Source organism: Paenibacillus sp. VTT E-133291 (assembly GCF_002264395.1).
GTDB classification, from domain to species: domain Bacteria; phylum Bacillota; class Bacilli; order Paenibacillales; family Paenibacillaceae; genus Paenibacillus_AQ; species Paenibacillus_AQ nitricinens.
Map to the genome: position 1 here is coordinate 1 of NZ_NFVA01000039.1, position 57,219 is coordinate 57,219.

Genomic DNA, 57,219 nt, shown 5'->3' on the forward strand with positions numbered 1-57,219 from the left:
CTTGTGTTACTTCGTACAAAACTCACTTCGTAAGCATCTACTTAGTTTTGTGAGCATATCGTTCTTTAAGATTAACCTCTACAATCAGATTTTAATCGTTAAGCTTCCGTTAGAGCAAAAAACCCCGTCTTCTGAAATCAGAGCACGGGGTTCATTGTTTAGTGCCTTTCCCATTCATTATCCGGCTGCCGGCTTCAGAATACGGTGTAGCATCAAAATTTGGAATGCATTACAAGCGATAAGCGGAACAACAATAAATACCGTCGCACTATCAACACCTATACGGAGTACGCCAATAACTTCCACAATTGAAATAGCTGTCATAAAAAAGAGGGTTGGAATCAAAGCTGAGATGTTTGTACTTTTTACTTTGAAATAAGACACTATAATAGCTGCTAGCAAAATAACGATTCCTAATATTAGATCAGACATAACATTTCTTTCCCCGCCAACGACGGTACGCAAAAAAATCAGTTCAAGCAATGCGAGTACAGAAAGCACTAGTTGTATGTATTTCCAAACCTTTTGTGGAAAAACTCCGTTGCCCATATAATTCAAAATCAAATAGGCAAAAAAACCAAGTTGCGAATAAACGCTTACAAGCATACCGTAGCCAAGCAGAATCAGCGGGTATAAAAAGAAATCCCCGACACTTTTGAAATCAATCTTACCATTTACGAATTGTAGTGCCAAACCAGCGATTACAGCCCCACCCGCTCCAATAAGAAGGGTAGTCCAAAATAAATGAAACCATTTTTTTATACTCAGCCAATTCACCTCCTCTTGTCAGATTTATTTTACCAAGGATACCGACAAAACGCCATTACACCCACAACATAAATGTGCTCTAATGCGGCATAATACATCAAGAGAATCCTATAAAGGAGGGCAGCGCCAATGAAATGGAGATTTATCGGATCTGTGGGTTTGGCATTGAGCTTTGTTATGGCCTTAACGGCTTGCGGAAGTGAGCAGAGCAGTTCTTCTTCCGGACAAGGCAGTTATAAAGAAACGAAGACCATGGTTTTAGATATATTGAAAAGCGATGAGGGTAAAAAAGCAGTTGAGGAATCATTATCAAGCTCCAGCTCTGGCGGTACCAGTGGAATGAGCATGAAGATGATGCCACTTCAAACAACAGAGGAAATTAAGACCGCTGTAAAGGATACTCTCACTGCGCCGGAATATCAGAAGGAGATCGAGAAAATAATGAAGGATCCAAAGTTCGCAGGTGACTTTGCTAAAGCCATTCAATCGCAAAGCAAGGAACTACACCTGCAGCTAATAAAGGATCCAACTTATCAGAAATCAGTCGAAGAAATTATGAAATCTCCAGAAATGATGACCATGTTTCTAAATCTCACCAAAACACCGGATTACCGAAAACAATCCATGAAAACCATTCAGGAATCTATGCAAACCCCTTTATTCCGTATGGAGGTATTAAATTTACTTAAAAAAGTCGTACAAGAAGAACTTGAACCAAAAGAGAAAAAAGAAAAAGGCAGCGAAGGTGGCGACAAGCAGGACAGCAGTGGCGGCGGCGGTGGCGGCGGTAGCGGCGATGATTCAAGCTCTTAAAAAAGAGGCCTTATCCCACTAACAACGTGTGGGATGGCCTCTTTTTCATGTACAAGAATTAGTGCTCATATTTTGAAATAAGTTTATCCGCAATTTCTGCAAATAATATGCCTGTTGGTGTCTCTTCTTTGTATACAGAAGGTGAAAAATCCGGTTCCGAAATATGGTTGTCCGGCGCACCTAACGGCACTTGTGCAAGCAGCTCCGTATGAAGCGTCTCGGCAAGCCTCGCTCCTCCACCTCTGCCAAAGATATAATCTTTCTTACCACAGTCAGTACACTCATAATAAGCCATATTCTCAATGACTCCAATAATCTCATGATCTGTCTGCAGAGCCATAGAGCCCGCTCTAGCCGCCACAAACGCTGCGGTAGCGTGTGGTGTTGTAACTATAATCTCTTTGCTGTGAGGCAGCATCTGATGCACGTCAAGTGCCACATCACCAGTACCTGGGGGCAGATCAAGCAGCATATAATCAAGTTCACCCCACCCGACATCATTAAAGAACTGGCGAAGCATTTTGCCAAGCATAGGTCCCCGCCAAATTACTGGACTATTCTCACGGATAAAGAAACCCATAGACATGACCTTCACTCCGAAACGTTCCACAGGAATAATCGTTCCTTCTTCAACAACAGGCCCCTCTTCGATACCCATCATATCAGGAATGCTAAAACCATAAATATCGGCATCGATAAGACCAACTTTTTTCCCTTTTCTCGCAAGGGCTACGGCTAAATTCACCGTTACAGTTGATTTACCAACCCCACCTTTACCGCTGGCCACGGCAATAAAGTTCACACCAGAGCTCTCGCTAATTAATTCATGGCCATCAAGGCCTGCAGCATGTCCCTTAAGTTTCCCAGGCTCATCAACTTCCTCAGTGCTTTCACCACGAAGTATAGCACGTTCATAATCGGTTGCATCACGAAGCCGGATATGTACATTAGAAGCCCCACCCGCTTCAAGCAATTCACGAACCTGTTGTTCTAGATCCATGCGACTTTGCTCTTCAGGATTCAGACATACGATAGATAAAGAAATACGATCTTCTTTAATCATAATGTCACGAATCAGCTGTAGTTCCACAAGGCTTTTTCCAGTTTCCGAGTCTGTTAATGGCTGCAGTATTTCCTGAATCTGTTCCTTAGTCAACATGGAAAGCACCTCTGTTTCCTTTCCGGATGTGAAATTCTCCGGAGTTTTTGTCTATTATAGCATTACCTGTCTCCCCATGAGTAGTCCTGACTATTCGGAGGCGTAACGAAGAATGCCACGATAAATGCTAGTCGCAACCTTCCGCTGATAAACATCATTTCCGAGTAGAGCGGATTCCTGTGGGTGTGATAAGAATCCTACTTCTACAAGTACTGCTGGTATTTTCAATGCTTTTAGCAGATATACAGTATTCACTGTCTTAGCCACACGATCGGTGTTCTCCAGCGTAGTCTTCAGCTCACTCTGCACAAACTCTGCAATGGCTTTATTATCCTTATGGTTGGGGTAGTAAAAGGTTTGTGCACCGCTCCAACGATTTGAAGGGACACTGTTCATGTGAACGCTTATAAAAAGGTCTGCGCCTTTCTCTTCGATGCTTCTTACTCTTTGTTTAAGATCTTCCGTCTTACGCTTAGAATAGCCCTTAGTGCCTTCTTGAGCCAAATCATAATCACCCTCACGAGTCATTACTACAATAGCCCCTGCCTGCTGCAGATAATCACGCAAATAAAGCGATACCGCGAGATTAATATCTTTCTCAATTAGCCCTTCCCGGCTAACCGCTCCTCCATCAGCTCCACCATGTCCCGCATCAAGAGCAATAACTTTTCCTGACAAGGGCAGACTCCAATAATTTAGTGTTTTAGCGGTAGGCATGTCATACGCTATAATTCCGATCATTATAGCTAGCAGTACCACGCCAAGCATACTTTTTTTGATACTGCTCCATGAAATCCAGACCGAGACCTTATTGTTCTTCCGGCCAGACATAACAAAGACCCCCTCGTCCCGATAGATAATACTCATCTATATGGGACAAGGAGGTCAAATAGTACTAGCTAATGAGGATTACGCGGTTACTTCTTGTGTCATGCCTTCAATTAGAATCTGTGCAACCTCAGGCCGTGTGAATTCTGGCGGAGGACATTGGCCATCACGGAGCAAAGCCCGTACCTTTGTACCCGACAATGTCATGTGATCGTCACTAGGATGCGGGCAAGTTTTACTGGATGCCATATTCCCGCATTTTTTACAGAAGAAGCTATGTTCAAAAAATAATGGAGTAATATCAAGTTCTTCCGCACTAAAATTAGAAAAAATCTCCTGTGCCTCATAAGTGCCATAATAATCACCTACGCCAGCATGGTCACGACCGACGATGAAATGGGTACAGCCGTAATTTTTGCGAACCATGGCATGGAAAATTGCTTCTCTAGGGCCTGCATAACGCATTGCCGCCGGAAAAACACCAAGGAAGGTACGATCCTCAGGATAATAGTTCTCCAAAAGCGCCAGATAGCTCTTCATCCGCACATTTGCCGGTACATCATCTGACTTCGTCTCACCAACAAGTGGATTTAGGAATAGAGCGTCTACAACCTCCATAGCGCACTTTTGAATGTACTCGTGAGCTCGGTGGACTGGATTACGTGTTTGGAAGCCTACAACCGTTCTCCAGCCCTTTTCAGCAAATATCTTCCGCGTATCCGCAGGATCAAAATAAAATTCACCGAACTTCTCTGGCTGTGGGCGGTTCAAGACTGTAATCGGTCCTCCAACATAAGTTACAGGACGCGCCAACAGCTTACTCACACCTGGATGTTCAGGGTCTGTTGTTTTGAAGACATTTTGTGCTTCAATCGTTTGATCCACAGTATAAATACTCTCAATATCCAATAAACCGTAAATCTCACCATCATCCTCACCGATTAGAGAAACTTTATCCCCAATGGATAAACCGGCAGCCACAACATCTTCTACAGCCAGTGTTATTGGAATGCTCCACACTGTGCCATCCGCTAATCGCATGTTTGTTACTACTGAATGATAGTCTTGCTCATTTAAAAAGCCAGTGAGGGGCGAAAATGCACCAACAGCTATAAGATCCAAATCAGATAAGGTCCAGGTATTCAAGGCAATTGTCTTGCTGTCACGTGCGAGATTCAGCAATTCTTCTCTTTCAGTACCCTCTGCTACACGGTTAACCAAAGTTCCGCCATGCGGACGTATTGAAGTCATCTTAGTCTCTCCTTCTATGTTCCCTCAGGGATATGTCTTACTTGTGCAATCCGCACTCTGTCTTCTCTGATCCAGACCAACGTCCAGCACGCGGATCTTCACCTGGCATAACCTGACGTGTACATTGCTCACAGCCGATACTTGGATAGTTACGGTCATGTAGAGGATTATAGATTACGTCATTTTCACGAATATAGTTCCATACATCTTCTGTCGTCCAATCCGCAATCGGATTAAACTTCACTAACCCAAATTTATAATCATACTCGACCTTTTTAGCATTAGCACGGGTAGGCGCTTGATCACGGCGAATTCCAGTAATCCAAGCCTCGTATTGAGATAATATACGAGTCAGTGGTTCAACTTTACGAATTCCACAACATTGGTTAGGGTCAACTGTCCATAACGCATCACCGTATTGAAGTGCTTGCTCCTGCGTTGTGAGCTGTGGAGACACACGTACAAACTCTAATCCGTATTTGTCTGCCATCAAATCTCTGGTTTCGTAGGTTTCCTTAAAATGATAATCTGTATCGAGATAAAAGACATCAGTAGATGGACTAACTTTGTGAAGCATATCAACAAGCACTACATCTTCGGCACCAAAGCTGCAGGCAAAAGTAATATTAGGAAAGGTTTCTACAGCCCAGCGGATAATTTCTTCGGGTGAAGCACTCTCTAATTCTTCGGCCTTTATTCTGATCAAATCTTCCTTCTCGAGCAAGTTCATTAAGGTATTCCTCCATCCAAAATATTAATCGTATGAATAAATGAGGTAAAAGAAGTAATAAAACCAACTATTTCTATATGAAATAGTATATAACTTTTACTGAGGAAGTCAATGAATTTCAACCCTCAAAATCAGTAAATAGATGCTAAAAAAGCCCATTTCTTATTTGAAAGGGGCTGGAAAGAAAATAAAACCCTTGACCATATAGGCCAAGGGTTGAATTCTTGATAAATATTAACGTTTCGAGAACTGAGGCGCACGACGTGCAGCCTTCAAGCCGTATTTCTTACGTTCCTTCATACGAGGGTCACGAGTTAGGAAGCCGGCTTTCTTAAGTGCACCGCGATATTCAGGGTCAACTTTAAGCAATGCACGGGAGATACCGTGACGAATTGCTCCAGCTTGACCGGAAATGCCGCCACCATGTGCAAGAACGATTACATCGTAGTTGCCTAGTGTTTCAGTCAGGTTCAAAGGTTGTTTTACGATCATTTTCAGTGTTTCCACACCAAAATATTCGTCCATCTCACGTTTGTTAATGACAATGCGTCCTTCACCCGGTACAAGGCGAACACGTGCTACCGAATGTTTACGACGACCTGTCCCATAGTATTGTACTTGTGCCATGAAACTGTCCTCCTCTATTCTTATCCGCGAAGTTCGTAAACTTCAGGTTTTTGTGCTGCATGTGGATGCTCGGCGCCTGCATATACTTTCAATCTCAGCTTCATGTGGTCCCCTTGACGAGTCTTAGGAATCATACCATGAACAGCGAATTCAATTACGCGTTCTGGTTTAGTGTTAAGCAGAGTTTCAGCATTAGTAACTTTCAAGCCACCTGGGTGCATCGAGTGACGGTAGTATTTCTTGTTTTGCAATTTCTTACCGGTCAAGTGAATTTTCTCAGCGTTGATTACGATAACGAAATCTCCTGTATCAACGTGTGGAGTGAATTGCGGTTTGTGTTTGCCACGGATCAAAGCAGCGGCTTCGCTGGCCAAACGACCAAGTGTTTTGCCTTCGGCATCAATAATGTGCCAATTGCGTTCAACTTCGTTCGGCTTCGCCATATAGGTGGTACGCATGAATGTTTCCTCCTTGTTCTCGTACGAAAATCTTCTGTTTCGTATATCTTGTTTCTCATTGAATTACAATTATGTGAGTTAAGCAAAGCATTTTTTGGCATTTCCTTGATCGGGGCTGTGGGATAGCCATCAAGAAAACACAACTTTTATATTACAGTATAAACATAACAAGTGCAAGTGATTTTTAGACATTCAGCCTATTATTTAGGAAGAAATTTATACAAGCATAAAGGCCTCTATCGTCCCTAGAAGGACGGTTAGCGTTTATGCGAGAAATATAAGGATAATGTATTTCGTGAAACTTATATATTCTTATATTTGAAAAAAAGATTCACTTTCAGACTCGTCATATTCTACACTCCACAAAGCCAACCCCTTGGCCATAGCTGTCGGTCCAGCAGCAGAACGATCACATGCCGCCAATATCTCAGCAACATGATCAGCATCTATTTTACCTTCCCCCACATGGATCAAAGTCCCCATAATAATACGAACCATATGCTGAAGAAATCCACTACCTGTTATATAAGTTTGGATCACTCCCTGATCTAATGAAGAGGGTCGGCACATACTGCGGTCTACTTCCATATGAGCTTCAAAGACCGTTCGTATATGAGAGGCTTTAGTAGACCTCCGTGAAGCAAACGAGGTGAAGTCATGTGTCCCTACAATATGCGTTAAGCCTTGCTGCATCGCAGGAATGTCCAACCTCACCGGATGGTGAAGCTGCCAGCGCCGCTGAAACGGATCTGGAAACCTGTTGCCGTTAATCGTGTATCGGTAAGTTTTACGCTTAGCTCCTCTACGAGAGTGAAACGACAGCGGTACTTCCCTAGCCTCAGTAACCACGATATCTTGTGGCAGCCGGGCATTAAGCGCCAGACACCAACGTTCAAGTGGGATTCGAGAGGAGGTCGTAAAGTTAAAAGGCTGACCGTAGGCGTGTACTCCGGCATCTGTGCGGCCAGAAGCAGTAATCTTAAGCTCCTCACCTGTCAGATGGAGTATCGCTTGCTCCAGCCGATCTTGAATCGTATTGCCCTGAGGCTGGGTCTGAAAGCCATCATAATTTGTTCCGTCATAATTGACCTTCATCAATAGATTACGCATTCCGTTCTCCTTTTTAAACCGTTCAGCAGAAACGTCGATCGAAGCACTGTCTGATCTTATTCAAGAGGAAGAAATGGCTTTGCCGTCCCTAGAAGGACGGCATCCATTACACTTCACTCCATTACTTCAAAAAAAAGAGCCCCTGCGGGAGCTCCTTCAATTGAACCAAGGTGATTCCCACGGTTATTGGTACAGCAGAGTCTTGCGCCTCTGCAGCACAATAACGCTGATATTTCCCCCATCTTTACTCCAAAGAGGGCCGGATGAAAGGGAATCATCGGAAATCATTACTTGTGATACTACGCGCGGTCTACCAATTCAAGATAGACCATAGGCGCAGCGTCGCCACGGCGAGGTCCTAGTTTCAGGATACGAGTGTATCCACCTGGACGCTCAGTGTAACGAGGAGCGATGTCAGAGAACAATTTTTGAATTGCATCTTGTTCACCATCAACAGTCTCGCGGCGAACAAATGCAGCTACTTGACGACGAGCATGAAGATCACCTTTTTTAGCTTTAGTGATCAACTTTTCAGCGATGGAACGAACTTCCTTCGCCTTAGCTTCCGTTGTTTGGATGCGCTCGTATAAAAACAGATCCGTTACCATATCGCGAAATAACGCTTTACGCGCACTGGAATCACGGCCCAATTTTTGGTATGCCATTGTGTTTTCCCTCCTTTACTGTAACAATCTGTAGCTATTCTTCTGTGCGGAGTCCCAAACCAAGTTCCTCAAGCTTCTCCTGAACTTCTTCCAAAGATTTACGACCAAGGTTACGCACCTTCATCATATCTTCTTCAGTCTTCGTGGTAAGCTCTTGTACGGTATTAATACCAGCACGTTTGAGGCAGTTGTAGGAGCGGACAGAAAGATCAAGCTCTTCGATTGTCATCTCTAGCACTTTTTCTTTTTTGTCTTCTTCTTTTTCAACCATAATTTCGGCGTCTTTCGCTTCGTCCGTAAGACCTACGAACAGTACGAGGTGCTCGTTCAAAATTTTGGCTCCGAGGCTTACAGCCTCTTCCGGTCTAATACTGCCATCTGTCCAAATTTCAAGCGTCAATTTGTCGTAGTTGGTCACTTGACCAACACGTGTATTGTCTATGCCGTAGTTAACGCGTGAAATAGGAGTGTAGATGGAGTCAACCGGGATAACGCCAATTGGCTGATCGTCGCGTTTGTTCCGGTCCGCTTGGACGTAGCCGCGACCACGGCCTGCAAAAATACGCATGTGAAGTCTCGCACCAGGTCCCAGCGTTGCAATGTGAAGATCCGGGTTGAGGATCTCAACATCGCTGTCCGCACGGATATCACCTGCGGTAACGATGCCTTCCCCTTCGGCATCAATCTCAAACACTTTTTCCTCGTCTGAATGAATCTTCAGGGACAAGGCTTTAAGGTTAAGAATGATCTCCGTCACATCTTCCATTACGCCTGGAACGGTCGAGAACTCATGCAGAACGCCGTCAATTTGGACCGAAGTCACTGCGGCTCCTGGAAGCGAAGAAAGCAATATCCGGCGAAGTGAATTCCCCAGAGTCGTGCCATACCCACGTTCCAACGGTTCAACTACGAATTTCCCATAGGTACCTTCATCATTAGCTTCTACGGTCTCAATCTTCGGCTTTTCGATTTCTATCACGAGTTTACCCCTCCTTCAACGTCGCTCCTATATGAAACTGTCACCCCATCAGGTGCATCATGTAGTATGCCTAAACACCTATTATTAGCAGATGCGTCAGAATTATACCACATTTACAATACTGATTTCACTATACGCGACGACGTTTCGGCGGACGGCATCCATTGTGAGGAACCGGAGTTACGTCTTTAATAAGGTTAACTTCAAGCCCTGCAGCTTGAAGGGAACGGATGGCTGCTTCGCGGCCCGCGCCCGGTCCTTTAACCATAACCTCAACCGATTTCATGCCGTGCTCCATAGCTGCTTTAGCTGCTGATTCAGCTGCCATTTGCGCTGCGAATGGAGTCGACTTACGGGAACCTTTAAATCCTTGGCCGCCGGAGCTTGCCCAGGAAATTGCATTTCCGTGAGGATCTGTGATGGTAACGATGGTGTTATTGAACGTGGAACGAATATGTGCCACGCCGGATTCGATATTTTTACGGTCGCGACGTTTGGTACGTACGACTTTTTTCGGTTTAGCCATTGTCTCTTATCCCCCCTTATTATTTCTTCTTGTTTGCTACCGTACGACGCGGGCCTTTCCGGGTACGGGCATTGGTTTTAGTACGTTGACCGCGAACAGGCAATCCACGACGGTGACGAACACCGCGGTAACAGCCGATCTCAGTAAGACGTTTAATATTCAAGGAAATTTCACGACGCAGGTCACCTTCAACCTTAACCGTTTTGTCGATCGTTTCACGCAGTTTGCTGACTTCATCTTCCGTCAAATCACGGACACGTGTATTAGCGCTAATGCCTGTTTCATTAAGAATTTTCTGAGAAGTCGTTTTACCGATTCCGAAAATATAAGTCAAGGCGATCTCAACGCGTTTGTCACGTGGCAAATCCACTCCAGCTATACGAGCCATTTTACGCTACACCCCCTTCTTAACCTTGTTTTTGTTTGTGTTTCGGATTTTCGCAAATCACCATAACAGTCCCTTTGCGGCGGATTACTTTACATTTCTCGCAAATGGGCTTTACAGAAGGTCTTACCTTCATGTTAATTACCTCCTCAAAGTTTTGCGAAGCAAAACTTTTTTCGTAGTTCCCATCTATTTACGGTAAGTTATACGACCTTTTGATAAATCATAAGGCGATAACTGCACGACCACTTTGTCTCCGGTCAAAATACGGATAAAGTGCATCCGCAATTTACCGGATACATGGGCAAGTATTTGATGACCGTTCTCAAGCTCAACCTTAAACGTTGCATTTGGCAACGGTTCAAGGACAGTACCTTCTACTTCAATGACATCTTCCTTAGCCACAGTTAGTCTCCTTTCTCATCAGCACTTATTCCGGTGGGTCCAGCATACTTCATGACTGCGTAACGCAGCTTTCCGTTTGTTACCCGCCCAGTTTCTTCCAAACTGTTTACAACCTCACTGCTGATGAAGGGTATGAGCTCAAGATGAAGAATATTCTTCTTCTTTGGCCCATCAAACTTACGTTTGTCTCCATCTGCAATGTATACAAATCTGCTATCAACAACTGCGATAACAACGGCTGCCTCTCCGGCATCTTTACCTTTGAGAATTCTCACTAATTGACCAACCTGCGGGCTGCTCACAGTATTCAAGTGGAGATCACCTACGCATTCAGTTTTGTGAAAATTTCCATGCCGTCCGGAGTAACTGCTACTGTATGCTCAAAGTGAGCACATAGTGAGCCATCCACCGTAACGACAGTCCAGTTATCTTCCAGCGTTCTGACATGTCTCTTTCCTACGTTTACCATCGGCTCAATCGCGAGTACCATACCCGGTTTCAGACGTGGTCCGCGGTCCGCTATGCCATAATTCGGAATTTGCGGTTCTTCATGCAGTTTTGCCCCAATACCATGACCAACATACTCACGTACGACTGAGAAACCAGCCTCTTCGATGTATTGCTGGATAGCATGGGAGATTGTAAACAAGCGCACATCCGGCTTAACTAACGCCAGTCCCGCGTACAAGGAGCCTTCCGTAACGTCCAGCAAACGCTGAGCCTCTTCGGAAATGCTGCCCACACCGTAGGTCCAGGCGGAATCACCGTGATAACCGCGGTACTCTGCACCGATATCCAGCGTTACAATATCGCCTTCGATCAGTTTGCGTTTACCTGGAAATCCATGCACTAATTGTTCGTTGACTGAAGCGCAAATGCTGGCAGGAAAACCGTTGTAGCCTTTGAAAGACGGCACAGCACCTTGACTGCGAATGTATTGATCGGCGATTCTGTCGAGATCGCCCGTTGTAATGCCAGGCTCAATGGCCTCAGCAATAAGACGGTGACTCTCGGCAACAATTCGACCAGCTTCCCTCATAAAGGCAAGTTCCTGTTCGGATTTACAAATGATCATTACATTAACCCCGCAATAAAGATACGATTTCAGAAGAAACGACATTGATTTCGTTTTCCCCATTTACCTGACGCAAAAGACCTTTATTATCATAAAACGCAAGCAGCGGCGCTGTCTTATTATCATACTCATCCAGACGCTTGCCTACACTATCTTCATTGTCATCCGGACGTTGATACAATTCACCGCCATCAATGTCGCAAATGCCATCTTGCTTCGGCGGGTTGAAGATTAAATGGTAGGATGCTCCGCAAACTGTGCAGATACGACGTCCAGTAAGCCGCGCCATCAACAGTCCACGGTCAACATTCAAGTTGATGACATGATCCAAAGAAGTATTCAAACGGCTTAGAATTTCATCCAGCGCTTCCGCTTGCGAAAGAGTTCTTGGAAAACCATCCAATAGAAAACCTTTTTCGCAATCGGACTGCTGCAGCCGTTCTTCAACTATACCAATGGTCACATCATCTGGTACAAGCAAACCTTGATCAATAAATGATTTAGCCTTCAATCCTACTGGAGTCTCTTGTTTGATTGCCAAACGGAAAGCATCTCCTGTCGAAATATGCGGAATGCCAAATTCTTTAATGATCTCTGCCGCTTGTGTTCCCTTGCCTGCCCCAGGAGGGCCCATGAATAAAATGTTCACGATTTCTCTCTCCCCCCAAAAGTTCGCCACCAAGCAAGAAACAGCACAATAGGTGCCGGGAAGAATAAAAACTTACGCTTCACCGGAACCTATAGCCTATTTATTGATGAAGCCTTTGTAATGGCGTTTGATCAATTGGCTCTCGATCTGCTTCATAGTATCCAATGCCACACCGATTACGATCAGCAGTGATGTACCGCCAATTCGAACTTCTTTAGGCAATCCGGATAAAGCACCGAAGAACATCGGCAATACAGAGATCAAAGCCAGGAACAATGCGCCAGACATAGTCAGACGAGACATTACTCTAGTCAAATATTTCTCAGTAGCTTTACCAGGACGGATACCTGGAATGTAACCACCATTCTTCTTCATGTTATCAGCCATCTGCTGAGGATTCATCTGCACGAACGTATAGAAGAACGTGAAACCGATGATCATCACTACATACAGAAGCATACCAAGTGGTGCATCAGTTGCCAAGTACTTGGCAATCCATTGAGCCCAGGCATGTGTTGACCAGAAACTGGAGAGAACAACTGGGAACTGAAGCAGTGATACGGCGAAGATAACCGGAATTACACCAGCCGCATTAATTTTCAGCGGAATGTGCGTATTCTGTCCACCGTACATTTTGTTGCCGACTACGCGTTTAGCGTATTGAACAGGAATCTTCCGAATACCTTGCTGTACGAAGATAACTGCTGTAATAATCGCTACAATCACAATCAGCACAATAACGACTTTAAGAATATTCAGGAACACTTGATCCGGCTGAATAAAGCTTGAGTTAGCCGTACTCGTGATATATCCCGGGATAGCGGCGACGATTCCCGCAAAAATCAGGATCGAAATCCCGTTCCCGATTCCCTTTTCGGTAATCTGTTCACCAAGCCACATCAGGAAAGAAGTACCAGCCGTCAAGATAATGGCAACCAGTAAGTAGTCAGCAAATGTCGCATTCGGCATCATTTGAGTTCCATAAATCCGGTTAAACCCTATCGACGTAGCAAAACCTTGGATCAGGGCCAAAATCACAGTACCATAACGAGTGATTTGCGCTAGTTGTTTTTTACCGTGCTCCCCTTGTTTAGCCCATTCAGCAAACTTAGGAACAACATCCATCGACAGCAATTGCACGATGATGGATGCTGTAATGTACGGATAAATACTGATCGCAAATATCGAGAAGTTTTTGAGCGCTCCGCCCGAGAAGGTGTTCAAAAGTCCCATCAAAGCGTCACCGCTTTGATTTGCTGTTTCCAGTACATCTTTGTTCACACCAGGAACCGGTACAAACGAACCGATACGGTAGATAATCAGAATGAACAAGGTAAACAGGATCTTTTTGCGCAAATCTTCCACATGCCAGATATTCTTAAGCGTCTTGAACATTAGATCACCTCGGTTTTACCGCCGGCAGCCTCGATTTTCTCTACCGCAGATTGAGAGAACTTATTTGCTTGTACAGTCAATTTAACGGTTAACTCACCATTGCCGAGAATCTTAATGCCGCTTTTGGAATTCTTGACAACACCAGTTTCAAGCAACAACTGCGGAGTCACTTCTGTTCCTTCTGCAAAGCTATTCAGATCTTCAAGGTTCACAATCGCATACTCTTTACGGGTAGGATTGACGAAACCACGTTTAGGCAGACGACGATAGAGCGGATTTTGTCCACCCTCGAAGCCCGGACGAACACCACCGCCAGAACGTGAGTTTTGACCTTTGTGACCGCGACCGGAAGTTTTACCATTTCCGCTACTTGGTCCACGACCAACGCGATTGCGTTCTTTTCGGGAACCAGGAGCTGGAGCAAGTTCATGTAACTTCATCGTTTGCACCTCCTTATGTTTGTTAATTTATGCGAGGCGATTAGCCTTCAATTTCAGTTACAGATAGCAAGTGACTCACTTTGTTGATCATTCCGCGAATTGCAGGACTGTCATTGTGAACCACTGTCGTGTTGAGTTTACGCAGGCCGAGCGTCTTAACAGTAACACGTTGTGTTTCTGGACGTCCGATTACACTACGTACGAGGGTAATTTGCAATTTTGCCATTGACGTTCCCCTCCTTAACCGCGCAATTCTTCGACAGATTTGCCGCGAAGTTTCGCGACCTCTTCAATGCGTTTCAGACGGGATAGTCCCTCCAAAGTTGCATTGACCATATTCATGGAATTCGAAGAACCCAGTGATTTTGTCAAAATGTCGCCAACGCCTGCCAATTCCAATACTGCACGAACTGGACCGCCAGCGATAACGCCAGTACCCTCTGATGCTGGTTTCAGCAACACACGTCCTGCGCCGAAGTGGCCAGTAACGAGATGGGGAATCGAAGTTCCTACGATTGGAATGTGAATCAGGTTTTTCTTGGCGTCTTCAATGCCTTTACGGATGGCATCCGGAACTTCGCCGGCTTTACCGATACCAGCACCGACGTAGCCATTGCCATCGCCCACAACAACGAGTGCACTAAAGCTGAAACGGCGTCCGCCTTTTACAACTTTTGCTACACGGTTAATGTGTACAACTCTTTCTGTCAGTTCTAAACTGTTCGGATCTACACGCAAGTCGTTAACCTCCTTTTAAGAATTATTCTAGAATTCAAGACCAGCTTCACGAGCTGCGTCAGCCAAAGCTTGAATCCGTCCATGGTACAAGTAACCTCCGCGGTCGAATACGACCACTGCATAACCTTTTTCTTTAGCACGCTCAGCGATCAATTGACCAACTTTTGCTGCAGCTTCAACGCTACCGCCATTACCGATGTTAGCAACTAGATCTTTATCAAGTGTAGAAGCGGATACGATAGTAACCCCTTTAACATCATCGATCAATTGAGCGTAGATGTGTTTCGAAGAACGGAACACGTTCAAACGTGGGCGCTCAGTAGTTCCCTGAATCTTCTTACGAACACGCAGGTGTCTTTTGAGACGAGCCTTGTTTTTATCTTCTTTTGTAATCATGACTTCCCTTTCACTCCCTTCAGTTTGCCGTAAACAGCTTCACTTTAAGATGCACGGGGTATCTTACAATTAAGTTCGAACTGGTTATTTCTTCTTACCAGCTTTACCTTCTTTGCGGATGATACGCTCGCCTTCATATTTGATACCTTTACCTTTATACGGTTCTGGCTCACGAACGGAACGAATTTTAGCAGCGTATGCGCCAACGCGTTCTTTATCGATACCTTTAACGATGATCTTCGTGTTCGCAGGAACTTCGAACTCGATACCAGCTTCCGGTGTAATTTCAACCGGGTGGGAATAACCAACGTTCAGAACGATTTTATCTCCGGATTTGCTTGCACGATATCCGACCCCAACCAGCTCCAGAGATTTCGAGAAACCTTCAGTCACACCAGCTACCATGTTGTTGACAACGGAGCGGGTTGTGCCGTGAAGTGAACGATGCAATTTGTTATCCGACGGACGAACAACGGTAATTTCGTTATTTTCAACTGTAACCTTCATGTCTTTATGAAGCTCACGAGTCAAAGAACCTTTTGGACCTTTTACTGTAATAACGGCGTTGTCCAAAGTGACATCTACACCGCTAGGTACTGCGATTGGTTTACGACCAATACGAGACATGTGTTGCACCTCCTTATCTTGTGACGTTTATTACCAAATGTAGCAGACAACTTCTCCGCCAGATTTTGATTGACGAGCTTCTTTGTCGGTCATAACTCCCTTAGATGTGGAGATAATCGCGATTCCTAAACCACCAAGTACACGAGGCACTTCATTGCTCTTCGTGTATACGCGAAGGCCTGGTTTACTGATTCTTTTCAAACCAGAAATAACACGCTCTTGGTTAGGGCCGTATTTCAAGAAGATACGGATAATCCCTTGTTTGCTATCTTCAACGAATTCCGCATCGCGGATGAAACCTTCACGCTTCAAAATGTCAGCGATTTGTTTCTTCATAGTAGAAGCAGGCATTTCTACCGTTTCGTGACGCACAATGTTAGCGTTACGAATACGAGTAAGCATATCTGCAATAGGATCAGACATAGTCATGTGTGTAAACCTCCTTCCCGTTTATAAACTTCTTACCAACTTGCTTTTTTCACGCCAGGGATCTGGCCTTTATAAGCTAATTCACGGAAACAAATTCTGCAAATTTTGAACTTTTGCAATACCGAATGTGGACGACCACAACGTTCGCAACGTGTATATGCACGTACTTTAAACTTGGGCGTACGTTGTTGTTTAACTTTCATCGAAGTTTTTGCCACTTAGCCTGACACCTCCTAAACATTTTCGGAGAAAATGGATTAACCGACTTTATTTTGCGAAAGGCATTCCCAGCTGACCCAGCAGCTCGCGGGATTCCTCGTCCGTCTTAGCAGTCGTTACAATAACGATGTCCATACCGCGGACTTTATCCACTTTGTCATATTCGATCTCGGGGAAGATCAATTGTTCTTTAAGACCAAGTGTGTAGTTACCACGGCCGTCAAAGGCTTTAGTGGAAACACCACGGAAGTCACGTACGCGTGGAAGCGTTACGTTGAACAATTTGTCCAAGAAGTAATACATACGCTCGCCGCGCAGTGTTACTTTAACCCCAATCGGCATATTTTCGCGTAGTTTAAAACCAGCGATGGATTTTTTAGCTTTAGTGATTACTGGTTTTTGACCAGCGATCAACTGCATGTCATTAACTGCAGCATCAAGTACTTTGGAGTTTTGAACAGCGTCACCCACACCCATGTTGATGACAACCTTCTCGATCTTAGGCACTTGCATAACAGTTGTATAGTTAAACTTCTGCATCAAAGCAGGTGTTATTTCGTTGAGATAACGTTCTTTCATTCTTGCTGCCATGAAGATTTAACCTCCTTTCTTAAGGGCTAGATTAGTCGATAATCTCTCCGGATCTTTTAGCAATCCGAACTTTTTTACCGTTGTCCAATACTTTGTAACCGATACGTGTTACTTTGCCGGACTTCGGATCGATGTGCATTACGTTGGACACATGAATCGAAGCTTCCTGCTCAATAATTCCACCCTGTGGATTCAGCTGGTTCGGCTTTTGGTGTTTTTTCACCATATTGACGCCTTCTACCAGAACGCGGTTTTCACGAGGATAAGCAGCGATGACACGGCCTTTTTTGCCTTTGTCTTTACCACTAATCACAAGCACCACATCATCTTTCTTCACGTGCAGTTTATTGTTATGGGATTCCAGAACTTTTTTCACTCTAGGCATTTATTACACCTCCTATAACTAACCTTCAACTTATTGGTGCTCGTGTTTATTAGATTACTTCCGGTGCCAAGGAAACGATCTTCATGTAGTCTTTATCGCGAAGTTCGCGAGCAACTGGTCCAAAGATACGTGTTCCACGAGGGCTTCTGTCGTCTTTAACAACAACAGCTGCATTTTCGTCGAATGCGATGTAAGATCCATCTTTACGACGAACGGAACGTTTCGTACGAACAACTACCGCTCTAACAACATCACCTTTTTTGACAACGCCGCCTGGTGTTGCTTGTTTAACGGAACAAACGATCAAATCACCGATTGCTGCTGTACGGCGTCCAGTACCACCCAGTACGCGGATACACATCAGTTCCTTCGCACCAGAGTTGTCAGCCACATGCAAGCGTGTAAATGGTTGAATCATTATAATTTCCTCCTTCCGGAAAAACTCTTTTGATTATCTTAGATGATAACCGCTTTTTCAACCACTTCAACTAGTCTCCAACGTTTGTCCTTGGACAACGGACGAGTTTCCATGACTTTTACGGTATCGCCAATTTTCGCAACGTTTTCCTCATCATGTGCTTTGAATTTCTTCGTAGACTTGATGCGTTTGTGGTACAAGTTATGTTTCTTATAGGTTTCAACAGCGACTACGATGGTTTTATCCATTTTATCACTGACCACTTTACCGATTAGCACTTTACGTGCATTACGTTCTTCGCTCATTAGTTAGCCTCCTTCCTGAATACGGATCTGAGATCCGTCTCACTTAACTAATCCCAAGCACTCTTTGATGGATTACGGTTTTAGCACGAGCTATTTCCTTGCGCACGTCACGAATCCGAGTCGGGTTGTCCAGTTGGCCAGTTGCCAATTGGAAACGGAGATTAAAAAGTTCCTCTTTGAATCCAGCGATCTTTTGTTCAATCTCAGCAGTGGTTAAGTTGCGAAGTTCATTAGCTTTCATTTGCTTCACCACCCAATTCTTCACGTTTCACAAACTTAGTCTTAACAGGCAGCTTGTGAGCGGCAAGACGCATCGCTTCACGAGCGATTTCTTCCGACACGCCTCCGAGTTCGAACATAATCTTGCCCGGTTTAACTACGGCTACCCATTTCTCAACGTTACCTTTACCACTACCCATACGAACCTCGAGAGGCTTTTGAGTAATTGGCTTATCTGGGAAAATCTTGATCCAAACTTGACCGCCACGTTTGATATAACGTGTCATTGCGATACGAGCAGCTTCGATCTGACGGTTAGTGATCCAAGATGGTTCCATTGCAACCAGGCCGAATTCGCCGAAGTTCAATTCAGTACCACCTTTTGCCATACCCTTCATGTGTCCGCGTTGTTGCTTGCGGTGTTTTACGCGTTTTGGTACCAACATGATTAGTTGCCTCCTTCCTGAGCAGCTTGTTTCTTAGCTGGGGGAAGAACTTCTCCACGGTAGATCCATACTTTTACGCCGATAAGACCGTAAGTTGTATGTGCTTCAGCCGTTCCGTAATCGATATCGGCACGAAGCGTATGAAGTGGAACTGTTCCTTCGCTATAACCTTCTGAACGAGCAATCTCAGCTCCGCCAAGACGTCCGCCTACTTGAGTTTTAATCCCTTTTGCGCCAGAACGCATAGTTCTTTGAATCGCTTGTTTGAGTGCACGACGGAACGATACACGGCGTTCCAATTGTTGAGCAATGCTCTCAGCTACAAGAATTGCATCCAATTCAGGGTGCTTGATTTCATTGATGTTGATGTGTACTTTTTTGCCACCAGCGATTGCTGTAACTGCGCTGCGAAGTACTTCTACTTCTGCTCCGCCTTTACCAATAACCATACCTGGTTTAGCAGTATGAATTGTAACGTTCACGCGGTTAGCCGCTCTTTCGATCTCGATATGGGAAACAGCGGAATCCTTCAATTTGCCTTTAAGGTATTCCCGGATTTTGACGTCTTCCATCAGAAGAGTACCGAAATCTTTTCCTGCATACCATTTAGATTCCCAATCGCGAATGATCCCGATCCGGAGTCCGATTGGATTTACCTTTTGACCCACGTGTTATCCCTCCTTATTTCTCAGATACCACCAGTGTAATGTGGCTCGTGCGTTTATTGATCCGACTTGCGCGGCCCATGGCGCGCGGACGGAAACGTTTCATAGTAGGTCCTTGGTTAACGAAAACCTCGCTAACGAACAAACTGTTCACGTCCAAAGAATAGTTATGCTCAGCATTCGCAATTGCCGAATTAAGCAACTTCTCAACGACCGGAGAAGCGGATTTCGGAGTGTGGCGAAGAATAGCAATTGCTTCCCCCACTTGCTTACCACGAATCAAGTCAACAACCAGTTTCGCTTTACGAGCGGAAATCCGCACCGATCTTGCATGTGCTTTTGCTTCCATTGTTTAACCTCCTTTCAAACAGAGACCTTATTATTATCTTCTTGTTTTCTTATCGTCACCCGCGTGGCCTTTGTAAGTACGTGTTGGCGCGAACTCGCCCAACTTGTGACCTACCATATCTTCTGTTACGTATACAGGCACGTGTTTACGGCCGTCATATACACCAAACGTATGTCCGATAAACTGAGGGAAAATGGTTGAGCGACGGGACCAAGTTTTAACTACAACCTTTTTTTCAGCCTCGTTCAGTTCCTCAACTTTTTTAAGCAGGTAGCCATCGATAAACGGCCCCTTCTTTAAACTGCGACCCATGTGTGAATCCTCCCTTCATCCGGTTCTTCAAACCGCGAATCGACGCTTCGCGCTTTATTAACTTGAAGCGTCTTATTTCGTGCGGCGGCGAACGATATATTTATCAGATGCCTTGTTTTTCTTACGCGTTTTGTAACCAAGGGTTGGTTTACCCCATGGAGACATAGGCGATTTACGTCCGATTGGAGCGCGGCCTTCACCACCACCGTGTGGGTGATCGTTCGGGTTCATTACTACACCGCGTACTTCAGGGCGACGGCCAAGCCAGCGACTACGTCCAGCTTTACCGATTTTGATCAATTCATGATCTTCGTTACCTACAGATCCGATAGTTGCACGGCATACGCTAAGGATCTTACGAACCTCACCGGATGACAAACGAACGGAACAGTACTTTTCTTCTTTACCAAGCAATTGAGCTTCTGTACCAGCAGCACGAACCAATTGTCCGCCTTTACCTGGTTTCAACTCAATGTTGTGGATAACTGTACCGACTGGGATATTCTCCAGTGCAAGACTGTTACCAATTTTGATGTCGGCTGTTGGGCCAGACTCTACTTTATCCCCAACTTTTAAGCCTTTAGGAGCGATGATATAACGTTTCTCTCCATCAGCATAGTGGATCAAAGCAATATTAGATGTACGGTTCGGGTCATACTCGATTGTAGCAACGCTACCTGGTATGCCGTCTTTAGTCCGTTTGAAGTCGATAATACGGTATTTACGTTTGTGTCCGCCGCCATGGTGACGAACCGTAATTTTACCTTGGTTGTTGCGTCCCGCATGTTTGAACAGCGGAGAAAGCAACGATTTCTCTGGCTGGTTTGTTGTGATTTCTTCAAACGTAGACACAGACATGTGGCGTCTTGCCGGAGAGGTCGGTTTGTACTTTTTGATTGGCACTATAGTTTCCTCCTTACTTTAAGAGTATTATTCTACCGCTTCAAAAAATTCAAGCGGTTTGCTGTCCGGGCTAAGCTTAACGATGGCTTTTTTCCACTCTGGAGTGTAACCAGAATATTTACCATAACGTTTCAGTTTGCCAGGTACGCGCATTGTGTTCACATTAGTTACTTTTACTTTGAAAATAGCCTCGACAGCTTTTTTGATTTCGGTTTTGTTAGCACGGATATCCACTTCAAAAGCGTATTTCATTTCGCTCATGTAGTCGGAAGTACGTTCCGTAATCACCGGACGTTTGATAATATCACGAGGATCTTTCATTACGCGAACACCTCCTCTACCTTCAGAACTGCTTCTTTAGTGATGATCAGTTTGTCGTACGTTAGTACGTCAAGAACATTAATGCCGTCAGCCGCTACGAATTTCACCCCAGGGATGTTACGAGCGGAAAGTGCTACGTTATCATCATAGCTAGTAGCTACGATCAAAGCTTTGCGTTCCACTTTCAGGTTGTTCAAGATTGCTGCGAATTCTTTCGTCTTCGGAGCATTCATTGTTAAGCTATCCAATACGATAATGTCATTCTCGAGTACTTTCGAGGACAAAGCGGATTTGATCGCCAAACGACGAACCTTCTTAGGCAATTTCCAAGAATAGCTGCGTGGTGTTGGTCCGAAGACAACGCCGCCGCCTTTCCATTGTGGAGAACGAATGGATCCTTGACGAGCGCGACCTGTACCTTTTTGTTTCCAAGGCTTACGTCCACCGCCACGAACTTCAGAACGTCCTTTTACTTTGTGTGTACCACGACGAAGGGAAGCTCTTTGCATAAGCGCAGCTTCATGTAGAACGTGCTCATTCGGTTCAATACCGAATACTGTATCACTCAGTTCTACTTCACCAACTTCGTTGCCACTAATATTAAAAAGTGTTACTTTTGGCATTTCATGTTCCTCCTTTCTTAGGTAATTATTTCTTAACGGTTTGTTTAACTTTCACGAAGCTGTTTTTAGGACCTGGGATAGCGCCTTTAACCAGCAATACGTTACGTTCAACGTCAACCTTGATGATTTCAAGCTTTTGAACCGTGATAGTCGTGTGACCCATATGTCCTGGAAGGCGTTTGCCCTTCGGAACACGGTTAGCTTGGATAGAACCCATGGAACCTGGTCTTCTGTGGTAACGCGATCCGTGTGCCATTGGTCCGCGGCTTTGTCCCCAACGTTTGATGTTACCTTGGAAACCTTTACCTTTGGATGTACCAGTTACGTCAACAAATTCGCCCTCAGCAAAGATATCAGCCTTCAGCTCTTGTCCAACCTCGAGAGTCCCGAGATCAACACCGCGAATTTCGCGAACGTAGCGCTTAGGTGTTGCATTTGCCTTTTTGGCGTGACCCTGTTCAGGCTTATTGGAGCGACTTTCTTTTTTATCAGAAAAGCCCAATTGCACTGCTTCATATCCGTCGATATTCAGGTCTTTCTTTTGCAGTACTACACAAGGTCCTGCTTCGATAACAGTAACTGGAATTACGTTACCTTCTGGAGTAAACACTTGAGTCATACCGAGTTTTTTTCCTAAGATACCTTTCAATGTTGACACCTCTTTTCTTTTCCTAAGTTACTAATAAAGAATTACAATTTGATTTCGATATCTACACCGGACGGTAGATCCAAGCGCATCAAGGCATCCACAGTTTGTGGTGTTGGGTTCACAATATCGATCAAACGTTTGTGAGTCCGTTGTTCAAACTGTTCACGGGAATCCTTGTACTTGTGTACCGCACGGAGAATAGTAATGATTTGCTTCTCAGTTGGCAACGGAATCGGTCCAGATACACCAGCACCCGAACGTTTTGCAGTTTCAACGATTTTCTCTGCGGATTGATCAAGAATTCTGTGGTCGTATGCTTTCAAGCGAATACGAATTTTTTGCTTTGCCATTTTAGTCCCTCCTTCTATCGCCCAATTTATTATCGGACATACTCCGTGAAAATTTTCTGACGTCGACCTCATGGCAAAGGGGCCGGGTGTGTCAGTAACCTCTCACATCATCGCAACGTCTCAGAACAACATTTATTATTATATATAATAGGCGGCAGTATTGCAAGCTTAAATAACAAAACAACGCATATTTTTTTCATGCGCTGCTTTATTACTATTATATAGGTTAAAGATTCTCAGTGGCAGACTTAAAAACTTCAGCTGACTCGGCAGTCTGTGCTGTTGCTGACCCAATTCCCTCTATAGTCTGAATCAATGTTCTTATTTCTTCTTCTACTATAACAATCTCTTGTGTGCTACTTCTCATCGCCTCAACAATTTCAGAAAATAAAAGACTTGTCTCAACGGATTGATGTTTCCCGCTTCTGGTTAGCTCTTGTACCTTACGTATCTCCTCAACGACCTGTTGTGTGAGAATTCCTGATTTGTACGTCAGCTCTATGATCTGAATTACAGTATTCTTCGTATCCTCTGCCAATCGACTAACTTCTTGAGCAACTACACTAAACCCTCTACCATGCACTCCGGCTCTAGCCGCTTCTATCGTTGCATTAAGTGAAAGAATTTTAGTTTGATCTGCAATATCTTTTACTGAGTTTACGATTTTTTGAATTTGTTTAGAGGAATCACTTAATTCGTGGACTGAATGTTCCATTTCACTGGTACTTTGATAAATAAGATTAATCTGTTCTGTTAAGCTATCCAAATGCTCATGTCCATCTGTAGCCAACCCCTGCGACTCTACAGCGGATGTAGCTGTATGTTGGAATGTTCTACTCACTTCATTGCTACTGGCTACTAGCTGCTTCACAGCAGCATTTGTGTCGATACTAAAATCTATTAATTCGCTGCTGAATTCAGCAATTTTCTGCTTTAATTCATTTTTAACCAAAAGGTATTGTTGTTCCTTCTCTTTGACGTTTTCCTTCTCATATTCCTCTAGGACAAGTTGTTGTTCAAGGTTAAGCAGCTTAGTTACGGTCTTAACTACATGTAGACGTGAATGGTCATCCTGTGTCTCATTATAAATAACTTGTATAAAAACGTTCTGAAGATTTTGAAAAGCGGATAAGTACCATTTAGGCTCAAGTCCTACTCTTTTGTGAATATTAGCAATCTTCATTCGCTTTGCTATGTATTCTTTATCAACATTGCCATCAAAAATTTCAATGATATGCTCGCGGAGTGTTGTTTTCAACCTCTCAATACTACTATGCTCCAGTATAATGGCTTCGAGTTTATCCACTCCTAATACCGAATTATAAAATTGATCAATGATATAGTCTATATTCTTTTCAACGCTAGGCTTTACCCTACGTAATAATTTCAAATCTGCTTCAGTTAGATCAATCATTCTCATTTGCTCATTGAGTTCGTCATAACCCTCAAGAGTATGAAAAAAATCTTCAGTACGCTTAGTCTGGTGTTCATGTTCTAGATTAGGGGTGTGAGAATCCTCATTATTATTACGTGATGTTATAGCATGCATGAATGAAAAAGGACATTTTCCCATGTTATCACTCTCCCCTTAATTACTATTTTTTTACAATATTACCTCCCTTTCATTTTACTCTATGATTATTAAAATTGTAAACAATTTATCGTTGAATTTTGTAGAATTTTGTAGAATCATTCGAAATAATATACTTATTTTAGCTTATATTGTCGAATATTAGATGATTTATCCTCAAATGAAACGAAAAATCAATTAATAGTCTATCGAACAAAATAAGAAATTAAGTAATATTACAACAAAAAGCCCCGGATTCTCCGCAAGAAGAATCCGGGGCACTATGATTCAGAGTCTACCCGCAGATAGAAACGAATTTATTTTTGGATGGAAGCTACGCTACCTGCTCCAACTGTACGTCCACCTTCGCGAATGGAGAATTTAGTACCTTCTTCAATAGCGATAGGGGAGATCAAAGCAACAGTTACAGTGATGTTGTCACCAGGCATAACCATTTCAGTACCTTCTGGCAAGTTGATGATGCCAGTTACGTCAGTTGTACGGAAGTAGAACTGTGGACGGTAACCAGTGAAGAATGGTTTGTGACGTCCGCCTTCTTCTTTAGTCAAAACGTAGATTTGAGCAGTGAACTCAGTGTGTGGTTTAACAGAGTTCGGTTTAGCCAATACTTGGCCACGCTCGATCATAGTACGGTCTACACCACGAAGCAAAGCTCCGATGTTGTCGCCCGCTTGAGCGGAATCCAGCAATTTACGGAACATTTCTACGCCCGTAACTACGGATTTCTTAGTTTCTTCGTGAATACCAACGATTTCGATTTCTTCTCCGACTTTAACTGTTCCGCGTTCTACGCGACCAGTTGCCACAGTACCGCGACCAGTGATGGAGAATACATCTTCGACAGGCATCAAGAATGGTTTGTCAGTTTGACGCTCTGGAAGTGGAATGTACTCGTCGATTGTTTCGAACATTTCAACAATCTTCTTAGCATATTCGCCTTCTGGGTTTTGAAGAGCTTCACGAGCAGAACCACGAATGATTGGAGTATCGTCGCCTGGGAAGTCATACTCGCTAAGCAAGTCACGAACTTCCATTTCAACCAATTCCAACAACTCTTCGTCTTCAACCATGTCGCATTTGTTCAAGAAAACAACGATGTATGGAACACCTACTTGACGGGACAACAGGATGTGCTCGCGAGTTTGTGGCATAGGGCCATCAGCTGCGGATACAACCAGGATAGCTCCGTCCATTTGCGCTGCGCCTGTGATCATGTTTTTAACATAGTCGGCGTGACCAGGGCAGTCTACGTGAGCGTAGTGACGGTTAGGAGTTTCATATTCAACGTGGGAAGTGGAGATTGTGATACCACGTTCGCGCTCTTCAGGAGCTTTGTCGATTTGATCGAATGCGATAGCTGCGCCACCGTAAGTTTTGGACAATACAGTAGTGATTGCAGCAGTCAGAGTCGTTTTACCATGGTCGACGTGACCAATAGTACCGATGTTAACGTGCGGTTTGTTACGTTCAAACTTTGCCTTTGCCATTTGAACAGTTCCTCCTTAATGTGGGGTTCCTTATATTTGAGCCGCCCGTATATATGCTTATCTTAGATGACTGAGTGATTATACTCGGACGGCAAGTTAAAACTAGTAATTATTCTCCGCCTTTGTTCTTAGCAGCGATCTCTTCCGCAATGGATTTCGGAACTTCTTCATAGTGAGAAAGCTCCATTGAGAATACGCCACGTCCTTGAGTACCAGAACGAAGAGTTGTAGAGTATCCGAACATTTCGGAAAGAGGCACCTTAGCACGGATAATTTGCGCTCCACCACGGGAATCCATACCTTCGATACGGCCACGGCGGGAGTTCAGCATACCCATAACATCACCCATATATTCCTCAGGAACAGTTACTTCTACTTTCATGATTGGCTCAAGCAGGACAGGCTTACACTTGTCTTTAGCTGCTTTAAGCGCCATCGAGCCGGCAATTTTAAATGCCATTTCGTTGGAATCGACATCATGGTAAGAACCATCAACGATGGTAGCTTTAACGTCTACAAGCGGGAAGCCTGCAAGTACGCCGTTTTTCATTTGTTCTTCGATACCCGCAAGTGCAGGAGCGATGTACTCTCTAGGAACCGAGCCACCGACAACTTTACTTTCGAATTTGCTACCAGTACCTGGCTCGAGGGGTTCAAATTCAACCCATACGTGACCGTATTGACCACGACCACCAGATTGGCGTACAAATTTACCTTCGACGCGAGCAGGTGCCTTGAACGTTTCGCGGTAAGCAACCTGTGGTTTACCCACATTGGTTTCTACTTTGAACTCACGACGCATACGGTCGATGATGATGTCCAAGTGAAGTTCACCCATACCAGCCAGGATAGTTTGGCCTGTTTCTTCATCAGTATGAGCACGAAGAGTGGGATCCTCTTCAGTCAACTTACCGAGAGCAACGCCCAATTTATCTTGGTCAGCTTTTGTTTTTGGTTCAACAGCGATTTCGATAACTGGATCAGGAAAGTTCATTGATTCCAAAATTACTGGATGCTTCTCATCACACAGTGTATCACCTGTACTGGTGTCTTTCAAACCAACTGCTGCAGCGATGTCACCAGAATACACGATGGAAATCTCTTGACGGCTGTTAGCATGCATTTGAAGGATACGACCAATACGTTCACGCTTGTTCTTAGTAGCATTAACTACGTAAGATCCGGACTCTAGAATACCAGAGTATACACGGAAGAACGTAAGTTTACCTACATAAGGGTCAGTCATGATTTTAAATGCCAAAGCTGCAAACGGTTCTTCATCCGAAGAATGACGAACTGCTTCAGTTCCATCATCAAGATGTCCAGTGATAGCTGGAACGTCAAGAGGAGATGGCAAGTAATCAATAACCGCATCCAGCATAAGCTGAATCCCTTTGTTACGGTAGGAGGATCCAACAATTACAGGGAACAATTTAACTTCAACTACGCCTTTGCGCAGTGCAGCTTTAATTTCCGGAACTGTAATTTCTTCGCCTTCCAGGTACTTCATAGTCAGATCTTCATCAAGTTCAGCAACTTTCTCGATCAACTCGAGACGCAGCTCCTCAACTTTGGCCAAATATTCTTCCGGAATATCCGTTACTTCGATGTTTTGGCCTAGATCATCTCTGAACATGTGTGCTTTTTGCTCAACAAGGTCGATAATACCAGTGAAATCACTTTCTGCGCCAATTGGCAATTGAATAGCAACTGCATTGGCTTGAAGGCGATCACGCATAGTTTCGATTACGTTAAGGAAGTCTGCACCGATAATGTCCATTTTGTTCACATACGCAATACGGGGTACGTTATAACGGTCAGCCTGTCTCCATACGGTTTCAGACTGAGGCTCAACGCCCTCTTTTGCACTAAATACACCTACTGCCCCATCCAATACACGCAGGGAACGTTCAACTTCAACAGTGAAGTCAACGTGTCCTGGGGTATCAATGATATTGATGCGGTGACCTTTCCACGCAGCAGTCGTAGCAGCGGACGTAATCGTGATTCCGCGCTCTTGTTCTTGCTCCATCCAGTCCATTGTAGCAGCACCCTCGTGAACTTCACCGATTTTGTGCGTACGGCCTGTATAGAAAAGAATCCGCTCTGTGGTAGTTGTTTTACCAGCATCAATATGCGCCATGATCCCGATATTACGTGTATTTTTTAAGGAGAACTCTCTAGCCATGAAATGGATCTCCCTTCAAAATATAAGTTATTTGAATGACCTTAATCCTACCAACGGTAGTGAGCGAACGCTTTGTTTGCTTCAGCCATTTTGTGTGTATCTTCACGTTTCTTAACAGAAGCGCCTGTGTTGTTGGAAGCGTCGATGATCTCAGCCGCCAAACGCTCTTCCATCGTCTTCTCACCGCGGTTGCGAGAGTAGTTTACGAGCCAACGTAATCCCAGAGCAGTACGTCTCTCTGGTTTAACCTCGATAGGTACTTGATAGTTAGCACCACCGACACGACGAGCTTTGACTTCCAAAACCGGCATGATGTTCTTGATGGCAGCTTCGAAAACTTCCATCGGATCTTTACCCGTACGTTCTTCAATCAATTTGAATGAATTGTACAGAATGCTTTGAGCGACACCTCTTTTACCACCCAGCATAATGCGGTTAATCAAACGAGTAACCAACTTGCTATTATACAACGGATCTGGCAATACGTCTCTCTTAGTAACTGGACCTTTGCGTGGCATGGATATCCCCCTTTCTTAAATGTTTATTATTCTAGAATTTTTTCTTATTTCTTAGCTTTAGGACGTTTAGCACCGTATTTAGAACGAGCTTGCATCCGGTTAGCTACACCTGCTGTATCCAATGCACCACGAACGATATGGTAACGAACCCCTGCAAGGTCCTTTACTTTACCTCCGCGAAGTAATACAACACTGTGCTCTTGTAAGTTATGTCCGATACCCGGGATATAAGCTGTTACCTCGAGACGGTTCGTCAAACGAACACGGGCATATTTACGAAGCGCTGAGTTTGGTTTACGTGGAGTCATAGTACCAACACGAGTGCACACACCGCGTTTTTGCGGAGCGCTCAAATTTGTAGCCTCACGCTTGAGGGCGTTATACCCTTTTTGAAGAGCGGGAGATTTAGATTTTTCGATTTTGGCTTGACGGCCTTTACGAACCAATTGGTTAATTGTTGGCATGTTGTTGCCACCCCCTTCCTGAAATGATAGCCGATTTAAGAACTCTAAGCCCACAGACCCAGGCGGTTCATAAAAAGACAAATGAAAAGTTCTTGCCGCTGGAGTTCACCCCAGTACAAAAACATTTCCGTAGCTATTGTTTTAAGACGGCTGCCATCGCAGCGCCAACTTCTATTCCGCAGGCCTTGCCCAAATTTAGCATTGTATCCACGTATGTGATCTTAACACCTTGTTTGTTACAAAGCATAACTATCCTGGAAGTAAGCCTTTGATCTCCGTCCTCTGCCACATAGACTTCTGCGGCTTGGCCCAACTCTACCGCCTTGACGGTTTGTTTGGTACCGATCTTGACCTGAGCATCCTGTAGTCCTCTATCATCAGTCATAATCATTACCTCCAATGAACAAGGATAACATGGCTACTCACGCACCTTAGACATTTTAGCATTATCAATAGATGGTGTCAAGAAATTCAGCAATAATATTTATCATTATTATACACAGCAGATATTCGTGTCACACCTATGAATAGGTATGACACGAGTTCACTACCATGATTGCTAATTTATTCAGCAGGAACCGGCTCTAAAGATTCAAGCGCGCTTTCTGCATTTGGATCACTTAACTTAACATTACGGTAACGATTCATACCAGTACCTGCAGGAATCAACTTACCGATAATAACATTTTCTTTGAGTCCAAGCAACTTATCTACTTTGCCTTTGATAGCAGCATCTGTTAAGACACGAGTTGTTTCTTGGAAAGATGCAGCGGATAAGAAGGAATCTGTCTCAAGAGATGCCTTGGTAATACCGAGCAAGACTGGTTTAGCAACTGCAGGCTCTTTACCAGACAAGATGGCTTCCTTGTTAGCAGCTTCATATTCATGAATATCCGCAAACGCACCTGGTAACAGACTTGTGTCACCTGCATCAATGATACGGATCTTCCGAAGCATTTGTTTGATCATAACTTCAATGTGCTTATCATTGATCTCAACGCCCTGGTTACGATATACACGCTGAACTTCTTGCAGAATGTAGTTTTGTACCCCACGGATCCCTTTGATTCGCAGCATTTCTTTAGGGTCAATCGAACCGTCTGTCAACTCATCGCCGGCTTCAATCTCTTGGCCTTCGCTGACACGTAGACGTGAACCATAAGTTATGGAATAAGTCTTGGATTCTGCTTCACCTTGAACCTCGATTTCACGACGATCCTTAGTTTCACGGATTTCCTTGATTACACCATCGATCTCACTGATTGTAGCCTGACCTTTAGGGTTACGGGCTTCAAACAACTCTTGAATACGCGGCAAACCTTGCGTGATGTCATCACCGGCAACACCGCCGGTATGGAACGTACGCATTGTAAGCTGGGTTCCTGGTTCACCGATAGATTGTGCAGCGATAATACCAACTGCTTCACCGATCTCAACGTGTTTACCAGTTGCCAAGTTACGACCGTAACATTTCTTACAAACACCATGACGAGCACGGCAGCTTAGTACAGAGCGGATTTGTAGCTTAGTTACACCAGCGTCTACGATTGCTTCCGCTTTATCGGAGTCAATCAAATCGTTGCGGTGAACAATGATTTCGCCTGTTTCTGGATGACGGACAGTCTCGAAGCAGTAACGACCTTCGATACGGTCATACAGATCCTCAATAACCTCTTTACCATCCTGAATACGACTAACTGTAAATCCTTTATCCGTTCCACAATCTTCCTCACGGACGATAACGTCCTGAGCTACGTCAACGAGACGACGAGTCAAGTAACCGGAGTCAGCAGTACGAAGTGCGGTATCGGCAAGACCTTTACGCGCTCCGTGAGTGGAAATAAAGTACTCCAAGACCGTAAGACCTTCACGGAAATTCGCTTTAATTGGCAATTCGAAAATCCGACCCGAAGGTGTTGCCATCAGACCACGCATACCACCCAGCTGAGTGATCTGCGATTTGTTACCCCGCGCTTTGGAGTCAACCATGAGCATGATAGAGTTGAAACGGTCCATCGATTTCAGCAGGATGTTCGTAAGATCATCCTTCGTTTTCGACCAGATCTCAATAACACGGTCGTACCGTTCGTCATTAGTGATCAGACCACGGCGATATTGGTTAGCAACCACATCTACCTTAGCTTCGGACTCTTTCAAGATCGTAACTTTCTCCTCAGGCACGATAACATCCGACACGGCAACGGTAACACCGGAACGTGTGGAATAAGTGAAGCCGAGTTGTTTAATTTTATCCAAAATCATAGAGGTTTTGGTTGTATGATAAGTTTCAAAACAACGTGCGATAATCAGACCCAGATATTCTTTACCTACAGCGCTGGCTTCAGGAGCGGATTCAATCAGCTCGCGAATATCTGCACCTTTTTCATAGATAAAGTATTTCTCTGGCGTGCCGTGCAGCAAGTTAGTCTTAGTCGCTTCATTGATATAAGGGAAACTACTTGGGTAAATTTCATTAAAGATAATCTTACCGATCGTAGTAATCAACATTGCGCCTTGTTGTTTTTCCGTAAAGCAAGTCTTACCCAGTGCTTTAACTGGAATAGCTACACGAGCATGAAGTCCTGCAGTTCCGCGTTGGTAAGCTGATACAGCTTCATTTACGGTACGCAGAATCATACCTGATCCTTTTTCTTCCTTGTTGTCCATGGTCAGGTAGAAAGTACCAAGGACCATATCCTGGGAAGGTGTTACAACCGGTTTTCCGTCTTTAGGGTTCAAGATATTACCGGATGCAAGCATGAGAATACGTGCTTCCGCTTGAGCTTCTGCTGACAGAGGAACGTGCACCGCCATTTGGTCACCGTCAAAGTCGGCGTTATAAGCCGTACATACGAGTGGGTGAAGACGAATAGCATGACCTTCCACCAAAATCGGTTCAAAAGCTTGGATACCGAGACGGTGAAGTGTTGGTGCGCGGTTTAGAAGTACTGGGTGCTCTCTGATTACTTCTTCAAGTACATCCCATACTTCAGGACTTACACGCTCAACTTTACGTTTTGCGCTCTTTATGTTGTGGGCTAGGCCCTTATTAACCAATTCCTTCATGACAAAAGGTTTGAACAATTCTAGCGCCATTTTCTTAGGAAGTCCGCACTGGTACATCTTGAGGTACGGTCCTACAACGATAACGGAACGACCAGAGTAGTCAACCCGTTTACCGAGCAAGTTCTGACGGAAACGTCCTTGTTTACCTTTCAGCATGTGGCTGAGAGATTTTAATGGACGGTTACCAGGACCCGTTACCGGACGTCCTCTACGGCCGTTATCGATGAGAGCATCGACAGCTTCCTGTAGCATCCGTTTCTCGTTCTGCACGATAATGTCAGGTGCACCAAGATCCAGCAGTCTCTTCAGACGGTTGTTCCGGTTAATAACACGACGATAGAGATCATTCAAGTCGGACGTAGCAAAACGGCCACCATCCAATTGAACCATCGGACGAAGCTCCGGAGGAATAACCGGAAGAACATCCATGATCATCCAATCAGGCTTGTTGCCGGAGTTACGGAATGCTTCAATGACTTCCAGACGTTTGATCGCCCGGTTACGGCGTTGGCCTTGGGCCGTACGCAGTTCTTCTTTGAGGAATTCCAGCTCTTTATCGATGTCGATATCTTGAAGAAGCTTTTTAACAGCTTCAGCACCCATGCCGGCTTGGAAACCGTAACCGTATTTTTCACGGTAGCTACGATATTCTTTCTCGGACAGAAGTTGTTTCTTTTCCAGTGGTGTTTCACCTGGGTCAGTTACAACATACGAAGCGAAGTAGATAATCTCTTCAAGTGATCTTGGAGACATATCTAGTGCCAAACCCATGCGGCTTGGGATACCTTTGAAGTACCAGATATGAGATACCGGAGCAGCCAATTCAATGTGACCCATACGTTCACGACGAACTTTAGCACGAGTAACTTCAACGCCACAACGGTCGCAGACTACGCCCTTATAACGGACACGTTTGTATTTACCGCAATGACATTCCCAGTCTTTTTGCGGTCCAAAGATACGCTCGCAGAAAAGACCCTCTTTTTCCGGTTTCAATGTACGATAGTTAATGGTTTCCGGTTTCTTAACTTCTCCGCGGGACCATGAACGAATCTTCTCCGGAGAAGCGAGTCCGATTTTCATAAATTCAAAATTGTTAACGTCCAACAAGGAGCAACCCTCCTTAACCTAATCCTGATTTAGTACCGCTTTGCCCTCCTCTTACTGTTACATCAAAAGAGGGCGCGGTCCTTTATAAAATGGAACTTTAAAGCTCCAAGCGTGATTATTCTGCTCCGACTTCTGCGCCTTCTAAATTGAGGCTCAGCTTGTCGCCTGACGTCTCGTCCTCATCGTCCAATTCTCTCATTTCAATTTCCTGCTCGTCACCGCTAAGAATCTTAACATCCATACCCAGGGACTGCAGTTCTTTGATCAATACCTTGAACGATTCAGGAACACCTGGTTCCGGTACATTTTCACCTTTGACAATGGATTCGTACGTCTTCACGCGACCAACCACGTCATCGGATTTTACGGTCAAAATTTCTTGCAATGTATATGCAGCACCGTAAGCTTCAAGCGCCCACACTTCCATCTCCCCGAAACGCTGTCCACCAAACTGAGCTTTACCACCCAGTGGCTGCTGCGTAACTAGTGAGTAAGGTCCTGTTGAACGGGCGTGAATCTTATCATCAACCATGTGCGCCAGTTTGATCATATGCATGACGCCGACAGTAACTTCACGTTCGAAGCGTTCACCTGTCCGACCATCGTACAATATAGTCTTACCATTACGCTGCATGCCAGCTTCTTCCATCGTATCAAATACGTCATACTCACGCGCTCCGTCGAATACCGGCGTTGCAATGTGAATTCCCAGACGCAATGCGGCCATACCAATATGGACCTCAAGCACCTGTCCGATATTCATACGAGAAGGAACGCCTAGAGGGTTAAGAACAACCTGTACTGGCGTACCGTCCGGAAGGAACGGCATATCTTCTTCTGGCAGGATACGAGCAACGACACCCTTGTTACCGTGACGTCCGGCCATTTTGTCACCTTCAGAAATCTTACGTTTCTGAGCGATGTACACACGAACCAATTGATTTACGCCAGGAGGCAGCTCATCGCCGTTCTCACGTGTAAACACTTTAACGTCAACGATAATACCATCACTACCGTGAGGAACGCGTAAAGAGGTATCCCGCACTTCACGAGCCTTCTCACCAAAGATAGCGTGTAGGAGACGCTCTTCTGCAGTCAATTCAGTTACACCCTTTGGAGTAACCTTACCAACTAGAATGTCACCAGCACTGATTTCCGCACCGATGCGGATAATTCCACGCTCATCAAGATTGCGCAGAGCTTCTTCGCCCACGTTTGGAATATCACGTGTGATTTCTTCAGGTCCCAGTTTAGTGTCACGAGCTTCGGATTCGTATTCCTCGATATGAATCGAAGTGTATACATCTTCCTTAACTAGTTTTTCACTTAACAGGATCGCATCCTCGTAGTTGTAACCTTCCCAAGTCATGAACGCAACGACTACGTTACGACCAAGAGCAAGTTCGCCCATTTCTGTAGAAGGACCGTCCGCCAGGATGTCACCCTTCTTAACAATATCCCCTCTTTTAGCTAGAGGACGTTGGTTAATACAGGTACCTTGGTTAGAACGCATAAATTTGTGTAATTTATATTTAACGATATCGCCTTTAACTTCTTTGCCTTCGACAGTCTCAACCCGGCGCAGCCAAATTTCATTAGCTGAAGAACGTTCGATAATACCGTCATATTTAGAAACAACACATACGCCAGAATCCTTAGCGGATTTATGTTCCATCCCTGTTCCGACCAACGGAGCTTTAGGAATTAGAAGTGGAACAGCTTGACGCTGCATGTTAGATCCCATCAGAGCGCGGTTGGAGTCATCGTTCTCAAGGAACGGAATGAGCGCCGTAGCGACGGATACGACCTGTTTAGGCGAAACATCCATGTAATCTACACGATTACTTGGCATTGTTGTAATGTTGTCAGAGTCTTTATTGTAACGAACGATTACCATGTCTTCCTTAAAGGAGCCATCTTCATCGATCAATACGTTAGCCTGAGCAACTACATAATTATCTTCCTCATCCGCAGTCAGATAATCGATTTGTTCAGTTACCTTACCCGTCTTTGGATCTACCCAACGATATGGAGCTTCAATAAAGCCATATTCATTGATACGAGCAAAGGTGGACAAGGAGTTGATCAATCCAATGTTCGGACCTTCCGGTGTTTCAATTGGACACATCCGGCCGTAGTGACTGTGATGGACGTCACGAACTTCAAAGCCCGCGCGTTCACGTGTCAAACCACCAGGTCCGAGTGCAGACAGACGACGTTTATGCGTAAGTTCCGCAAGTGGGTTCGTCTGGTCCATAAACTGAGACAACTGGGAGCTACCGAAAAACTCTTTAATGGACGCGATAACCGGACGAATATTGATCAGAGCTTGAGGCGTAATAGCATTAGCATCCTGAATCGACATTCTTTCACGCACAACGCGCTCCATACGGGACAAACCGATACGGAACTGATTCTGCAGAAGTTCACCTACAGAACGTAGACGACGGTTACCCAGATGGTCAATATCATCGGTATTACCAATTCCGTGAAGCAAATTAATAAAGTAGCTGATCGAGGATATAATATCAGCTTGAGTAATGTGCTTAACAGACTTGTCGATGTTGCCGTTAGCGATCAGCTTAATAACCCGACCTTCTTCAATTGGCGAGAATACGTCAATTGTTTGAAGAGGAATATCTTCACTGTCCGTAACTCCGCCAGTAACACGGTAGTTTTTAAAGGCAACATTCTTTTCGAAATACGGAATCAATTCATCAAGCAGTCTACGATCGACCATTTGGCCGGATTCTGCCAGAATTTCTCCGGTAGAGTCATCAACCAAAGGTTGAGCAAGACGTTGATTGAAAAGACGGTTCTTAATGTGCAGCTTTTTATTGATTTTGTAACGGCCTACATTAGCTAGGTCGTAGCGTTTTGGATCAAAGAAACGCGCAACCAGCAAACTTCTGGCATTGTCTAGTGTCGGCGGTTCGCCCGGACGGAGTCGCTCATAAATCTCAATAAGCGCCTTCTCCGTGGAGTCCGTGTTGTCTTTATCCAGCGTATTGCGAATATATTCATCATTGCCAAGCAATTCCAGAATTTCGGCATCACTACCGAAACCGAGAGCACGCAAAAGTACGGTAACAGGAATTTTACGAGTCCGATCGATACGAACATACATAATATCCTTAGCGTCGGTCTCAAGTTCCAACCAGGCTCCGCGGTTCGGGATTACTGTGGCGGTGTAGGTTTTTTTGCCGTTCTTATCCACTTTTGTGCTGAAATAGACGCTTGGAGAGCGAACCAACTGGCTGACAATAACCCGTTCTGCACCGTTAATAATAAAAGTGCCGGTCTCCGTCATCAGCGGGAAATCTCCCATGAACACTTCCTGCTCTTTGACCTCACCGGTCTCCTTATTAATGAGCCGCACCTTTACACGCAGAGGAGCCGCATACGTCACGTCCCGCTCTTTAGCGTCGTCAACCGTATATTTTGGTTCACCCAGGCTGTAATCAATGAACTCTAGTACCAAATTACCTGTGAAATCCTGGATCGGCGAGATGTCCTGAAACATTTCCCGCAATCCTTCCTCCAAAAACCAATCATAAGATTTTTGTTGGATCTCGATCAGGTTCGGGACCTCGAGTACCTCGTTAATTCTCGCATAGCTCCGCCGAGTGCGTCGACCATACTGAACAAGATGTCCTGCCAACTTTACTCACCCCTCATGTCTACTCACTTAAAAATTGATTGCGAACCCTTGTTTGGAACCGTATAATGGAACCATACTACAAGGATTCAGTCATAAATAAAAGAAAAGCCCTTATCGAAATCTTCGAAAAAAGAGCGCACTTATCCATGACCAAAATACTCCTTATCCAGTAGATTTGCCCAAAACGTACATATTATACGTAACCAAGCAACAGTTTATGCGCTATTATCTATTACCGCGTAACACTCGCTACGCCAGAGCATAGAGAACCAATTCGCAAAAAACTTGCCGTACGGCTTGCGCTAGCCGGCGACAATATATCGCTTGACATTTTCAGCAAACTAAAGACATGGAGCCTATCTTAATACTGACATTTTATAATAATACCATTATCACTATCACATGTCAATAACCTATTGATTTTTATTTTTGAGCTTTAATAATACGATAACCTTTATCTTTGCCCACTTCTTCTACATTTGAGAACAAGCTTTCAAGTTTAGCTACCGCTGATGGAGCGCCCTGCTTCTTCTGAATAACAATCCACAAAAATCCACTCTCATTTAAACGCTCATAAGCTTCTTCAAAAATCTGATGCACTACAGCTTTTCCTGCACGTATCGGAGGATTGGTAAGAATCACATCGAACTTTTGTTGTTCATTCAATGCGCCGAGCACATCGCTTTCCATTACCGTAACATTCCGGATTCCATTGTGCTGGGCATTTTCACGCGCAAGTTCTACCGCACGACTATTAATATCAATCATCGTAACTTGCCCTTTGGGGGCTAGGTATGCTGCACTTATGCCTATCGGTCCATATCCGCAACCCACATCAAGCACTGCTGAACCGTCCGGAATATCCATAGCTTCAATGAGAACTCGACTACCGTAATCGATGTCTCCTTTAGAGAACACACCCGCATCACTTGTAAAACGAAAGCTTTTGCCTCTTAGAACGGTGTCGATGGTACGTCTGTCATGACGCACTTCCGGTTGCTGCGAATAATAATGTTGCGACATCTCTATCCTCCCTTTCCTTTATGTTAATAGTTTGTATTCACACAACCCTACTAACTCTATCAAGCATAAACGCCTCTGATGTCCTTATAAGGACGGTAAGCTTTCAGCGAGAAATATAAAGATAAAGTATAGTATAAAACTTATACTTTCTTATATTTTTATAAAATAAACCCCTTGAACAAGTTCAAGGGGTTTTCAGTATAGAAGGAATTACTTCACTTCTACAGCTGCGCCTGCTTCTTCCAATTTTGCTTTAGTAGCTTCGGCTTCTTCTTTGCTTACTTTTTCTTTAATTGCTTTTGGTGCGTTGTCTACAACGTCTTTAGCTTCTTTCAAGCCAAGGCCTGTGATTTCGCGAACGATTTTGATAACGTTGATTTTGGAAGCGCCAGCGCCTGTCAAAATTACGTCAAATTCGGATTGCTCTTCAGCTACTGCTGCTACCGCACCGCCAGCTGCTACTGGAGCTGCTGCTGTTACGCCGAATTCTTCTTCAATTGCTTTAACCAGGTCGTTCAGTTCCAATACGCTCATGCCTTTAATTGCTTCCAAGATTGCTTCTTTACTCATGATTGAACCTCCATTTATAATTTAAATTTGTTTGTGGTATTGATTTATGCTGCAAGAGTCAAAGGCTTACGCGCTTTGTTCTTCTTTTTCAGCAACAGCTTTAACTGCAAGCGCGAAGTTGCGCATTGGAGCTTGAAGTACGCTAAGCAGCATGGACAGCAAACCATCGCGGGATGGAAGCTCAGCCAGTGCTTTCAATTGGTCCGCGTCGATGACACGTCCTTCTACTACGCCGCCTTTCAATTTCAAAGCGTCGTTTTTCTTGGCGAAATCGTTTAAAATTTTAGCTGGAGCTACTGCATCAGTTGTACTGAATGCGATAGCTGTTGGACCAGTCAAAACTTCATCCAACTCAGTCAACTCAGCCGCAGCAGTTGCGCGACGTAGCAATGTGTTCTTCAGGACTTGAAACTCAACGCCAGCTTCACGAAGTTGCTTACGCAGTTCAGTCACTTGGGAAACGTTCAATCCACGGTAGTCCGCTACAACAGTCGAAAGACTGTTTTGCAGTTTCGCAGTAACAACGTCAACCGCATCCTGTTTTGCTTGAATTACTTTTGCATTTGCCAATGTATACACCTCCTGAAAATTTATGTGTCGGCGTCCTTTCCAAGGAAAGCATCACCGCTCCTACGCAGGCATTAGAAAAGCCTCCGCAGAATCACGAAGGCTTGATAAAACGAAAGTTAGACGAGCGAGCTCGTTACTTCTTGTTTCTATCACAACACCTCGGTAGGAAATTAAGCACTAAGGCACCTACTGTCTACGGTAAGCATATTCAAGGTTAAGATTGATACCTTAAGTTTCACAACTGTTATAGATTATCAAAATTGACTCAAAGAGTCAACCCTTATTTATCTGAAGACGGTTGTGTTCACACGAGCGCTAGGACCCATTGTGGAAGAAATCGAGATGCCTTTAAGGTATACACCTTTAGCAGCAGCTGGTTTCGCACGGTTCAAAGCGTCGATAAGAGCTTTAAGGTTATCGTTCAATTGTGCAGCATCAAAGGACACTTTGCCGATTGGCGCGTGAATTTGACCTGCTTTGTCAAGACGATATTCGATTTTACCGGCTTTGATTTCTTGCACAGCCTTGGAAACATCGAATGTAACTGTGCCAGCTTTAGGGTTAGGCATAAGACCTTTACCACCAAGCAGACGACCCAGTTTACCGACTTCACTCATCATATCAGGTGTAGCTACGCAGACATCAAATTCAAACCAGCCTTGTTGAATTTTGTTGATCATGTCTTGATCACCAACAAAATCCGCGCCAGCAGCTTCTGCCTCTTTCGCTTTTTCACCTTTTGCAAATACAAGCACGCGTTGTGTTTTACCAGTGCCGTGAGGCAGGACAACAACACCACGAACTGCTTGGTCTTGTTTACGCGGGTCTACACCCAGACGAACTGCTGCTTCAACGGTTTCGTCGAATTTTGCAGTCGCTGCCTTTTTCACAAGCTCTACAGCTTCTGAAGGCTCGTAAGTTGCTTCGCTGTTGATCAGCTTAGCAGCTTCTTGGTATTTCTTACCATGTTTAGCCATGAAAATGTTCCTCCTTTGTGGTGTTAGCGGAAATTCCTCCCACATACTTGCGGGTCACGAATGACCGATTCTTCGAAAACTACTAGTCTTCGATTGTGATGCCCATACTGCGAGCAGTACCTTCAACCATACGCATTGCAGCTTCTACAGATGCAGCGTTAAGGTCAGGCATTTTTGTTTCAGCAATTTCACGAACCGCAGCGCGGCCGATTTTTGCTACTTTTTTCTTGTTTGGTTCGCCGGATCCTTTTTCTACTTTAGCAGCGATGCGAAGCAGAACAGCAGCCGGAGGAGTTTTAGTGATGAACGTAAAGGAACGGTCTTCAAATACTGTAATTTCAACCGGAATGATCAAGCCAGCCTGGTCGGCAGTACGAGCATTAAATTCCTTACAGAATGCCATGATGTTGACACCTGCTTGACCTAACGCCGGACCTACTGGAGGCGCTGGATTCGCTTTCCCTGCAGGAATCTGCAGTTTCACCATTTTAATAACTTTTTTAGCCATGAGTGACACCTCCTTGCAAAAATAGTGGTCTTCGAACGCCATTGGCGCTCTCCCACAAGAAACCCTTAGCTTATGTTATATTTTCTCCACTTGAGTGAAATCCAACTCTAGCGGGGTTTCCCGTCCAAACATGTTCACATGCACTTTGATCTTGCTCTTGTCAGCCAAAATTTCTTCCACGGATCCCACAAAATTCGCAAACGGACCAACCATAATACGTACGGATTCCTTGATTTCGAAATCAATCTTCGCTTTAGGTTCAACCATGCCCATATGCTTCAGAATTTGTTCTACCTCTTCCGGAAGCAAAGCTGTTGGTTTAGACCCTGAGCCTGTCGAACCAACAAATCCAGTAACGCCCGGAGTATTGCGGACAACATACCAGGAATCATCAGTCTGAACCATTTCCACCAAAACATAACCCGGGTAAACTTTACGCATAACGGTTTTTTTCTTACCGTCTTTGTTTACAATTTCTTCTTCCATAGGAACAAGAACGCGGAATATTTTGTCTTCCATGCCCATGGACTCAACGCGCTTTTCCAAATTGGCTTTGACCTTATTCTCATACCCAGAATAGGTATGAACGACATACCATCTTTTTTCCATATCAAGCCACCTGGGACCTCTCTAAATAATCGCTTCAATCACAGCGGAAATACCGATGTCCAGAACCCAGAAGTAAATAGCGACAACTACAATTGTACCGAGAACGATCAATGTATAGTTGGTCAATTCTTTACGACTTGGCCAGCGAACTTTTTTGAGTTCACTCCAGCTCTCAGTGAAAAAGGAAAACATAGACTTGAAACTACGTTTCATGCCGACTACACCTCCACAGACTATCTGGTTTCGCGATGAGGAGTTTGCGAGTTACAATACTTGCAAAATTTCTTCATCTCCATGCGGTCGGGGTGATTTCGCTTGTTTTTGGTAGTCGCATAGTTTCTTTGTTTGCAACTTGTACAAGCCAAAGTGATAATTACCCGCATGATGTGCACCTCCCGAGACGTCCTTCTAACAATACAATTAGAAGACGTAAATATTGATCCTAAAAAAAGCCGCGAATTTAGGCCTACCTAAAACACTTTAGCATAATGTCAAGGTCTGTGTCAACGAAAGAATTCCGTTCTGCACTGGGTAATTTCGGGTGTTATAGTCATATGGCCGTACCCTGTCCTTGGGTCTATCTCTTCCTCACACTTCGCTGTCTTCCTTATCATTATGGGGCATTCCGACTGTGTATAAACCTACCCTCAACGGCAACAACTAAAATCGACTCAAATAGAATTTTATGGTGTTAGCTCCTAATTCTATCTAAGCAATTTCATGAGACTAAAAAAAAGAACTCGATGTACGAGCCCTCTTGTGTTCATTATATCATTAATTGTCACGCACTTCTAGATATCTTTCTAATTTCCGCTTTACTCGTTGTAAAGCGTTGTCAATAGATTTCACATGTCGCTTAAGATCTTCAGCAATTTCCTGATAAGATCGTCCGTCTAAATACAACATCAGAACCTTACGCTCTAGGTCACTTAAAATCTCTGCCATCTTATCTTCAAGTCCAATGAATTCTTCTTGATTGATAATTAGCTCTTCTGGATCTAGTACCTGAGTTCCACAAATGACATCCATAAGCGTCCGGTCGGAATCTTCATCATAAATGGGCTTGTCCAGAGAAACATAAGAATTAAGCGGAATATGCTTCTGACGAGTGGCCGTCTTAATAGCGGTTATAATCTGACGTGTTATGCAGAGCTCAGCAAAAGCCTTGAATGAAGAGAGCTTGTCACCTTTAAAGTCACGAATAGCCTTATAGAGACCAATCATTCCTTCTTGAACAATATCTTCACGATCTGCCCCGATCAAGAAATAAGAGCGGGCTTTAGCACGTACAAAATTACGGTATTTATTAATTAAGTGTTCCAATGCGCCACTGTCGCCACCACGGAAAGCCTCGACAATCTCTTCATCACTTATGAAATCATACTCGGACAGCATTATTTCCTTGAGGTCGACACTCACCAAGAATCCCCCCGGCTGCAACGCAAGACACATCGTTACTTCGCGAAATATAGGATCAGTATATATTATGTTACCTTACACCGTCAACCGGATTTGTCCAAAATCAATCTGCAATAGCATAAAATGGAATAAAAATATCACCTAAATCTTCCCACTTGTCACTGCCTACGCCATTTTTCCAATTTACTACGCACATCAGGAGGCAGCTTATCTTCTAAGGAATGACGTGTAGAACTGATGCTACCAGGTTCAATAGCTTTTTTAACTTGCTTCTGGTTCTCCTCAATTTCCAGGTGTAGCTCCCTTGCAGAGATTCGCAATGCACCTTGGGCAAAAATAATATGCTGCTCTATAAGATCACTAGTAGCTACATAGATCTGCCGGCGCCGATTGCTAAATTCCCCAACCAGTCGCTCAATGCATTCATCTGCGGTTTCTTTTTCCTTGGTGAAATACACCTGAACCTTACCCTGGACAAATGACCTTCCTAACCCTGGAACACGGTATGCATCAAAAACTGCAATCACTCTTCGTCCTGAGTAAGCTTGGTAATCCGCCAGCAAATCCATTAAGCGGTCGCGTGCTTCCTGCATACCAATCTGGGACAGTGCCGCAAGTTCCGGCCAGCCACCGATCATATTGTACCCGTCCACAAGCAGCACATCGCGCCAGTCGGCCATAGTTATCCCTGCTGTTGCCGAAGGCGTACCACTTCATACATAATGACTCCTGCGGCGACAGAGGCATTTAATGAATTGATTTTTCCGGCCATCGGCAGCTTAAGTAATACATCACATTTTTCACGAATCAAGCGTCCCATTCCTTTATTCTCATTACCGATTACAACAGCTACCGGTCCTGTGAAAATATTGGATCCAAACAGATTCTGATCTGTATCCACATCCGTACCTACTACCCAGACTCCCTGCTCTTTCAGACGATCAATGGTCTGACCTAGGTTAGTGACCCGCGCAACCGGAACATATTCCACGGCACCTGCTGATGTTTTGGAGACGGTAGCAGTAATCTGAGCCGAACGGCGTTTAGGTACGATTACTCCATGCACTCCAGTACAATCTGCTGTCCGCAGAATGGATCCCAGGTTATGCGGATCTTCAATCTCATCCAGTAAAATCAAGAATGCAGGCTCTCCTTTGGCTTCAGCTGCAGCCAGCAGATCATCTACCTCGACATAGGCAAAAGGTGCCGCTTGAGCAACTACCCCCTGATGTTGAACTCCAGGCGCAAGTTGATCCAGCTTACGCTTGTCCACATGCTGAATGACAATCCCCGCTTTACGTGCTTCAGCGACGATTGGTGCGGTCAGATGCTTCTGGGCCGTTTCTGCAATCCATATTTTATTTAAGGTACGACCCCCACGAAGCGCCTCAAGCACTGAATGCTTCCCAGCCAATATTTCCTCTTCTGTCTTCAAATCTTCTTCCATGTTCACTTCTCCTATTCTCTATTTCGCAAAAGCCTTATCAAGGCTGTTTCAACATAAACTGTATGCCACTGTTCACAATTTCTTGTATTCTCTCCTGTTGACCTGTGTAGTATAAGTAACCTATCAGACACTCAAAAGCAGTAGCATGACGGTATTCAAGCACATCTGCATTCTTAGGAATACTTCCCGATTTAGCATTTCTCCCCTGACGGGCGACATCTTTTTCCTCTTCTGTGAGACTTGACTCCAAAAATCCAAGTATTGCACTCTGCGCCTTAGCGGATACAAGTCCTGTAGCAGAGCGATGCAAATGGTTTGGGCGCAAATTCGGAAGAGATACTAAATACTGGCGAACTGACACTTCGTAAATGGCATCTCCTACATAGGCAAGCACAATTGGCGAGAGGAGTCGCGCAGGTTTGGAAGGCTCGTAAGGAAACCACCCGTTCTGAAACTTGCGTTCCTCACTCATTTACGCCGCCACCGCATTCCTTGCGGAGTATCCTCAAGCAATATGCCCAAGCGCCCTAATTCATCACGAATCTCATCGGACCGGCTCCAATTCTTATTCTTACGCGCTTCAACCCGCTCCGCGATCAATCTTTCAACTTCTTCACTCGCGATCTCTTCTTCTTCATGCTCAGGTGTCAAACGCAGCACAGCATTCATTTCCCCAAAAGCTTGCAGCAGCGCAGCAAAATCAGCAGGGGCTGCTTCACTATTCGCAAGGGTATGGTTTGCAAGACTCACCCAATCAAACATAGCGGTAATCGCATCAGGGGTATTAAAGTCATCCTGCATTCTAGCATGAAAATTGGCCACAATAGCAGATAACTTATCATTAATCTCTAAGCTGACCTCACCCTGAGCACCTTCAGCAGCAAGTTCAAGACGATGCTTAACGTTACTTTCTGCAAGTGAGATACGTTCTACGCTCTTTTCAGCTGAAGTCATTGAATCCACCGAGAAGTTCAACGGATTACGATAATGGGTCGACAGCATGAAATAACGAATAGTCCCAGCTTTAAATTGCCCACGGATATCTTTCACAAGCCAACCGTTACCCAATGATTTCGACATTTTTTCATCACCGATGTTGATAAATCCATTGTGCATCCAGTAATTAGAGAGTGGCTTACCCGTCAGAGCTTCTGTCTGAGCGCATTCGCATTCATGATGCGGGAACTGCAAATCTTGTCCACCCCCGTGGATGTCCATCGTATCCCCCAAGAACTCTCTTGCCATGGCCGAGCATTCAATATGCCAGCCAGGGCGTCCATTTCCCCATGGGCTCTGCCAGTACACTTCACCTGGTTTTGCTGCTTTCCACAGCACAAAGTCCTCAGGTTTCTCTTTCCGTGAGTCTACCTCCACGCGAATACCAAACTGTAATTCATCCAGATTCTGACGGGACAGTTTACCGTAGTCTTCAAATTTGGAAGTGCGGTAGTATACATCGCCACCACTCTCGTAGGCATACCCTTTTTCCTCAAGCTCTTTAATGAATTCAATGATCAGCTCCATGCTTTCTGTTACCCGCGGATTCAATGTTGCCGGCTTTACTCCAAGCCCTTCAAGATCCTCACGATAAGCATTAATGAAAATCTCAGCAACCTCTGCTACGGAAGTGTTCATTTCTTCTGCTTTGCGTATCAGTTTATCATCTACATCTGTGAAGTTCGTAACATACCGTACCTCATTGCCGAGTTGCTCCAAATAATTCCGGACCATATCAAAGACAATAATAGGCCTAGCATTTCCGATATGCATATATCCGTAAACGGTTGGACCACATACATACATTTTCACCTTGCCCGACTCTTGAGGCACAAACTGCTCCTTACTGCGTGTCATTGTGTTGTAAATTTGTAAAGCCATCCTATTCCAACCCTTTCTTTTGTCCCGATTCCTTAAGTACCGGATATGCTTAAATTTCGTAATCACCAATGTACTGCTGAGTTTCGACTAGCCGCTGCGCGGTCTTTTGCTTATCTTCTCCGCCAAGCTTCTCTCTGATCTCTTCGATCTCTTTTTGCAGAAATCGAAGTGAATCTACAAGCGGGTCTGGCATCTTGGTATGATCCAAGCGATCGGATACACGTTCACCGTTACGTTTTACTACACGGCCCGGATTTCCTACTACCGTACTATTATTTGGGACTTCACGCAGTACAACCGCATTCGAACCTATATTTGAATTGTCACCGATACGAAACGATCCTAATACCTTCGCACCAGAACCAATAACTACATTGTTGCCAACTGTGGGATGGCGCTTACCTTTTTCTTTCCCTGTCCCCCCGAGTGTAACCCCTTGATAGATAATAACATCATCACCGATTTCACAGGTTTCTCCAATAACAATCCCCATACCATGGTCGATAAACAGCCTATTTCCGATGACAGCTCCGGGATGGATTTCAACACCGGTCATAAATCTACTAAACTGTGAGACCATACGGGCCATTGTATACCAGCGGCGTTTGAAAAAAGAATGGGCAATCCGGTGACCCCAAATGGCGTGCAACCCTGCATATGTGAAGACAACCTCGAACCAGCTGCGGGCTGCGGGATCGTTATCAAATACCGCCCGAATGTCCGACTTAATATGCTTAAACATCACGGTTCCTCTCTTCTTGACTCCCCCATCTCCTGTTTACAGGTACACAAGGAAGGTATTGTCTCCAATCCATCATTCTTATCATACATATGCTGTGGGTGTTTGCTTGGTTTGTTATATTAGAAAAGATACCCCGAAACAAAAAAAGCCCCTGCAGCATAAAGCTGCAGAGACGTTTAACCGCGGTTCCACTCTGCTTGAACGAATCAAACAGACTGCTGTTGTTACCATCGGCAGAGTTCCTTCGTTCCACTTGGCATCATTAACGGCGATGTACCCGGCGCGATCTAACGAGCCTTTAGGATCGTTCAACCGTGCAGCTCACAGGCGCATGTTCTGCCCCGGACAAATGAATAACTCCCAGCCCGAAAGGGTATCCCTTTCTCGGTTATTCTCTCTGGCAATTGCCTTTATGGACGTACTTCTCCTGATCACAGCTATTATCATATGGTTCTATCTTAGCGTAAAAGCTAAGGGACTGACAAGAGGCTTAATGATAAGTAATACTACCTTAAGCTCCTTTAATTTGTGATTTCAAACGTTCGATGACACGGTTTTGGCCGAGCAAAGCAATCGTTATATTAAGATCACGTCCGTGCGTTTGTCCGGTTAAAGCCACACGTATCGGCATAAAGAGCGCTTTGCCTTTGTGCCCTGTTTCTTTCTGCACTTCCTTGATCAGTACAGCCATATTACTAGCGCTGAAATCCTGACAAGCTTCAACCTTAGCTAGAAAAGCAGACAAAACTTCAGGCACTTGGCTTTCCGCCAGAACCTGCGCCGCTTCTGTTTCTAACTCCAGATGGCTGCGGAAGAATAGTTCAGATAGCTCTACGATATCGGAGGCAGAGGTCATCTGCTCTTGATACAGTGCTACAAGGCTTTCTGCCCATGCCTGCTGCTCATCATTCAGCTCAGCCGGTATTTTTCCCGCTTTTTGCAGATGTGGAATCGCTAATGCCGAGATCCGTTTAGGATCAGCATGCTTAATATAGTGATTATTTAGATGCGCCAGCTTGTGCTTATCGAATACAGCCGGACTTTTGGACAAACGGTCCGCATCAAAAATAGAAATAAGTTCTTCTTTACTGAAGATCTCCTCTTCTCCCTCTGGCGACCAGCCCAGTAGAGAAATGAAGTTAACCAAAGCCTCAGGCAAGTAACCCAATTCATCATATTGCTCAATAAATGTAATTACAGATTGATCCCGCTTGCTAAGTTTCTTATGGTTGTCACCGACAATCAGTGTCATATGACCAAATATTGGGGGTTTCCAACCAAGAGCCTCATAGATCATAAGCTGACGTGGTGTGTTGGAAATATGATCTTCCCCACGTAGTACATGGGTGATAGCCATCAAATAATCATCAACAGCTACCGCAAAGTTATAGGTCGGAATTCCGTCCTTCTTCACGATAACAAAATCACCCATTTCTTTCGTATCAAAAGAAATAGTACCTTTTACGATATCATCGAACGTGTACGTACGATCTTCTGGTACACGGAAGCGAATGCTAGCTACTCGTCCCTCAGCTTCAAAGGCAAGGCGTTGTTCTTCCGTCAAATCACGGTGTTTGCCGGAATATCGAGGGGTTTCTCCACGTGCAGTCTGTTCTTCACGTTCTGCTTCCAGTTCTTCCTCTGTGCAGTAGCAGCGGTAAGCCAAACCTTTATCCAGCAAATCCTGCCAATATACACGATATAGGTCAAGACGTTCAGTCTGGCGGTAAGGTCCGTACTCTCCGCCAACATCAACACTCTCATCCCAATCCATGCCTAGCCATTTCAAATACTTAAGCTGGCTCTCTTCGCCGCCTGCGACATTGCGCTTCACGTCTGTATCTTCAATTCTGATGATGAACTTACCGCCTTGATTACGGGCGAACAGATAGTTAAACAGCGCCGTTCTGGCGTTACCTATATGTAAATGTCCCGTAGGGCTCGGTGCATAACGCACCCGGACTTGATCCGTCATTATATTCCCTCCGCTTCATATGGTTAAAACTTAGATTTGCTACTTAGACCATCTCAAGATGATATCACATCTTGGAGTAGACAGACAATAGATTGTGCGGCAATTCCTTCGCCACGACCGGCAAAACCAAGCTGTTCAGTAGTCGTAGCTTTAACGTTCACCTTGGACGGGTCCGCGTGAAGCGCACGAGCGATAATCTCCGTCATTTGTGGAATGTACGGCGCCATCTTTGGTTTTTGGGCAATAATCGTTGAATCGATATTCCCAAGCTTGTACCCTCGCTCTCTAGCAAGTGCCCACACTTGTTCTAATAATTTCAAGCTATCCGCGTCCTTAAACGCTGGATCTGTGTCCGGAAAATGTCTGCCAATATCACCAAGTCCTAGTGCGCCTAGAATCGCGTCACTTACTGCGTGCAGCAAAACATCAGCATCGGAATGTCCTACTAATCCTTTTTCATAAGGAATCGTAACGCCTCCAATAATACAAGGCCTTCCCTCAACCAGTTGATGTACATCAAATCCTTGTCCTACAGCGATCATGATTGTCCCTCTCCCCTGTTTCTTTCTGTGAATTCTGCAAAATCCAAATCATCTGGCGTCGTAATCTTAATATTTCTGTAGCTTCCCTCTACCACAGAAACCGGAATACCAGCACGCTCTGCCAAGCTGGAATCATCAGTACCTAGAAATCCATCCCGCTCCGCGGCCGCATAGGCATCCAGCAATTCAGAAAGACGAAAAGTCTGCGGGGTTTGAATCGCCCACAGACTTCGCCGATCCGGCGTAGACAGTACTCTACCTTCGTTATCTACCTGTTTGATCGTATCTTTGACGGGTACAGCAAGAACTGAAGCGCCGATCTGCTTCGCTCGCTCGTAACATGCCTCAATTTCATTCGGCTGCACAAACGGACGAACACCATCATGTACCATTACCCACTGTGTCGTAAGTTTCAACAATCCTTTATGTACGGAATGCTGACGCTCAGATCCACCAGCCACTATAGCCTTAACCTTGTCCAGCTTATAGAGCTGTATCCATTCCCGGCAACGCTCAATATCTTCCTTACCGGTTACGAGCACGATTTCGGAAATCAAGTCATGCTGCTGAAATACTTCCAGCGTATGAACGATTACTGGTTTACCCTGTAGTAACAGATATTGCTTGCTCTCTACAGTCCCCATTCGCGTTCCTCTGCCTGCCGCCACAATGACGACGCCCACACTGTTTGACATTACTCAGGCTCCTGTCTTTCACGTATATTCCCATCATAACGTGTTTGGCGGGCATTTCCAACCCATAGGACATTTGCCGTGCACTTTATCTACGCTTATTGTGCTTTTTCCAGCAGCTTTGGCTTCGCAAATATCATCCGTCCAGCTGAAGTTTGAAGCACACTCGTGACGAGAACCTCCATCGTGGTTCCGATGTATTCCCGTCCGCCTTCCACAACGATCATTGTTCCATCGTCTAAATAGGCTACCCCTTGTCCATGCTCTTTGCCATCCTTAATGACCTGAACTACGATTTCCTCACCAGGTAACACTACGGGCTTCACGGCATTCGCAAGATCATTAATATTCAGGACTGAGACTCCCTGTAATTCGCAAACCTTATTCAAGTTGAAGTCATTAGTAACTACTTTACCTCGCAGCACCTTCGCTAACTTCACCAGCTTACTATCCACCTCAGAGATTTCTTCAAAATCTCCCTCATAGATTAACACCTTCACATCGAGCTCTTTTTGGATTTTATTGAGTATATCAAGTCCCCGCCGTCCACGATTCCGTTTCAAAAGATCCGAAGAATCTGCGATGTGCTGGAGCTCCTCAAGTACGAATTCCGGTATGACAATCGTTCCTTCAATAAATCCGGTTTTGCAAATATCAGCGATCCGACCATCAATAATAACGCTTGTATCGAGGATTTTATGTTCCTCCAGCCCACGACCTTCCGGCTCAGCCGCTTGCCCCCAGCGTCCAGTTGTCCAAAGTGCAGCTAGTTCCTCTTTTTTCTCCAGACCGATCCGCAGCCCCATATATCCAAAAGCTAACGTAACGGGTACCTGCAGCAACTGCCCAGCTTTTCCAAGCCAAATCATTGCAGGATATAACAGAAGAGATAGCAAAAGCCCCCCTGTAAGCCCAGCTGCACCTGCAGCTAATTCATTCATTGGTATACGCGAACAGTACAGAACCGCCTCCCGCAGTTTTGAACCTCCCCATTCCGCGCATAAAGACCCCGCAAACAAAAAAATAATGGCACCCAGCACCGTAAACAAAATGCTTCCCTCTACAGGTAAACTTTCACTCAGCTTTTCCATCCCCTTAGGGAATCCTCTTTCAAGCGCATGGTATAGCGAAAAACCAGACCAAGCACCACATATTAAAGCAAAAGACAATATCACTTTTTTCCACATAACCTAACGCACCTCCTTTTTATTCATCCTTGAATGATCAATACCTCACCAGTATGTTCCAATTTTCAAGACGATAAACTTGGGATAGCGCTGGAATTGCAAAAAGGCTTTGCCATCCCCTAAGGACGACAAAGCCTCTAGCTATAATTATATTAGTTCAACCTTACTACAAGACTGCTTTAACCGTTCTTCGAGTGATACACTTTATCTTCAGAACGTCTTCTACGACGGTGACGGCGTCTGGCTGTCAATCGATCAATGTTTTGTTTAAAACCATATAACGCGTAAATCCCAAGTAAGACGAAGATTAGCTTAGCAATTTGTTCAGGGAACACAACAGCAACAGCCACCGCAACAACAATGACTACTGGCGCTCCGACAACCACTTTTTTAGGTAATCCAACCTTCTTAAAATTAGGATATTTAACAGTGCTGACCATCAAATATGATAAAAGCAATGTAGCCACGATCATAAATGGAGCGGAAACATCTTTATTAAAAAGAGCTAATGTGGCAAGTACACCACCAGCAGCAGGAATTGGCAATCCAATGAAATAACCAGGAACTCCTGGATGAACATTAAAGCGAGCTAGGCGCAATGCACCAAACACCGGGAAAATTGCAGTTACTGTCCAGGCTAATGCAGAATTTAAATCATGCAGGCTTGAGACGTACATAATAACAGCAGGTGCTACTCCAAAAGAAACGACATCAGACAAAGAGTCCAGTTCCTTACCAAATTCACTCTCACATTTAAGTGCACGAGCAACTCGGCCATCTAATCCGTCTAACAGCATAGCAATAATAACCATGATAGCGGCCATGCTAACTTTACCGTCAAACGCCATCATGATACCAAACATTCCGAGCATCAAGTTACCTATGGTAAAAAGACTCGGAATTGATTTTTGTATCATTTCTTCACCTCAGTTTTCTCACATTGGCCTTAAACAGCTCCAATATTACGTGATTGTATGTTATTTACATTTGCCTGTCAATAAGAACTTGCTTCTGTAAACGTTTGAGCCCATCCTGAATATTACGAGCCCGCACCTCCCCAATTCCGTCCACTTCATCCAGTTCAGCTATGCTTGCAGACATCAAATTAGGCAGCATTTCAAACCGCTCCACCAGATTATGAATGATCACATTTGGAAGCCGCGGAATCTTATTAAGCAGGCGATATCCACGCGGAGTAACCACCTCTTCAGAAGAAATTGCCGTAGAAGAGTAGCCCAACAATCGAGCAATATGGTTGTCATCCATTAGGTCATCATCACTAATACGTTTGAGACCGGCAATAATTTCACGAATTTTATCTTCTTGCTCTTCCTTAGCATAGTCTCTGTATAGGAGCCATGCTTCTTCCTCTGTATTTCCAACCAGTTCTTCCATCTGCATGCTGATTAAGCGCCCTTCGTTGCCTAGTTCATTTATATATCGTTTAATCTCCATTTTTATGCGTAAAACCATCTCTACCCGCTGAATCACTCCGACCACTTCGGCCACGGTTACGATTCCCTCATACTCCGAAGCAGACAAATTCGTCAGTCCTTGTGTAAGAACCGCTTTGTACTTTTCGAGGGTCTGAATCGCTTGATTAGCTTTAGCCAAGATAGCTCCGATTTCTTTTAACGCATACCGAATGGAACCTTGATACAGGGTAATGATATTGCGGCGCTGTGAAATAGAAACCACCAGTTTACCTGTTTGCTTCGCTACGCGCTCGGCGGTCCGGTGACGAATGCCTGTCTCGATGGAAGAGATGGACGAATCCGGAATTAGCTGTGTATTTGCATACAAAATGCGTTTCAAATCCTCACTAAGAATAATGGCACCGTCCATTTTGGCAAGCTCATATAAATAATTGGGCGAAAAATCGCAGTTAATGGAGAATCCCCCATCCACTACCTCCATCACCTCAGGACTATATCCAACGACGATTAGTGCTCCCGTCTTAGCGCGCAGCACATTCTCAAGACCTTCCCGAAAGGGTGTCCCCGGTGCCGCCAGTCTGAGCAGATCATTCATATTCTCTAATTGGTTATATTCTTTCATAATCCCTGTGCCCCCTAATCTAACGCGACCGATAGTGCATCTGCTACGGTACTGACGCCAATAATCTGGATATCTTGCGGGTGCTTCCAGCCTTTCAAACTTTTCTCTGGCATGATCACCCGCCGGAAGCCTAGCTTCGCGGCCTCCTTCACACGCATTTCCGCGCGCGAAACACCTCTTACTTCACCTGTAAGTCCTACTTCACCGAAGAAAACATCGTAAGGTTTTGTTGAAATATCACGAAAGCTGGAAGCGATACTAATAGCTACTGCTAAATCAATCGCCGGTTCATCCAGCTTTACTCCTCCAGCTACATTAAGGTAAGCATCCTGATTTTGCAGGAACATACCCATCCGCTTCTCCAGTACAGCGATAATGAGTGCCATCCGCTGGTGATCCATACCTGTGCACATCCGGCGAGGGGAGGGGAAATGAGTGGCAGCGACAAGAGCCTGAAGCTCAACAAGCACCGGTCTAGTCCCTTCCATACTGGCCACAACTGTAGATCCGGCTACGCCGAGTGGACGCTCCGACAAAAAGAGCTCTGATGGATTTTCTACTTCGGTTAGACCCACTTCACCCATTTCGAAAATGCCGATTTCATTCGTTGAACCGAAGCGGTTCTTTACAGCCCGCAGGAGTCTATACGTATGATGCCGCTCTCCCTCAAAATACAGCACACAATCCACCATATGTTCAAGCATCCGTGGGCCTGCAATAGCGCCTTCCTTAGTGACATGCCCAACGAGAACTGTAGCAATTCCCCGAATCTTAGCGATACGCATAAATCTTGTCGTACATTCCCGAACCTGGGTCACACTGCCTGGCGCACTAGTTACTTCTGGCATAAATACAGTCTGAATCGAATCGATAACAAGAAATTGCGGCTGAATTTGTTCAATCGCTTCTTCTATGCTTTCCATATTCGTCTCACATAGTACATATAGCTCAGCTGACAACGCCCCGAGGCGATCCGCACGCAGCTTAGTTTGCCTTACCGATTCTTCGCCCGAAATGTACAGTACTCGCAATCCCTGAGTTGTCAGAGCATGCGACGTCTGTAATAAGAGCGTAGATTTACCGATTCCTGGGTCTCCCCCTACTAGTACCAGCGATCCTGGCACGATCCCCCCACCGAGAACACGGTTAAGCTCACCTATACCTGTCAGTATGCGCGGTTCCTTGTCACTTTCTATACTTATGATCGATTGTGCCTTTTCTTTACTATGAAAAATAGGGGCATTCATTCCCTGTGTTTTGACTACGCTTTCTGTTTCCTCCACCATGGAGTTCCAAGCTTGGCACCCGGGACATTTCCCGAACCATTTTGGTGATTCGTATCCACAGTCGGTGCAGAAAAATTTAGTTTTTGGTTTAGCCATTTGTTCTCCTTACGGTTCCGAACTTTTAAATTGCGGATATTTTCTTCTAATGAAAGTTTACCATTTCTGCCCCTTTAACGAAAGGTCATTCGGAATTTGTACTAAATGTATATTTTTAAGTGATAAATTTATATTAAAAAAGCTTCCGCCCCTCTATAAACTGAGGAGCGGAAGCTTTTTTTATTCCATTTTTTTATTCGGATTCTACTTCTTTTTCAAGCAATGGCGCTACAGGAGCATCCACTTTATTCACTACAAGTTCTCCGCCAACTTCATCAATGTTGAGCGAATCACCCTTTTGGATATTTCCTCGGAGCAATTCCTCGGAAAGACGGTCTTCAATATGCTTCTGAATCGCACGACGCAATGGACGTGCACCAAAGGCTGGGTCGTAGCCTTCCTTAGCCAGGAAAGCCTTCGCCGCATCCGTGAGTACGAAATCAACATCATATTCACGCAGTCGCTTGCGCAGCTCATCAGACATCAACGTAACGATTTCAGCAATATGCTTCTCATCAAGGGAGTGGAAGACGATGATTTCGTCAATCCGGTTCAAGAACTCTGGACGGAAGCTCTTCTTCAGCTCTTCCATAACCTTGCCCTTCATATTACCGTATTCTGCTCCAGCATCTTGCACAGCTGTGAATCCAAGTGTCGAATTCTTCTTGATCGCTTGTGCGCCTACGTTAGAAGTCAGAATAATTAATGTATTACGGAAATCGACTACCCGTCCTTTAGAGTCAGTTAATCGACCATCTTCAAGTACTTGCAGCAAAATGTTGAATACTTCTGGGTGCGCTTTTTCAATTTCATCAAGCAGCACTACAGAATAAGGTTTACGGCGTACCTTCTCGGTTAATTGGCCGCCTTCTTCATAGCCAACATATCCAGGAGGAGCTCCGACTAAGCGGGACGTGGAGTGCTTCTCCATGTATTCCGACATATCAATACGGATGACCGCATTCTCATCGCCGAACATGGCTTCAGCCAATGCACGAGCCAACTCAGTTTTACCTACACCTGTAGGACCGAGGAAGATAAAAGAACCCATTGGGCGTTTCGGATCTTTAAGACCCGCACGCGCACGGCGCAGTGCCCGGCTAACTGCCTTAACAGCTTCGTCCTGACCGATCACTCGTTCATGCAGTAAAGCCTCCATGTTAAGTAGACGGTCGGTCTCCTCTTCCTTCAGCTTGCTTACAGGTATACCCGTCCAGCTAGCTACAACCTGTGCAATGTCTTCAGGTGTAACCTCTGAATCCGTGCGACCCTGTTTTTCTTTCCATTGATTCTTTGTCGTATCGAGTTCTTCACGGATTTTTTGCTCTGTATCACGCAAGGCCGCCGCTTTTTCAAACTCTTGACTCTGCACTGCGGAATCCTTCTCCTTGCGGATATCATCCAAGCGCATTTCAAGTTCCTTCAGATTTGGCGGGATGGTGTAAGAATGAAGCCTTACTTTAGATCCTGCTTCATCGATAAGGTCAATCGCTTTATCTGGCAGGAAACGGTCCGGGATGTAACGGTCGGACAACTTCACTGCTTCCACAATAGCTTCATCCGTAATCTTCACACGGTGATGCGCTTCATAACGGTCGCGAAGTCCGAACAGTATTTGGACCGCTTCCTCAGGAGACGGCTGATCCACCGTGATCGGTTGGAAACGTCGCTCGAGTGCTGCATCTTTTTCAATATATTTACGATATTCGTCAAGCGTAGTCGCACCAATGCACTGAAGTTCTCCACGGGCTAACGCCGGTTTCAGAATGTTAGATGCGTCAATCGCACCTTCCGCGCCACCAGCACCGATTAGCGTATGAAGCTCATCGATAAAGAGCACGATATTACCTGCTTGGCGAATCTCATCCATAATTTTCTTGAGGCGGTCTTCAAACTCACCGCGATATTTTGTTCCAGCCACTACTGAGCCCATGTCGAGCGTCATGACGCGTTTGTCGCGAAGTGTTTCTGGGATTTCATTATTGATAATCTTTTGTGCAAGTCCTTCAGCGATAGCTGTTTTACCAACACCAGGTTCACCGATCAGTACCGGGTTATTCTTAGTCCGGCGACTCAGTACCTGAATAACACGTTCAATTTCCTTACTACGGCCGATAACTGGGTCTAGATTGCCTTCCTTAGCATAAGCGGTCAAATCGCGCGCTAGACCATCTAGGGTCGGTGTGCTGACGTTAGCCGGAGTCCCGCTATGACTAGAGGCAGCCTCGCTGCTTCCCAGGAGCTGAAGCACTTGTTGACGAGCTTTGTTCAAGCTGATGCCGAGGTTATTAAGCACACGAGCCGCGACACCTTCCCCTTCACGGATAAGTCCAAGCAAAATATGCTC

At 44.8% G+C, this 57,219-nt stretch carries 70 protein-coding genes and 1 other annotated feature (1 of these 71 only partly in view); of the genes, 1 reads left to right on the top strand and 69 read right to left on the bottom strand.

Annotated elements, in window-relative coordinates:
* Positions 1–177: 177 nt before the first annotated feature.
* A complete protein-coding gene (locus CA598_RS16315; RefSeq protein WP_042132517.1) occupies positions 178–768 on the bottom strand; it encodes a KinB-signaling pathway activation protein in 591 nt (196 codons plus the stop codon).
* 129 nt (positions 769–897) lie between these two features.
* On the opposite strand from CA598_RS16315, the gene gerD reads away from it, so the two are divergent.
* Positions 898–1,581, top strand: a complete 684-nt coding sequence (gene gerD, locus CA598_RS16320) for a spore germination lipoprotein GerD (RefSeq protein ID WP_094877197.1) — start codon at positions 898–900, stop codon at positions 1,579–1,581.
* 58 nt (positions 1,582–1,639) lie between these two features.
* Here gerD and CA598_RS16325 read toward each other — a convergent pair whose 3' ends face one another.
* The 68 genes from CA598_RS16325 to clpC all read right to left on the bottom strand — a co-directional run.
* Complete coding sequence (locus CA598_RS16325) at positions 1,640–2,740, bottom strand: Mrp/NBP35 family ATP-binding protein (RefSeq protein WP_094877198.1); 1,101 nt, start codon at positions 2,738–2,740, stop codon at positions 1,640–1,642.
* Positions 2,741–2,830: 90 nt separating this feature from the next.
* Positions 2,831–3,571 carry an N-acetylmuramoyl-L-alanine amidase CwlD gene (gene cwlD, locus CA598_RS16330; RefSeq protein ID WP_094871880.1) on the bottom strand — a complete coding sequence of 247 codons (741 nt, stop codon included), beginning with the start codon at positions 3,569–3,571 and terminating at the stop codon, positions 2,831–2,833.
* A 78-nt stretch (positions 3,572–3,649) separates the two neighbouring features.
* Positions 3,650–4,819, bottom strand: a complete 1,170-nt coding sequence (gene sat / locus CA598_RS16335; RefSeq protein ID WP_094877199.1) for a sulfate adenylyltransferase — start codon at positions 4,817–4,819, stop codon at positions 3,650–3,652.
* 37 nt (positions 4,820–4,856) lie between these two features.
* Entirely contained in the window at positions 4,857–5,549 is a 693-nt protein-coding gene (locus CA598_RS16340; protein WP_094871877.1) for a phosphoadenylyl-sulfate reductase, read from the bottom strand.
* A 234-nt stretch (positions 5,550–5,783) separates the two neighbouring features.
* Positions 5,784–6,176, bottom strand: a complete 393-nt coding sequence (gene rpsI / locus CA598_RS16345; RefSeq protein WP_025706574.1) for a 30S ribosomal protein S9 — start codon at positions 6,174–6,176, stop codon at positions 5,784–5,786.
* Between the two features lie 20 nt (positions 6,177–6,196).
* On the bottom strand, positions 6,197–6,634 hold the full coding sequence (rplM, locus tag CA598_RS16350; protein WP_036680589.1) for a 50S ribosomal protein L13: 438 nt from the start codon (positions 6,632–6,634) through the stop codon (positions 6,197–6,199).
* A gap of 312 nt (positions 6,635–6,946) precedes the next feature.
* Positions 6,947–7,744, bottom strand: coding sequence for a tRNA pseudouridine(38-40) synthase TruA (truA, locus tag CA598_RS16355; RefSeq protein ID WP_094877200.1), 798 nt, complete (start codon positions 7,742–7,744; stop codon positions 6,947–6,949).
* Positions 7,745–8,043: 299 nt separating this feature from the next.
* The gene (gene rplQ, locus CA598_RS16360; RefSeq protein ID WP_019908254.1) at positions 8,044–8,409 is read right to left on the bottom strand and encodes a 50S ribosomal protein L17; all 366 of its coding nucleotides are present in this window, start codon (positions 8,407–8,409) and stop codon (positions 8,044–8,046) included.
* 34 nt (positions 8,410–8,443) lie between these two features.
* Positions 8,444–9,388, bottom strand: a complete 945-nt coding sequence (locus tag CA598_RS16365; protein ID WP_036680585.1) for a DNA-directed RNA polymerase subunit alpha — start codon at positions 9,386–9,388, stop codon at positions 8,444–8,446.
* Positions 9,389–9,518: 130 nt separating this feature from the next.
* Positions 9,519–9,914: a 30S ribosomal protein S11 gene (gene rpsK / locus CA598_RS16370; RefSeq protein WP_019908251.1), complete on the bottom strand. Its 396-nt coding sequence runs from the start codon at positions 9,912–9,914 to the stop codon at positions 9,519–9,521.
* 19 nt (positions 9,915–9,933) lie between these two features.
* The gene (gene rpsM, locus CA598_RS16375) at positions 9,934–10,302 is read right to left on the bottom strand and encodes a 30S ribosomal protein S13 (RefSeq protein ID WP_036680583.1); all 369 of its coding nucleotides are present in this window, start codon (positions 10,300–10,302) and stop codon (positions 9,934–9,936) included.
* A 19-nt stretch (positions 10,303–10,321) separates the two neighbouring features.
* Positions 10,322–10,435, bottom strand: coding sequence for a 50S ribosomal protein L36 (gene rpmJ, locus CA598_RS16380; protein ID WP_003322638.1), 114 nt, complete (start codon positions 10,433–10,435; stop codon positions 10,322–10,324).
* Positions 10,436–10,488: 53 nt separating this feature from the next.
* Positions 10,489–10,704 carry a translation initiation factor IF-1 gene (gene infA, locus CA598_RS16385; protein ID WP_036652996.1) on the bottom strand — a complete coding sequence of 72 codons (216 nt, stop codon included), beginning with the start codon at positions 10,702–10,704 and terminating at the stop codon, positions 10,489–10,491.
* Positions 10,705–10,706: 2 nt separating this feature from the next.
* Positions 10,707–11,015 carry a KOW domain-containing RNA-binding protein gene (locus CA598_RS16390; protein ID WP_042131215.1) on the bottom strand — a complete coding sequence of 103 codons (309 nt, stop codon included), beginning with the start codon at positions 11,013–11,015 and terminating at the stop codon, positions 10,707–10,709.
* Positions 11,016–11,026: 11 nt separating this feature from the next.
* Positions 11,027–11,779, bottom strand: a complete 753-nt coding sequence (map, locus tag CA598_RS16395; protein ID WP_042192159.1) for a type I methionyl aminopeptidase — start codon at positions 11,777–11,779, stop codon at positions 11,027–11,029.
* 4 nt (positions 11,780–11,783) lie between these two features.
* Positions 11,784–12,428: an adenylate kinase gene (locus tag CA598_RS16400; protein ID WP_094871874.1), complete on the bottom strand. Its 645-nt coding sequence runs from the start codon at positions 12,426–12,428 to the stop codon at positions 11,784–11,786.
* A gap of 96 nt (positions 12,429–12,524) precedes the next feature.
* Complete coding sequence (gene secY, locus CA598_RS16405; protein WP_042131218.1) at positions 12,525–13,823, bottom strand: preprotein translocase subunit SecY; 1,299 nt, start codon at positions 13,821–13,823, stop codon at positions 12,525–12,527.
* On the bottom strand, positions 13,823–14,263 hold the full coding sequence (gene rplO, locus CA598_RS16410) for a 50S ribosomal protein L15 (protein ID WP_036680569.1): 441 nt from the start codon (positions 14,261–14,263) through the stop codon (positions 13,823–13,825). The genes secY and rplO overlap by 1 nt, the downstream gene beginning before the upstream one ends.
* A gap of 40 nt (positions 14,264–14,303) precedes the next feature.
* Positions 14,304–14,489: a 50S ribosomal protein L30 gene (gene rpmD / locus CA598_RS16415; protein WP_036680567.1), complete on the bottom strand. Its 186-nt coding sequence runs from the start codon at positions 14,487–14,489 to the stop codon at positions 14,304–14,306.
* Between the two features lie 14 nt (positions 14,490–14,503).
* The gene (rpsE, locus tag CA598_RS16420; protein WP_036652980.1) at positions 14,504–15,001 is read right to left on the bottom strand and encodes a 30S ribosomal protein S5; all 498 of its coding nucleotides are present in this window, start codon (positions 14,999–15,001) and stop codon (positions 14,504–14,506) included.
* A 27-nt stretch (positions 15,002–15,028) separates the two neighbouring features.
* Positions 15,029–15,397, bottom strand: a complete 369-nt coding sequence (rplR, locus tag CA598_RS16425; RefSeq protein ID WP_094871873.1) for a 50S ribosomal protein L18 — start codon at positions 15,395–15,397, stop codon at positions 15,029–15,031.
* A gap of 84 nt (positions 15,398–15,481) precedes the next feature.
* The gene (gene rplF, locus CA598_RS16430) at positions 15,482–16,024 is read right to left on the bottom strand and encodes a 50S ribosomal protein L6 (protein ID WP_036680562.1); all 543 of its coding nucleotides are present in this window, start codon (positions 16,022–16,024) and stop codon (positions 15,482–15,484) included.
* Positions 16,025–16,054: 30 nt separating this feature from the next.
* Positions 16,055–16,453, bottom strand: coding sequence for a 30S ribosomal protein S8 (gene rpsH / locus CA598_RS16435; RefSeq protein WP_036680560.1), 399 nt, complete (start codon positions 16,451–16,453; stop codon positions 16,055–16,057).
* Between the two features lie 32 nt (positions 16,454–16,485).
* A complete protein-coding gene (locus CA598_RS16440) occupies positions 16,486–16,671 on the bottom strand; it encodes a type Z 30S ribosomal protein S14 (RefSeq protein ID WP_013312154.1) in 186 nt (61 codons plus the stop codon).
* A gap of 49 nt (positions 16,672–16,720) precedes the next feature.
* Positions 16,721–17,263: a 50S ribosomal protein L5 gene (rplE, locus tag CA598_RS16445; RefSeq protein ID WP_042131222.1), complete on the bottom strand. Its 543-nt coding sequence runs from the start codon at positions 17,261–17,263 to the stop codon at positions 16,721–16,723.
* A gap of 31 nt (positions 17,264–17,294) precedes the next feature.
* Positions 17,295–17,648 (bottom strand): 50S ribosomal protein L24, encoded by a 354-nt coding sequence (gene rplX / locus CA598_RS16450; protein WP_076286851.1) that lies wholly within the window; start codon positions 17,646–17,648, stop codon positions 17,295–17,297.
* A 49-nt stretch (positions 17,649–17,697) separates the two neighbouring features.
* Positions 17,698–18,066: a 50S ribosomal protein L14 gene (gene rplN / locus CA598_RS16455; protein WP_036680556.1), complete on the bottom strand. Its 369-nt coding sequence runs from the start codon at positions 18,064–18,066 to the stop codon at positions 17,698–17,700.
* A 38-nt stretch (positions 18,067–18,104) separates the two neighbouring features.
* Positions 18,105–18,371 carry a 30S ribosomal protein S17 gene (rpsQ, locus tag CA598_RS16460; RefSeq protein WP_042131223.1) on the bottom strand — a complete coding sequence of 89 codons (267 nt, stop codon included), beginning with the start codon at positions 18,369–18,371 and terminating at the stop codon, positions 18,105–18,107.
* A gap of 43 nt (positions 18,372–18,414) precedes the next feature.
* Positions 18,415–18,612: a 50S ribosomal protein L29 gene (gene rpmC, locus CA598_RS16465; RefSeq protein WP_019908232.1), complete on the bottom strand. Its 198-nt coding sequence runs from the start codon at positions 18,610–18,612 to the stop codon at positions 18,415–18,417.
* Positions 18,602–19,036: a 50S ribosomal protein L16 gene (rplP, locus tag CA598_RS16470; protein ID WP_042131224.1), complete on the bottom strand. Its 435-nt coding sequence runs from the start codon at positions 19,034–19,036 to the stop codon at positions 18,602–18,604. The genes rpmC and rplP overlap by 11 nt, the downstream gene beginning before the upstream one ends.
* 2 nt (positions 19,037–19,038) lie before the next feature.
* A complete protein-coding gene (rpsC, locus tag CA598_RS16475; RefSeq protein ID WP_042192169.1) occupies positions 19,039–19,704 on the bottom strand; it encodes a 30S ribosomal protein S3 in 666 nt (221 codons plus the stop codon).
* Between the two features lie 13 nt (positions 19,705–19,717).
* Complete coding sequence (gene rplV / locus CA598_RS16480) at positions 19,718–20,050, bottom strand: 50S ribosomal protein L22 (protein ID WP_036680546.1); 333 nt, start codon at positions 20,048–20,050, stop codon at positions 19,718–19,720.
* A 33-nt stretch (positions 20,051–20,083) separates the two neighbouring features.
* Complete coding sequence (rpsS, locus tag CA598_RS16485; RefSeq protein WP_036652940.1) at positions 20,084–20,362, bottom strand: 30S ribosomal protein S19; 279 nt, start codon at positions 20,360–20,362, stop codon at positions 20,084–20,086.
* Positions 20,363–20,434: 72 nt separating this feature from the next.
* Positions 20,435–21,265: a 50S ribosomal protein L2 gene (rplB, locus tag CA598_RS16490; protein WP_042192171.1), complete on the bottom strand. Its 831-nt coding sequence runs from the start codon at positions 21,263–21,265 to the stop codon at positions 20,435–20,437.
* A 27-nt stretch (positions 21,266–21,292) separates the two neighbouring features.
* On the bottom strand, positions 21,293–21,586 hold the full coding sequence (gene rplW / locus CA598_RS16495) for a 50S ribosomal protein L23 (protein ID WP_036680537.1): 294 nt from the start codon (positions 21,584–21,586) through the stop codon (positions 21,293–21,295).
* A complete protein-coding gene (gene rplD, locus CA598_RS16500) occupies positions 21,586–22,209 on the bottom strand; it encodes a 50S ribosomal protein L4 (protein WP_042192174.1) in 624 nt (207 codons plus the stop codon). The genes rplW and rplD overlap by 1 nt, the downstream gene beginning before the upstream one ends.
* Positions 22,210–22,234: 25 nt before the next feature.
* On the bottom strand, positions 22,235–22,858 hold the full coding sequence (rplC, locus tag CA598_RS16505) for a 50S ribosomal protein L3 (protein ID WP_094871872.1): 624 nt from the start codon (positions 22,856–22,858) through the stop codon (positions 22,235–22,237).
* 41 nt (positions 22,859–22,899) lie between these two features.
* Positions 22,900–23,208: a 30S ribosomal protein S10 gene (rpsJ, locus tag CA598_RS16510; protein ID WP_017692074.1), complete on the bottom strand. Its 309-nt coding sequence runs from the start codon at positions 23,206–23,208 to the stop codon at positions 22,900–22,902.
* Between the two features lie 226 nt (positions 23,209–23,434).
* Positions 23,435–24,781: a globin-coupled sensor protein gene (locus CA598_RS32725; RefSeq protein ID WP_094877201.1), complete on the bottom strand. Its 1,347-nt coding sequence runs from the start codon at positions 24,779–24,781 to the stop codon at positions 23,435–23,437.
* A 314-nt stretch (positions 24,782–25,095) separates the two neighbouring features.
* The gene (gene tuf, locus CA598_RS16520) at positions 25,096–26,286 is read right to left on the bottom strand and encodes an elongation factor Tu (RefSeq protein ID WP_042192178.1); all 1,191 of its coding nucleotides are present in this window, start codon (positions 26,284–26,286) and stop codon (positions 25,096–25,098) included.
* Positions 26,287–26,395: 109 nt separating this feature from the next.
* The gene (gene fusA / locus CA598_RS16525; RefSeq protein ID WP_094871870.1) at positions 26,396–28,474 is read right to left on the bottom strand and encodes an elongation factor G; all 2,079 of its coding nucleotides are present in this window, start codon (positions 28,472–28,474) and stop codon (positions 26,396–26,398) included.
* Positions 28,475–28,521: 47 nt separating this feature from the next.
* A complete protein-coding gene (gene rpsG, locus CA598_RS16530; RefSeq protein ID WP_036680520.1) occupies positions 28,522–28,992 on the bottom strand; it encodes a 30S ribosomal protein S7 in 471 nt (156 codons plus the stop codon).
* Between the two features lie 44 nt (positions 28,993–29,036).
* A complete protein-coding gene (rpsL, locus tag CA598_RS16535) occupies positions 29,037–29,456 on the bottom strand; it encodes a 30S ribosomal protein S12 (RefSeq protein WP_036680518.1) in 420 nt (139 codons plus the stop codon).
* A 133-nt stretch (positions 29,457–29,589) separates the two neighbouring features.
* Positions 29,590–29,841, bottom strand: a complete 252-nt coding sequence (locus tag CA598_RS16540; protein ID WP_042131229.1) for a ribosomal L7Ae/L30e/S12e/Gadd45 family protein — start codon at positions 29,839–29,841, stop codon at positions 29,590–29,592.
* Between the two features lie 179 nt (positions 29,842–30,020).
* Entirely contained in the window at positions 30,021–33,632 is a 3,612-nt protein-coding gene (gene rpoC / locus CA598_RS16545; RefSeq protein WP_094877202.1) for a DNA-directed RNA polymerase subunit beta', read from the bottom strand.
* A 115-nt stretch (positions 33,633–33,747) separates the two neighbouring features.
* A complete protein-coding gene (gene rpoB, locus CA598_RS16550) occupies positions 33,748–37,293 on the bottom strand; it encodes a DNA-directed RNA polymerase subunit beta (RefSeq protein WP_094871867.1) in 3,546 nt (1,181 codons plus the stop codon).
* Positions 37,294–37,716: 423 nt separating this feature from the next.
* Positions 37,717–38,316 carry a class I SAM-dependent methyltransferase gene (locus CA598_RS16555; protein ID WP_094877203.1) on the bottom strand — a complete coding sequence of 200 codons (600 nt, stop codon included), beginning with the start codon at positions 38,314–38,316 and terminating at the stop codon, positions 37,717–37,719.
* A gap of 210 nt (positions 38,317–38,526) precedes the next feature.
* On the bottom strand, positions 38,527–38,886 hold the full coding sequence (gene rplL, locus CA598_RS16560) for a 50S ribosomal protein L7/L12 (RefSeq protein ID WP_094877204.1): 360 nt from the start codon (positions 38,884–38,886) through the stop codon (positions 38,527–38,529).
* A 66-nt stretch (positions 38,887–38,952) separates the two neighbouring features.
* Positions 38,953–39,456 carry a 50S ribosomal protein L10 gene (gene rplJ, locus CA598_RS16565; RefSeq protein ID WP_042192187.1) on the bottom strand — a complete coding sequence of 168 codons (504 nt, stop codon included), beginning with the start codon at positions 39,454–39,456 and terminating at the stop codon, positions 38,953–38,955.
* A gap of 64 nt (positions 39,457–39,520) precedes the next feature.
* Positions 39,521–39,673, bottom strand: a sequence feature (ribosomal protein L10 leader region).
* Positions 39,674–39,740: 67 nt separating this feature from the next.
* Positions 39,741–40,433 carry a 50S ribosomal protein L1 gene (rplA, locus tag CA598_RS16570; protein WP_036680504.1) on the bottom strand — a complete coding sequence of 231 codons (693 nt, stop codon included), beginning with the start codon at positions 40,431–40,433 and terminating at the stop codon, positions 39,741–39,743.
* Positions 40,434–40,515: 82 nt separating this feature from the next.
* A complete protein-coding gene (rplK, locus tag CA598_RS16575; RefSeq protein WP_042131235.1) occupies positions 40,516–40,941 on the bottom strand; it encodes a 50S ribosomal protein L11 in 426 nt (141 codons plus the stop codon).
* Positions 40,942–41,016: 75 nt separating this feature from the next.
* Positions 41,017–41,550: a transcription termination/antitermination protein NusG gene (nusG, locus tag CA598_RS16580; RefSeq protein WP_036680499.1), complete on the bottom strand. Its 534-nt coding sequence runs from the start codon at positions 41,548–41,550 to the stop codon at positions 41,017–41,019.
* 21 nt (positions 41,551–41,571) lie between these two features.
* Positions 41,572–41,763, bottom strand: a complete 192-nt coding sequence (gene secE / locus CA598_RS16585; protein WP_036680497.1) for a preprotein translocase subunit SecE — start codon at positions 41,761–41,763, stop codon at positions 41,572–41,574.
* 20 nt (positions 41,764–41,783) lie between these two features.
* A complete protein-coding gene (rpmG, locus tag CA598_RS16590) occupies positions 41,784–41,933 on the bottom strand; it encodes a 50S ribosomal protein L33 (RefSeq protein WP_076099620.1) in 150 nt (49 codons plus the stop codon).
* A gap of 391 nt (positions 41,934–42,324) precedes the next feature.
* A complete protein-coding gene (gene sigH / locus CA598_RS16595; protein WP_094877205.1) occupies positions 42,325–42,969 on the bottom strand; it encodes an RNA polymerase sporulation sigma factor SigH in 645 nt (214 codons plus the stop codon).
* A gap of 158 nt (positions 42,970–43,127) precedes the next feature.
* Positions 43,128–43,649 carry an NYN domain-containing protein gene (locus CA598_RS16600; protein WP_094871865.1) on the bottom strand — a complete coding sequence of 174 codons (522 nt, stop codon included), beginning with the start codon at positions 43,647–43,649 and terminating at the stop codon, positions 43,128–43,130.
* Positions 43,650–43,651: 2 nt separating this feature from the next.
* Positions 43,652–44,416, bottom strand: a complete 765-nt coding sequence (gene rlmB / locus CA598_RS16605; protein ID WP_094877206.1) for a 23S rRNA (guanosine(2251)-2'-O)-methyltransferase RlmB — start codon at positions 44,414–44,416, stop codon at positions 43,652–43,654.
* 37 nt (positions 44,417–44,453) lie between these two features.
* Complete coding sequence (locus tag CA598_RS16610) at positions 44,454–44,888, bottom strand: Mini-ribonuclease 3 (RefSeq protein ID WP_094871864.1); 435 nt, start codon at positions 44,886–44,888, stop codon at positions 44,454–44,456.
* Positions 44,885–46,294, bottom strand: coding sequence for a cysteine--tRNA ligase (gene cysS / locus CA598_RS16615; protein ID WP_076286855.1), 1,410 nt, complete (start codon positions 46,292–46,294; stop codon positions 44,885–44,887). Before cysS ends, CA598_RS16610 begins: the two co-directional genes overlap by 4 nt.
* Positions 46,295–46,343: 49 nt before the next feature.
* Positions 46,344–47,036, bottom strand: a complete 693-nt coding sequence (gene cysE, locus CA598_RS16620) for a serine O-acetyltransferase (RefSeq protein WP_094871863.1) — start codon at positions 47,034–47,036, stop codon at positions 46,344–46,346.
* A gap of 511 nt (positions 47,037–47,547) precedes the next feature.
* A complete protein-coding gene (gltX, locus tag CA598_RS16630) occupies positions 47,548–49,011 on the bottom strand; it encodes a glutamate--tRNA ligase (protein ID WP_094877208.1) in 1,464 nt (487 codons plus the stop codon).
* Positions 49,012–49,064: 53 nt separating this feature from the next.
* A complete protein-coding gene (ispF, locus tag CA598_RS16635) occupies positions 49,065–49,553 on the bottom strand; it encodes a 2-C-methyl-D-erythritol 2,4-cyclodiphosphate synthase (RefSeq protein WP_094877209.1) in 489 nt (162 codons plus the stop codon).
* Positions 49,550–50,248 (bottom strand): 2-C-methyl-D-erythritol 4-phosphate cytidylyltransferase, encoded by a 699-nt coding sequence (gene ispD, locus CA598_RS16640; protein ID WP_094877210.1) that lies wholly within the window; start codon positions 50,246–50,248, stop codon positions 49,550–49,552. The genes ispF and ispD overlap by 4 nt, the downstream gene beginning before the upstream one ends.
* Positions 50,249–50,343: 95 nt before the next feature.
* The gene (locus CA598_RS16645; protein WP_042131244.1) at positions 50,344–51,432 is read right to left on the bottom strand and encodes a PIN/TRAM domain-containing protein; all 1,089 of its coding nucleotides are present in this window, start codon (positions 51,430–51,432) and stop codon (positions 50,344–50,346) included.
* A gap of 179 nt (positions 51,433–51,611) precedes the next feature.
* Positions 51,612–52,349 (bottom strand): CDP-diacylglycerol--serine O-phosphatidyltransferase, encoded by a 738-nt coding sequence (gene pssA, locus CA598_RS16650; RefSeq protein ID WP_042192208.1) that lies wholly within the window; start codon positions 52,347–52,349, stop codon positions 51,612–51,614.
* A gap of 64 nt (positions 52,350–52,413) precedes the next feature.
* Positions 52,414–53,490, bottom strand: coding sequence for a DNA integrity scanning diadenylate cyclase DisA (gene disA, locus CA598_RS16655; protein ID WP_042131246.1), 1,077 nt, complete (start codon positions 53,488–53,490; stop codon positions 52,414–52,416).
* 14 nt (positions 53,491–53,504) lie between these two features.
* Positions 53,505–54,872: a DNA repair protein RadA gene (radA, locus tag CA598_RS16660; RefSeq protein WP_060625849.1), complete on the bottom strand. Its 1,368-nt coding sequence runs from the start codon at positions 54,870–54,872 to the stop codon at positions 53,505–53,507.
* 193 nt (positions 54,873–55,065) lie between these two features.
* Positions 55,066–57,219: the 3' portion of an ATP-dependent protease ATP-binding subunit ClpC gene (gene clpC, locus CA598_RS16665; protein ID WP_042131248.1), read on the bottom strand. The gene runs 315 nt beyond the window's last position; the window shows 2,154 of its 2,469 coding nt (coding positions 316–2,469); the start codon falls outside the window, past its right edge — the gene reads right to left on this strand; its stop codon occupies positions 55,066–55,068.

Bases quoted from the DNA above. Each gene is read 5' to 3' on its own strand.
- CA598_RS32725 (WP_094877201.1), bottom strand. From the start codon at position 24,781: ATGGGAAAATGTCCTTTTTCATTCATGCATGCTATAACATCACGTAAT.
- nusG (WP_036680499.1), bottom strand. From the start codon at position 41,550: ATGGAAAAAAGATGGTATGTCGTTCATACCTATTCTGGGTATGAGAAT.
- CA598_RS16540 (WP_042131229.1), bottom strand. From the start codon at position 29,841: ATGACTGATGATAGAGGACTACAGGATGCTCAGGTCAAGATCGGTACC.
- pssA (WP_042192208.1), bottom strand. From the start codon at position 52,349: ATGATACAAAAATCAATTCCGAGTCTTTTTACCATAGGTAACTTGATG.
- gerD (WP_094877197.1), top strand. From the start codon at position 898: ATGAAATGGAGATTTATCGGATCTGTGGGTTTGGCATTGAGCTTTGTT.
- rplV (WP_036680546.1), bottom strand. From the start codon at position 20,050: ATGGAAGCAAAAGCACATGCAAGATCGGTGCGGATTTCCGCTCGTAAA.
- rpmG (WP_076099620.1), bottom strand. From the start codon at position 41,933: ATGCGGGTAATTATCACTTTGGCTTGTACAAGTTGCAAACAAAGAAAC.
- rpmJ (WP_003322638.1), bottom strand. From the start codon at position 10,435: ATGAAGGTAAGACCTTCTGTAAAGCCCATTTGCGAGAAATGTAAAGTA.
- rplL (WP_094877204.1), bottom strand. From the start codon at position 38,886: ATGAGTAAAGAAGCAATCTTGGAAGCAATTAAAGGCATGAGCGTATTG.
- disA (WP_042131246.1), bottom strand. From the start codon at position 53,490: ATGAAAGAATATAACCAATTAGAGAATATGAATGATCTGCTCAGACTG.
- rplQ (WP_019908254.1), bottom strand. From the start codon at position 8,409: ATGGCATACCAAAAATTGGGCCGTGATTCCAGTGCGCGTAAAGCGTTA.
- gltX (WP_094877208.1), bottom strand. From the start codon at position 49,011: ATGACGGATCAAGTCCGGGTGCGTTATGCACCGAGCCCTACGGGACAT.
- fusA (WP_094871870.1), bottom strand. From the start codon at position 28,474: ATGGCTAGAGAGTTCTCCTTAAAAAATACACGTAATATCGGGATCATG.
- map (WP_042192159.1), bottom strand. From the start codon at position 11,779: ATGATCATTTGTAAATCCGAACAGGAACTTGCCTTTATGAGGGAAGCT.
- CA598_RS16610 (WP_094871864.1), bottom strand. From the start codon at position 44,888: ATGAGTGAGGAACGCAAGTTTCAGAACGGGTGGTTTCCTTACGAGCCT.
- rplR (WP_094871873.1), bottom strand. From the start codon at position 15,397: ATGATTACAAAAGAAGATAAAAACAAGGCTCGTCTCAAAAGACACCTG.
- cysS (WP_076286855.1), bottom strand. From the start codon at position 46,294: ATGGCTTTACAAATTTACAACACAATGACACGCAGTAAGGAGCAGTTT.
- rpmD (WP_036680567.1), bottom strand. From the start codon at position 14,489: ATGGCAAAATTGCAAATTACCCTCGTACGTAGTGTAATCGGACGTCCA.
- rplM (WP_036680589.1), bottom strand. From the start codon at position 6,634: ATGCGTACCACCTATATGGCGAAGCCGAACGAAGTTGAACGCAATTGG.
- rplK (WP_042131235.1), bottom strand. From the start codon at position 40,941: ATGGCTAAAAAAGTTATTAAAATGGTGAAACTGCAGATTCCTGCAGGG.
- sat (WP_094877199.1), bottom strand. From the start codon at position 4,819: ATGACTTCAATACGTCCGCATGGCGGAACTTTGGTTAACCGTGTAGCA.
- rplO (WP_036680569.1), bottom strand. From the start codon at position 14,263: ATGAAGTTACATGAACTTGCTCCAGCTCCTGGTTCCCGAAAAGAACGC.
- rplE (WP_042131222.1), bottom strand. From the start codon at position 17,263: ATGGCAGCAAGAATGAAAGAACGTTATCTCAACGAAATAACACCTGCT.
- rpsS (WP_036652940.1), bottom strand. From the start codon at position 20,362: ATGGGTCGCAGTTTAAAGAAGGGGCCGTTTATCGATGGCTACCTGCTT.
- rplF (WP_036680562.1), bottom strand. From the start codon at position 16,024: ATGTCTCGTATTGGTCGTAAACCAATCGCAGTACCTAGCGGTGTAGAT.
- ispF (WP_094877209.1), bottom strand. From the start codon at position 49,553: ATGATCGCTGTAGGACAAGGATTTGATGTACATCAACTGGTTGAGGGA.
- rplP (WP_042131224.1), bottom strand. From the start codon at position 19,036: ATGTTGGTACCAAAACGCGTAAAACACCGCAAGCAACAACGCGGACAC.
- rplW (WP_036680537.1), bottom strand. From the start codon at position 21,586: ATGAAAGATCCTCGTGATATTATCAAACGTCCGGTGATTACGGAACGT.
- rpsM (WP_036680583.1), bottom strand. From the start codon at position 10,302: ATGGCTCGTATAGCTGGAGTGGATTTGCCACGTGACAAACGCGTTGAG.
- cysE (WP_094871863.1), bottom strand. From the start codon at position 47,036: ATGTTTAAGCATATTAAGTCGGACATTCGGGCGGTATTTGATAACGAT.
- rplD (WP_042192174.1), bottom strand. From the start codon at position 22,209: ATGCCAAAAGTAACACTTTTTAATATTAGTGGCAACGAAGTTGGTGAA.
- rpsL (WP_036680518.1), bottom strand. From the start codon at position 29,456: ATGCCAACAATTAACCAATTGGTTCGTAAAGGCCGTCAAGCCAAAATC.
- truA (WP_094877200.1), bottom strand. From the start codon at position 7,744: ATGCGTAATCTATTGATGAAGGTCAATTATGACGGAACAAATTATGAT.
- CA598_RS16325 (WP_094877198.1), bottom strand. From the start codon at position 2,740: ATGTTGACTAAGGAACAGATTCAGGAAATACTGCAGCCATTAACAGAC.
- tuf (WP_042192178.1), bottom strand. From the start codon at position 26,286: ATGGCAAAGGCAAAGTTTGAACGTAACAAACCGCACGTTAACATCGGT.
- radA (WP_060625849.1), bottom strand. From the start codon at position 54,872: ATGGCTAAACCAAAAACTAAATTTTTCTGCACCGACTGTGGATACGAA.
- rpsQ (WP_042131223.1), bottom strand. From the start codon at position 18,371: ATGAGCGAAGAACGTAATGCACGTAAAGTGCTAATCGGTAAAGTGGTC.
- CA598_RS16645 (WP_042131244.1), bottom strand. From the start codon at position 51,432: ATGTGGAAAAAAGTGATATTGTCTTTTGCTTTAATATGTGGTGCTTGG.
- cwlD (WP_094871880.1), bottom strand. From the start codon at position 3,571: ATGTCTGGCCGGAAGAACAATAAGGTCTCGGTCTGGATTTCATGGAGC.
- ispD (WP_094877210.1), bottom strand. From the start codon at position 50,248: ATGTCAAACAGTGTGGGCGTCGTCATTGTGGCGGCAGGCAGAGGAACG.
- rplA (WP_036680504.1), bottom strand. From the start codon at position 40,433: ATGGCTAAACATGGTAAGAAATACCAAGAAGCTGCTAAGCTGATCAAC.
- rpsI (WP_025706574.1), bottom strand. From the start codon at position 6,176: ATGGCACAAGTACAATACTATGGGACAGGTCGTCGTAAACATTCGGTA.
- CA598_RS16600 (WP_094871865.1), bottom strand. From the start codon at position 43,649: ATGGCCGACTGGCGCGATGTGCTGCTTGTGGACGGGTACAATATGATC.
- rlmB (WP_094877206.1), bottom strand. From the start codon at position 44,416: ATGGAAGAAGATTTGAAGACAGAAGAGGAAATATTGGCTGGGAAGCAT.
- secY (WP_042131218.1), bottom strand. From the start codon at position 13,823: ATGTTCAAGACGCTTAAGAATATCTGGCATGTGGAAGATTTGCGCAAA.
- rplX (WP_076286851.1), bottom strand. From the start codon at position 17,648: ATGCCTAGAGTGAAAAAAGTTCTGGAATCCCATAACAATAAACTGCAC.
- rplN (WP_036680556.1), bottom strand. From the start codon at position 18,066: ATGATTCAACCATTTACACGCTTGCATGTGGCTGACAACTCTGGTGCG.
- secE (WP_036680497.1), bottom strand. From the start codon at position 41,763: ATGAAACGTAGTTTCAAGTCTATGTTTTCCTTTTTCACTGAGAGCTGG.
- rpmC (WP_019908232.1), bottom strand. From the start codon at position 18,612: ATGAAAGCTAATGAACTTCGCAACTTAACCACTGCTGAGATTGAACAA.
- CA598_RS16555 (WP_094877203.1), bottom strand. From the start codon at position 38,316: ATGTCGCAACATTATTATTCGCAGCAACCGGAAGTGCGTCATGACAGA.
- rpsJ (WP_017692074.1), bottom strand. From the start codon at position 23,208: ATGGCAAAGCAAAAAATTCGTATTCGCTTGAAAGCATACGACCACAGA.
- rpsG (WP_036680520.1), bottom strand. From the start codon at position 28,992: ATGCCACGCAAAGGTCCAGTTACTAAGAGAGACGTATTGCCAGATCCG.
- rpsH (WP_036680560.1), bottom strand. From the start codon at position 16,453: ATGACTATGTCTGATCCTATTGCAGATATGCTTACTCGTATTCGTAAC.
- CA598_RS16340 (WP_094871877.1), bottom strand. From the start codon at position 5,549: ATGAACTTGCTCGAGAAGGAAGATTTGATCAGAATAAAGGCCGAAGAA.
- rpsK (WP_019908251.1), bottom strand. From the start codon at position 9,914: ATGGCTAAACCGAAAAAAGTCGTACGTACCAAACGTCGCGACCGTAAA.